Origin of the sequence: Solibacillus silvestris (assembly GCF_051967575.1) — a bacterium.
Lineage (GTDB): Bacteria > Bacillota > Bacilli > Bacillales_A > Planococcaceae > Solibacillus > Solibacillus silvestris_B.
In genome coordinates this window covers 1-57,671 of the sequence record NZ_JBQCJW010000016.1, presented here as the reverse complement: position 1 = coordinate 57,671, position 57,671 = coordinate 1, and the positions used below count along the sequence as shown (strand labels likewise).

Below are 57,671 nucleotides of genomic sequence, written 5' to 3'. Positions count from 1 at the left end.
TGCCGCATCCCACCCGAAAGCTGATGTGGATAATCTTTCAGCAATTGTTCAGCTCTCGGTAAACCTACCAGCTTCATCATTTCAACTGCACGTGCGGCCGATTCCTTCTTTGACCATTTCGGATGATGGATTCGTATCGCTTCGATTAATTGATTCCCTATCGTAAATAATGGATTAAGAGATGTCATTGGCTCTTGGAAAATCATTGCAATTTCATTTCCGCGGATTTTGCGCATTTGCTTATCTGAGAGCTTTGATATGTCTTGCCCTTTCAGCAATATCTCTCCATTTGTTATTTTTCCCGGGGGACTCGGTACTAAGCCCATTATCGATAGTGATGTTACACTTTTACCACACCCAGACTCCCCTACGATGGCGAGAACTTCTCCTTCTTGAATTGAAAAGCTAATCCGATCGACAGCTGCAACTTTCCCACTGTCTGAAAAAAATGTAGTTTCTAACTCTCTCACTTCAAGTACAGCTTTTCGACTCATTCAACCACCTCAATTTTCTGAAGATTAAAAGTATTTGAAAATATAATATTATAACATCTAGCAATTTACAACATTATCGTAAAAAAATGTATTTTTTAATTAAAGAAAAGCGTACAAAAAAAGGCTATGCTGAGTTACTTTTTTTCAGCATAGCCACTAACATCTAATCTAATTTTTGTACTTGGAATAAATTATAATATGCTCCCTCTTGCTCCATTAGTATTTGATGTGTGCCTGATTCCACAACTTCCCCATGTTCAATAACGAAAATTTTATGTGCATGTGTAATTGTAGACAGTCGATGTGCAATAATGATCGTCGTACGGTCATGCGCCAATCGGTCAAGTGAATCTTGAATGAGTGCTTCACTTTCAAGATCAAGCGCAGAAGTGGCTTCATCCAAAACTAAAATCGGCGGGTTTTTCAAAAATACGCGCGCGATTGCAACACGCTGTTTTTGTCCCCCGGAAAGCTTGACGCCACGCTCTCCTACTTTTGTATTGTAGCCGTCCGGCAAGTTCATAATGAAGTCGTGGGCATTGGCAGCTTTGGCAGCGGCAATTATTTCTTCATCTGTTGCGTTCGGATTTCCCATCAAAATATTTTGCTTTACAGAATCACTAAATAGAATATTATCTTGCAATACTATCCCTATTTGAGAACGCAAAGATTCAATCATGATATCCTTAACATTTCGGTCATCAATTTTTACCGCACCCTCTGTAACGTCATAAAATCGCGGAATTAAACTGACGATTGTAGATTTCCCTCCGCCACTCATACCAACAAAGGCAACAGTTTGTCCAGGCTCAATTGTGAAATTGATCTGATTTAAAATCGTTTTTCCTTCTTGCTCATATTGGAATGTAACGTTTTCAAATTGGAGCTTTCCTTTTGCTGGCGGCAGCATTTCCGCATTTTTCTTATTTTGCACATCATATTTTTCATCCATCAGCTCAAACATGCGATCCATTGAGGCGATTGATTGTGTCAATGTTGTCGACGAGCTTACTAATCGACGCAATGGTCCATATAAGCGCTCAATATAGGCATAAAACGCGACCATTACACCGATGGAAAGCGCGTCTTGCAAATATTGGTAACCCGCATAGCCGATGACGATTAATGGCGCCATATCCGTTATCGTATTGACTACGGCAAAAGATTTGGCGTTCCAGCGTGAATGCGCAAGCGCTTTATTTAAAAACTCGCCATTCGTTTCGTCAAATATTTTTTGCTCATGCTTTTCCAATGTGAAGCTTTTAATAATGCTCATCCCTGCCACACGCTCATGCAAATAGCTTTGGACACCGGCTAATGCCTGTGACCGCTCCTTCGTCAAGCTTCGCAGTTTCCCAAAGAAATACTTCACGCTAAATGCATAAAACGGAAGCGCAATCAGCGAGACGAGCGTCAGTTTTACATCCATTGCGAACATGACCGCAATGACGATTAAAATTGTCGCCAAATCCAGCCATAAGTTCATTAATCCCGTCATTACAAAGTTTTTCGTTTGCTCGACATCGTTAATGACACGCGAAATAACCTCTCCAGCGCGGGTATTTGCATAATACTTTAAACTTAGTTTCTGTAAATGCGCGTACAATTCTTTCCGGATATCGAATAAAATATTGTTGCTTAAATTTTGCGCAAAGTATTGGCGGTAATATTCGATAGGTGGCCGGATGATGAAAAACAGCACGAGCGAAATACCGATCCAAGTGAATAATTGCTTCATCTTTTCATCCGTAGACAAACCTTCATTCAGTAATATATCATCTATAATAATTTGCAACAGCCACGGTAAAAAAAGCGGTATCGCAAATTTAAGTATTCCGATGACGATTGTTAAAAAAAGCAGCATTTTATACGGCTTTACGAACCGCATATAGCGTTTAATACTATCCAATGCAAAAAACACTTCCCTTCAGAAATTTTGCAACAGCAACTATCATATCATAATTCCCCATTTTACATTTATATAGGAACTTTACCCGAAAGAAAAACACAAGCAACCTATTATTAGTTACTTGTGCTTCATTCATTCTTTATTTGCTTGAATTTCACTTAATAACTCATAGCGACTTGTCCATGACTGTATAAAATCCTGGGCAAATGGACCGCGGCGCTGTTCAATCCAGCTCACCAATGTTTTTACATTGCGCTTTAAAATTTTATCGATGACTTCCGGGTAATTCATTTCCGATTTGTGCTGCTCATATTCATCCTCGTCCAATAATGCATGACTCATATCAGGGAACACTTTTACATCTAAGTCATAATCAATATACTTCAGGCAGTTGTTATCAAACACAAATGGCGAACTGATGTTGCAGTAGTAATACACGCCATCTTCGCGCAGCATACAGATAATATTGAACCAGTGCTCCGCGTGGAAGTAGCAAATTGATGGCTCACGCGTCAGCCATGTACGCCCATCGGATTCCGTAACAAGCGTCTTTTCATTCGCACCGATAATAATATTTTTCGTCGCCTTCAACACCATCGTTTCTTGCCAGACACGGTGGATATTACCATTGTGCTTATAACTATGTATTTGGATTGTTTCTCCTTCAATCGGTAATGCCATTTTAAAGCCCACCTTTTCGTCTTAGCTAAAAATTCTAGCAGTCTTTATTGTATTATAACAATGCTTTGCCAAAACTTGTAGTTCGAATGCGATTATTTTCAATTTTGTGTGAAAATGGCCCGAATTTTTAATATGTATGAAAATCCTCAGGCAAATCCCCCCTCACTGTAATTGCGGTCAAATTTGCAATGTCGCCAAGAGGCTTTAACTTTTTTTAGCAGCGGCTTGAAAAACTACGTCGGTAAAAGAAGCCGATAACAAAAAAGATGCTCTGAAAGTTTACACTTTCAGAACATCCTCCTGCACTCCGTTAGAAGTTATTGTTATTTCGTTTTGCGAACTGCGCGTTGCGCTGCTCTTGTTCGCGTTTTTGTTTTTGGTTTTGTTGTTGCACCTCGTTGAAGTTTTGTTCTTGTCCAAACTCTTCACGATTGTTTTGTTGATTATTTCTTTGGTTTTGTTTTTGATTTTGGTTTTGGTTTTGTTGCTTAAACTCGTTAAAGTTTTGCTCCTGACCAAATTCCTCACGATTGTTTTGTTGCTTGTTTTTTTGGAATTGGTTTTGTTGCTTATTGCGGTTTTGTTCGTTGCGATTCATCTTTTGTCACCTCCATGACCATTATTGTGGTCGGTGAGCAGGTGAATTATGCACGAAATTTTCTTCTAACTTTCGCCAAATTTTTAACATCGGTACCGGCATCGGCAAGCCGTCAATTTGTTCCCTCGTAAAAAAGGCTGTGTTTTGCTGAAGCATATGTCCTTCTTCCACTACATCTACTAAATAGCTGTCGATATGCCATTTCAAATGTGAAAACACATGTTTAAAGCTTAAAATCGGCTCAGCGGATTGCTTGTTAATTTTAACATGATATTGCTTCCCAAGCTTGAATATACTATCTTCATTCAATGAACGCTCTATCATTACGAACTGCCACATATTTGCGAGCAGCCCTTCTTCCGGTCGTTTTTCCATTAAAAAGCGGCCCTCTTGATCGCGGACTGCATAAACATCATATTCCATATTTTTCACTTTTATTTTTTTGGATTTTACGGGTAAACTAGCTGGGTCACCCTCATGGAAAGCGGTGCAATATTCCCGAACAGGACATAGCAGGCATTTTGGCGAAGTTGGTGTACAAATTAGGGCTCCTAGCTCCATTAAGCCTTGGTTGAATGCAGATGCGTTTTGGTGGTCAATAAGCTTTGTCACCGCATCTTCAAAAATTTTCTTTGTTTTCGGCAAAGCAATATCTGCATCAATATTCAGTACGCGGCTTAGCACACGCATAACATTCCCATCTACAGCATGCTCCGGTTTTCCATATGCGATACTTAAAATCGCCCCCGCTGTATATGGGCCAACACCTTTCAGCTTCGAAATGTCGATGCGGTTATCCGGTACTTTGCCACCGTACACTTCGACAACCTCTTTAACACCTGCCTGTAAATTTCGCGCACGGGAATAATAGCCAAGACCTTCCCACATCTTAAGCAGCTCTTCTTCAGGCGCATACGCCAAACTTTCCGATGTCGGATATTTCTCCATAAACCGATTGTAGTACGGTATGACTGTATCTACTCTTGTTTGTTGAAGCATCACCTCGGATACCCAAATTTTATACGGTTCTTTCGTATGACGCCAAGGCAAATCTCTATGCTCTTCCAAAAACCATTGCACTAAAGCTTGGCGAAACTGTTTTGTATATTGATAGTTCACAATGTCCTCCAAAAATTCGATTTTATTTCCTTAAAAAAGGGTATATTATAAAAATAAATACTATTAATAAACGATGCCTCCGTATAATTGCATCACAATTCGATTTTGGTCAATTTGAAATTTCATCGACAAAAGAGCTCTGGCCCGAATTTGTGATAGCTACTAGAGGCTTTAACTTCTACCAGTGAATGTTTATGGGCACGCCTTAGATAGAAGTTGAATATTTCCGTTCTCGAACGGTTTCATAATCGAGGGGATGATAATTTTGGATTCAGGCACACATTTCGTTATGGGAATTGCCATTGGGGGCCTAGCGCTTGTTGATCCCGCTGTCGCAACTCATCCAATGACATTTACCGCTGTCATGGCTGGAACAATCATTGGGCAGCAAGCACCAGATATTGATACGGTTTTGAAACTCCGCAACAATGCAATTTATATACGCCATCACCGCGGGATTACACATTCGATACCTGCTGTTTTATTATGGCCTCTATTAATAACAGGCGGACTTGCGATTATTTTACCTGATGCCCATATATTTACCGTTTGGCTATGGACCCAAATTGCCGTGTTTTTACATGTTTTTGTCGATATTTTCAATGCTTACGGAACACAGGCTTTGCGGCCTTTTTCGAAAAAGTGGGTAGCCCTTGGCGTCATAAATACGTTTGACCCATTTATTTTCGGCATTCATTGTGTCGGCATTTTACTTTGGTTATTTGGTGCAGACCCCGTCATGACATTTAGCATCATGTATATGATTATTTTCGTTTATTATATTTTGCGTTTTGCCCTTCAGAAAGCGATCAAGTCCGCCGTTCATCGTGAATTGCAAGATGAAGAGTTTGTTATTGTCGCACCTACTATGCGCTTCTTCCATTGGAAAGTCGCCGCAAAGTCAAAAACGCATTTTTACGTAGGCCGCGCTTATCGAAGAACAGTCAATATTTACGATAAGTTCAAAATCGAGCCTATTCCAAAAACAGAGCTCGTTGACAAGGCGATACAAGATCCTAATCTTGATGCGTTTTTATCTTTTTCCCCCCTTTATCGTTGGGAAATTTCCGAGCTTGATAATGGGTTGACGGAGCTTCGTCTGATCGATTTGCGCTATCGCAGCAATGACCGTTATCCATTCGTTGCAGTGGCTCATTTAGATGACGGGCTTAATGTCGTCAATTCCTATACCGGATGGATTTTCACGGAGGAAAAATTGCAAAAACGGCTGCAAATTGGCGCCGGAAATGAATAGACGGGAAAACCACCAGCTTAAACTGGTGGTTTTAGTTTGCCGTATCCTCACCATCATTTAATAAATGAGCATACTTCGGGTTTTTCGCTGCAAATAAGTGCAGCTTATCACCATAGCTTTCAATTAATTGACTTACTAAATTACCCGTATATTCCGGCCCCCGGTAATCTGCTCCCGCTTTTGCCGATGTCGACTCAAAATCGCTGCATAATAACTCTACCCATGTCCGAGCACGGCCTGTCGATAAATTGGGGTTTTTCGCCAATAATTGCTCCATCAATTTTTCATATAATGCTTCCATATTATTTGCCTTCTTTCATCGGGCGTAAAATCGATACAGGCAACGCTTCCTCAAAGCGGTCTGAGCCTAATCTGTGCCCCCACGCAAAACGTCCCTTTAAGTAATCAACCTGGAAAAATTCGCCGGGTGATCCGTTTATACGATACATTTCTCCTGGGTTAATTGTCGATAGATCGACTAAATACGCTTCCGCCATCAATGCTTTGCGCTCAAAAACGGCATATTCATTTACAATGCCTAACTGCTCCGCTTTTCTTGCGCGTTCACGCAAATTCGCAATCTCTTGGCGTAATTCCTGTTCGGACATCGCACTATAAGTAAACTCATTCATTTTGCTTTTGCTCCTTTTGTTCAATATATTCATTAATTTTCTCTATCGGAAAGCCCTTCTGATAAAGTGCTTGTTTTACTTTTTGATGAAGCTCAAAACCGGTTAGCTTCGATGCATACTTGCGCCAAATTTTATCGCCTTGGCTTTCAATTAACACAGCCCATTCATCCTCATGGCGTTCAAGCGTAATTTGCTCGAGTATTTCAGACACGATGGAATAGGAATAGCCTTTACGAAGCAGTATATCCTGAATTTTTTGCTTCACTTGTGTCGGTGTTTTGTTCCCGTTTGATCGGACCGCCTTTTCCGCCAGCTCCATTGCAAGCTTTAGCTGCTCATCATGATTGAATGTCGCCAGCACTTGCTGCTGCAGATTTTTATCGATGCCTTTTTTCATTAAATCTTGGCGAATCGCTGCCGGCCCTTTTTTTGCTGTGCGCTTTCTTGTTTCGAGCAATGCCTTTGAATAGCTTTCATCATTCAGAAAGCCTAAACGTGTCAGTTTATGAATCGCCTCTTGCACAACAGCTTCCCCATGCCCCGCTTGCAGGAGCTTTGTTTTCACTTCATGCTCGCTTCGCATCTGAAAGCTTAAAAAATTCAATGCCTTATTAAACACCTTTGCAATTTCATCTTCATATTGTATTTCATCTATTTCCATCTGCTCAAGTACTTTGCCTTTTTGCAGACCGAAATTAATAAGTGTACCTTCATCGACCGCAAATGCATATTGCTCATTCAAATATATATTGTAGCGCTGCTGATTATTTTTTTGCCGGCCGATTTTTGTAATTATTTGCATAGTGTACACCTCACATTAACAATGTATATTCTAGTATACATGTTTTTACTTTCTCTTTCATGAAACGGTATACTGAATTTAATAGATTTTAGCGGAGGAAGGTGTTAGTTATGAAAATTGCAATCGCTGGCGGAACAGGCATGGTTGGTCGAAAATTGAGCAAGCTGCTGCTTGAACTTGGACATGAAGTAATAATTTTAACACGCGGTGAACAGTATATGAAGGACGGCATTCATTATATACAATGGCTAAAGGATGGAACAACACCCGAATTGTATGTTGAAAATATAGATGCATTCGTCAATTTAGCAGGTGTGTCACTGAATGATAGGCGCTGGACGAAAGAGCAAAAACAAAAGATATATGATAGTCGCATGGAATCAACCGATGAAGTAATACGTATTCTGCAAAAATTGCAGCATAAACCGAAAGTTCTCGTCAATGCGAGTGCTGTAGGGATTTACCCGATTTCGCAAACAGCGATTTACACAGAACAGTCAGATGAAAAAGCGACGGATTTTTTAGGAACGGTTGTAACGCATTGGGAAGAAAAAGCGCAAAAGGCAGAAAAACTCGGCATTCGCACTTGCCTATCAAGATTTGGCGTTATTTTAGCAAAAGATGAAGGTGCGCTCCCAATGATGGTGCTCCCATACAAGCTCGGTGTTGGTGGAACAATCGGATCTGGCAGGCAATGGCTTAGCTGGATTCACGTAGAGGATGTTGCACGCGCACTGCTTTTTGTAATCGAAAATGAAAATTTGTCAGGACCGATTAATTTTACAACACCTAACGTTAAACGAATGAAAGAATTCGGAAAAGCGATTAGTAAAGCGTTGAATCGCCCGCATTGGCTTTCTGTGCCTAGCATTGCTTTAAAGCTGGCTCTCGGCGAAAAAAGCGTTCTCGTACTTGAAGGCCAACATGTATTGCCTGAAAAATTGCTGAACGCGGAATTTGAATATCGGTTCGTATCTGTTGAAGAAGCAATTCGTGATTTATATTCATTACATTAAGGTTTAATTGCTCCTGCATTTTTTCATCCGCTCAATCATTGCCGTACGGATGTTGTTCTCTTACAGTGAATTTCTATGATTCAGCATGGAACACGGACTTCCACTGAAGGAAGATGGATGAATAAATCACCGCATTTCACGCAACCTACTTTGTAAAAGGAGGTTGCTTTTTCATTGAAAAAACATATTTTAGGGATTAGCTTCGTGTTAGTCGCCACATTTATTTCCTTTATATCTGTTGCAAAAGCCGAAGAATTCCATTGGGGCTTCAAACCAAGCCGCAATGGCGAGACTGTGGAAATTGGGGAACCGCTTGAGTCTATGTTAAGTAAATATGGCGCGCTTTATAAAGGCAATGAGGAGAAAAAAATTGTCTATTTAACATTTGATAACGGCTACGAAAACGGCTATACCGAAAGCATTTTAAATACGTTACGGAAAGAAAACGCCCCAGCTACCTTTTTCTTGACTGGACATTATTTGACGAGCGCGACCGATTTAGTGAAAACGATGATTAAAGATGGCCATATTATCGGGAATCACTCTTACGGTCACCCGAATATGGCGCGTCTATCTGCAAATGAAATGGTAAAGGAATGGCAGCAGTTCGATAATAAACTAAACGAATTGACAGGTGTGAAACGGACATATTATGCACGCCCGCCTGAAGGCATTTTTAATGAACAAGTATTAAAGGTCGGCAATGAGGCGGGATATCGCCATATGTTCTGGTCGATCGCCTTCAAAGATTGGCTCAAAGATGAAAGGCGCGGCGCTCAATATGCTTATGATGCACTAATGGGTCAGCTTCATCCAGGGGCGATTATTTTAATGCATACGGTTGCACAAGATAATGCGGAAGCACTACCAAAATTTATAAAAGATGCAAAGGCGCAAGGTTACACATTTGGTTCATTGGACGATTTAGTGCTGGAAAATGAAAAAATATCCCCTTATTAGTGAAGTTGCGTTCCTTTCTTTTCATCGCATTTTCCGTTATACTGAAATGATGAAGAAAAGAAAGTGACTCGCACTTGATGTTGGTGCGAGTCACTCTATTTAAAGGACGTGTAAACTTGAGTGAAATAAAAATGGAAGTCGGACAAAAATTCCCATTGACGATTAAACGCCTCGGTATTAACGGTGAAGGTGTTGGATTTTATAAACGGAATGTCGTATTTGTCAAAGGTGCGATTCCTGGAGAAGAAGTAACAGTAAAATTAACAAAAGTATCACCGAAATTTGCGGAAGCTGAAATTATGGCAATTCGTAAAGCAAGTGAATTTCGCCAAGAGGCTCCTTGCCCTGTATATTCTGAATGCGGTGGTTGTCAATTACAGCATATGACTTATGACGCGCAGTTAATGAATAAGCGCGATATCGTCGTACAAGCATTTGAGAAATATGCGAAGGAAATTGCTGAAACTACTGAAATCCGCCCAACTATCGGCATGGACAATCCTTGGAATTACCGTAATAAATCCCAATTCCAAGTACGCAAAGAAGGCAAGCGTGTTTACGCAGGTCTTTTTGCAGAAGGGACAAACGAGCTTTTAAATATTAATGACTGTCTTGTACAGCATCCTGTAACATCAAAAATTACTGTGGCAACACGCAAAATTCTGCAAAAGCTAAACATAACAATTTATGATGGAAAAACATTAAACGACCTAGTCCGTACTATTGTCGTGCGTACGGGGGTGCGCTCTGGCGAAACACAAGTATGTCTTGTTACGACTCGCCATGAGCTGCCACATAAAAAAGAACTGATCGAGCGCATTAAAAAGATTGACCCTTCAATCGTTTCTATTACACAAAACGTCAACCGCGAGAAAACATCGTTAATATTTGGTCCAGACACTTATATTTTAGATGGAAAAGAAGCGATCCATGAAAAATTGGGCGAATTCGCATTTGATTTATCAACTCGCGCATTTTTCCAGCTTAACCCTGAACAAACAGTGCATTTATACAATGAAATCAAAAAAGCTGCAGCACTGACAGGGAAGGAAAATGTTGTCGATGCATATTGTGGAGTCGGAACAATCGGTATGTGGCTTGCAGAAGGTGCCCGTGAAGTGCGCGGTATGGATAATGTCGATGAAGCAATTGCTGATGCGAAATACAATGCGCGCACAAATGAAAATCTGCAGCATGTACGTTTCTTCCCGGGCTCTGCGGATAAATGGCTATTCCGCTGGTCAAAGGAAGATTACCGCCCAGATGTCATTTGTGTGGATCCTCCCCGTACAGGATTGGAGCCAGGCTTCATCAGAACAGTATTGAAAATAAAACCAAAGCGCTTTGTCTACACATCTTGCAATCCTTCCACACTGGCACGTGATTTAAAGGAATTATCTAAGGCCTACAATGTTGAATATATTCAACCGGTCGACATGTTCCCGCAAACAGCACAGGTCGAATGTGTCGTGAAACTGACATTAAAAAAATAATAATTACTACACCTTCACAGATTGAATCATTTCATTTTGTGAAGGTGTTTTTGTTGCTATCATTTTGTTAAACTTGCCAATATGTCAAAAATATCGCAATATTAAATCAAATACATTTTCGGGGGTATACAGATGGGGAGAATTATTCATTTTGAAATTCATGTTGATAATATGGAACGCGCAAAAGATTTTTACCACACCGTTTTTGATTGGAATTTCGAGGACTATAGTGAGTATGCTGGCATGCCGTATTTTGGCGCCATTACAGGAGATGATCAATATCCAGGAATCAATGGCGCATTAATGCAACGGAATGGCGATGCACCAGCAGAGGGACAGAGTGTCAATTCTGCAGTTTGCACACTTGGCGTTGAAAATTACAATGAAACCGAGGCGAAAATTTTAGCGAACGGCGGCAAAGTTGCTGTACCGAAATATGCGTTGCCTGGTATGGCGTGGCAAGGCTATTATCTGGATACTGAAAATAATATTTTCGGAATTCATCAACCAGACCAGGAAGCGAAGTAAAACAAAAGCGACGATTTTTTATAGGCTTCGTCATCCATTTGGAAAAAATCCATTTAGCAACCTCCCCATTTCTCTATTTTTTCGTGTAAAATAGAAATGCGGGGAGGTATAAACATGAAAAATTCTCTTTTTGTAGCTATTACATTTGTCGTTTCCTATTTGGCGATTTCGTCGCTTGGCAAAGTTATTTTCCCGAGCAATGATGAAAACTCCGCAACTTCGGCAAGTTCACTTCAAGCAGCTGTTACATTTGGCGGTGTAAACTATTTAAATGTATTCATCTACATAATTTTAGCAATGATTTTAACAGCAATTGTATTCTTTTCAGTAAAAAGCAGACGTTCCAATTAAGAACGCCTGCTTTTTTATACGGCTATTTTTTCGATTTACCGAATATTAGGATTAATACGGCGACAGTTAATAGCATCATCGAAATGACAAATAGAAAACCGTTGTCCGGGAAAATCTCCAAATATACCCCGCCTAAAAATGGTCCTGTCAAACTCCCCAAGCTAAAGAAAATGCCGCATAGCAGATTTCCGGTCGGCAACAGCTCTTTCGGTGTCAAATCGGTCATATATGTGATGCCAAGCGAGAACATCGAGCCTACACACATTCCCGCACATAAAAAGACGGCCGCTACGAATAGCTCGGAATGCTCAAAAAAGCTGCCTGTTAAGAAAAATGCGCTTCCGACGAGCAGCCCTGAAATAATCACTTTCCGACGCCCAATTTTATCCCCTAATGCGCCAAGCGGAAATTGCATCAAAATCGCGCCAATTGAAAAGCAAGCTAAAATAATCGATACAAAAGCTAAATCGAACTCTTTCCGCAACGCATATACAGGGAACAATGCATTTAGCGACGATTCCAAAAACCCATATACAAACGGCGGCAAAAAGGCAATCCAGCCATACTTTATTGCTAGCTTATAGCGTGTAAAGCCAGTTTGGTTTGCGTCCCCGACTAAAGCTTCCGGTTTCTCATTTTTCAAGATAAACACTAAAGACCAAGCTGCTAAACATAAAGCCGAAGACACGATAAACGGAAAGCTTTCCGAAATTTTAATTAGCGGGACAAATAATGGGCCAACAGCAAAGCCTACACCAAAAGATATGCCGTAAATCGACATGCTTTTCCCTAATTTATGTGAAGCGGTTGTTGATGTAATCCATGTTTGTGTTGAAAAATGCAGTGCATGATCCCCAATGCCGATTAACAATCGGAGGATAAACCAAAACATGACACTTTTCCAAAATGGAAATAAAAATAACGACATGAAAACGAGTGCGCCGCCGCATACGATAATCGGTTTATAGCCATATTTACGCAATGGCTGCTCGATAAATGGCGAGATTAATAATGTTCCTATGTATAGACCTGTCGCATTTAAGCCATTGAGTGTTGAGGATACCCCATCCCCTTCAAAAATGACCGAAATAAGCGGCAGAAGCATTCCTTGTGAAAAGCCCGAAATTGATACGATAATAACTAAAATGATAAATCTGCGTTGATCATAGCTCATTTTATTGTTCTCCTTAATTCATACGATTCATCGTATCATAGCTTTAAAAAAAGGGGGAGCGATTTTTTGCAAAATTCAAAAGCCCTAGCCAACTTTATCTCTAAAAGTTAACTAGGGCTTTAAATATCACTTAATTCCATTCTGCGTTGCATAAACAGTCGTATCGACAAATTAATATGTCGAAAATGTTTAAACGTCCTCCTTTTTTATGAGTTTGCCTATACATATTTTTTCCGACCATCTCCCTTTTATTAAGTATGCATTTACTTTACCATAACACTTCATTAATGTAAATATTCAAAATACATAGAATTTTAAAATAATTAACAAGTACTATACAATTTCCTGTTTTTTAAAACAACTTTAATAGTTAAGTTGCATATATATTATAGGTTGTCGTTTAACTTTTATAAATGGTCGTAGTATAATGGATGTAAACACAAAAGGAGAATCATACACAATGAAGCCAATCACAAATAAAGAGCAGCAAGTAACGTATTTAAAAGAACGTTTAGAAATCTTCCTTGAGGTGTTAGATGCTATTGATCCTGAAACGACTGAGCTTGAAGATATTGATCGCTTAATTCAAATGATGGACGACTTAGAAGATAAAATGGAGCAATTCCAAAAACGCGAGGAATAATAAATAGCTCTAGCAATGTCTCTTTTACTGGCATTGCTTTTTTTCATTCTTTTGACTGCTTTTGCTATTATTCGCCCAATTTTCATTCATTTCGATTACCTTTCATGTAAGCGCTCTTTTTTTTCTAATTTAAAAGAGTTATAATATAAGATGGATTATTAAGAAAGACTTGACTATCACAAATCGTGATAGTTGCTGTTCTAACTTATGTCGATCATTCAATAATCGACAAAAATAAACATATTTTTCTGGGGGGAAAAATAAGATGGCATACTTAGAAGCTTTAGAAAAAAGCCTTTATTCTTTAGTAACTGAAACATCTACAAACTTACCAAAAGACGTTCGTCGCGCTATTAAAGCTGCAAAAGAAGCAGAAAATGCTGGTACTCGTGCAGCAATGTCTCTGGACACGATTACTACAAATATCGTAATGGCGGAAGATAACGTATCTCCAATTTGTCAAGATACTGGTCTACCAACATTTAAAGTATATACTCCGGTTGGCGTAAACCAAATCGAAATTAAAAAAGCTATTCAAACTGCAATCGCTGCAGCTACTGGGGATGCAAAATTACGTCCAAATTCAGTTGATTCATTAACTGGGAAAAACTCTGGAACAAACATTGGTGCTGGTCTTCCGGTAGTAAAGTTTGAGCAATGGGAAAATGACTATATTACAGTGAAGCTTATTTTAAAAGGCGGCGGCTGTGAAAACAAAAATATTCAATATTCTTTACCTGCAGAATTAGAAGGTTTAGGCCGCGCTGGTCGTGACTTGGACGGTATCCGTAAATGTATTTTACACTCAGTATGGCAAGCACAAGGACAAGGCTGTTCAGCTGGTTTCATCGGCGTCGGTATCGGTGGTGACCGCTCTTCAGGTTATGATCTGGCAAAAGAGCAGTTATTCCGTCATGTTGATGATGTGAATCCAATCGAAGACTTAGCAAAATTAGAACAATATATTGTAGAAAAATCAAATACATTCGGTGTTGGTACAATGGGCTTCGGCGGTGAAGCAACATTACTAGGTTGTAAAATCGGCGTAATGGACCGTTTACCAGCTTCATTCTTCGTATCTGTAGCTTACAACTGTTGGGCTTACCGTCGTATGGCAATCGATATCGATCCAGCGACTGGCGAAATCACGAACTGGCATTACCAAGAAGGTGAAAAAATCACTTTCCGCGACGAAGAAAAACAAGACAATTCGGACAACAAAGTAGTTGAACTTGTTGCACCGATTACAGAAGAGAAAATTCGTTCACTTAAAGTTGGGGACGTAGTAAAAATTTCCGGACGTATGTACACAGGCCGTGACGCAATCCACCACCACTTAATCGGTGAAGGTGTAGAAGCGCCAGTAGACTTGAATGGTCAAATTATTTATCACTGTGGTCCGGTAATGGCAAAAGACGAGGCGGGCAACTGGGTCGTAAAAGCTGCTGGTCCTACTACTTCAATTCGTGAGGAGCCATACCAAGGCGACATCATGAAAAAATTCGGTATTCGTGCTGTTATGGGTAAAGGCGGCATGGGTCCAAAAACGCTTAAAGCATTAGAAGAACACGGCGGCGTATACTTAAACGCTATCGGTGGTGCTGCACAGTACTACGCAGACTGCATCAAGTCGGTCGATGGTGTAGATTTGATGGAATTCGGTATTCCTGAAGCGATGTGGCATTTGACAGTCCAAGACTTCACTGCAGTTGTAACGATGGATTCCCACGGGAACTCATTGCATGCTGATGTAGAAAAATCTTCTTTAGATAAACTGGCCATGCATGCTGAACGCGTGTTTTAATATTAATAATAGCGACTTGTCCCTATAACGGGGGCAAGTCGCTTTTTATAAACATTCGGCAATTGCAATATTATGATTATCTCCATCTTCATAATAATCCCCTATGTTATATTAATTAGGAATATATATACAGGTGATGAGGCATGTTTTATATAAAAATACTTATCAATGCAATCTTTATATTTACCCAAATTAATGTCAGTACGAAATACCAATATAAACGCAGTCTCGCTATTGCTATTGTATACACAATCTATATCATTTCAATTTCCCCTTATGTTACACTTCAATACATTTATTTGTATATTTGCTTATTGCTATGGATATTTTTTGCGGCAAGCTTTTTAATGCGGAATCGAATATTTAGTTCAACAAAAAAGTAGCACAGATGTAAGGGATTACTACCTTTCTGTGCTACTTTTCAATTTATTGAACTAATGGTGCTTTGTCTGCTGGTTCGTTATAAATTTTTGTATCGAGGTCTTTTGTTACACGGCTTGATACAACCCCCGAAACCATTGATCCGCTTACATTAAGTGCTGTACGGCCCATATCGATCAAAGGCTCAACAGAAATTAGAATACCCGCCAATGCGATCGGTAAATCCATTGCCGATAATACTATAATGGCCGCGAATGTCGCTCCCCCGCCGACACCAGCCACTCCGAATGAACTAATTGCCACGATTAAAATTAATGTGGCGATAAAGCCCGGTGATAATGGATTGATTCCTACTGTCGGGGCAATCATTACAGCCAACATCGCTGGATATACACCCGCACAACCATTTTGTCCGATTGATAAACCGAATGAACCCGCAAAGTTGGCAATTCCATCTGGCACACCGAGACGTTTCGTTTGTGTTTGGATATTTAAAGGCAATGCCCCTGCACTTGAACGCGAAGTGAAAGCAAATAGCAATACTTCTGCTGTTTTTTTCAAATATGTTAAAGGGCTTAAACCAGTTAAAGCGACGATAACTAAATGCAATAAGAACATAGCGATTAATGCGGCGTACGAAGCAAGGACGAATTTTCCTAAGTCCATGATCGCTCCCAAATCGCTTGTCGCTACTGTACGCGCCATAATTGCCGCTACGCCATATGGAGTTAAGCGTAAAATAATGCGCACAACCCCCATTATTAAACCGTACAGTGCTTCAATACCCTTTTTCACATTTTCCGCTGTCTCTTCTTCTTTGCGGCGAAGCGTTAAATAGCTAAATCCTAAAAATGCTGCGAAAATTACGACTCCAATTGTTGAAGTGGCGCGTGATCCTGTTAAATCTGCAAATGGATTCGCCGGGAACATCGATAAAATTTGTTCAGGCAAAGTTGTCACTTCTGCTGAACGCTCTACTAACGATTCACCTCGTGCAATTTCCGCATCCCCATGAATAATTTGCGATGCATCTAAATCAAATATAACTGTTGAGGCGATTCCTAAACTAGCCGCTACCGCCGTTGTTCCGATTAATACAGATAAAATAACAGCTGCAGCCTTCCCTAAGTTTTTCCCAAATGTCACTTTTGTGAATGCCGTTAATATTGATATGAAGACTAAAGGCATTGCAATCATCTGCAGTAATCTTACATAACCATTGCCAATGATGTTATACCATGGCATCGACTCTGTAATCGTATCGGATTCTACTCCGTATGCAAGTTGCAAGCCTACTCCAAGCAATATCCCTAATCCTAAAGCAATAAAAACACGATTAGAAAATTTAACATGCTTTGTATGCAGGAAATATAAAAATGCAGCAACAAGCAGCAACAAGGCAATATTAAGTAAAACGAATAAATTCAACTTAAACTCCTCCAATTTATAAATTGTACTTCATAATATTACTCTATAATTCTTATAAGTCAAGTGGGAATTGATTATTCCTGTTGATTGTATGTTATTTACAAATCACGTCCTCTATATTATAATAATTCTAAATAAAAAATGATTATAAACTAAATGAAATCCATTATCATTTGTTTTAACAATGATTTTCATTATCAAGGAGGTACTTATGAAAAACTCTAATCGAGAAAACTTATCATTAAATGAGAAAATTGCCGAACATAAAGAATTGATTGCTGCTTTAGTTTCCGGTTTTATCATATTACTCGCATGGCGAATGGATTCTACCGAGCAAACAACAGCTGCTGTAATAGCTTATTTAACAGCCTTTTTAATCGGCGGCTACGCGAAAGCAAAGGAAGGTATTGAAGATACAGTTGAAAGCAAATCTTTAAATGTAGAAATTTTAATGATTTTAGCTGCCATCGGTTCCGCTATAATCGGATACTGGATGGAAGGTGCGGTATTAATCTTTATATTTGCCTTAAGTGGGGCTCTTGAAACATATGCGATGAATAAAAGCCATCGTGAAATTTCTTCCTTAATGGGTCTGCAGCCGGAAGAAGCATGGCTTGTACGCGGAGGATTTGAGCCGATTAAAGTTTCTGTAAAAGATCTAAAAATAAACGATCATATTTTAGTAAAGCCAGGCGAACGCATTCCTGCTGATGGGAAAGTTTTCAAAGGGATTTCGACTGTTGATGAAGCTGCAATTACAGGTGAATCGATGCCAATTACGAAAAACATTGACGATGATGTGTTTGCGGGGACAGTAAACTTAAATGGCGTATTGACAGTCAATGTGACGAAGCCAAGCACCGAAACTTTATTCCAAAAGATCATTACGCTTGTACAATCCGCGCAAAGCGAAAAGTCCCCATCCCAACAATTTATTGAACGCTTTGAAGGGGTGTATGTAAAAGGGGTTTTAATTACTGTCGCTTTAATGATGTTTTTACCCCACTATTTATTAGGATGGGATTGGACGACAACTTTCTACCGTGCAATGGTTTTATTAGTCGTTGCTTCCCCATGTGCATTGGTCGCAGCTATAATGCCTGCCACACTTTCCGCCATCTCAAATGGGGCTAGAAATGGGATATTAGTAAAAGGCGGGGTGCACTTGGAGCATTTAAGTGCGCTACGTGTACTGGCCGTTGATAAAACCGGAACACTCACACAAGGAACACCTGTCGTAACAGATTTTATCGTCCGTGAAGATTTGAATGAGAAGGATACATTGGCTTTAATAGCGGGAATTGAAGCACAATCAAACCACCCGCTCGCACAGGCCATTACATCCTATGCCAAAAAGCGCAACATTCTCATTCCACAAAATATTATGATTGAAGATATCCCAGGCTACGGAATGAAAGCCGAGTCCGGGCAAAACCGCTATACAATCGGGAAACCAGATTTTGTTGGAAATGATTTAGCTCACGATTTTGCAGACGGGGCATTAAACGACTTAGGCAATGAAGGAAAGACCGTTGTATTTTTAAAAGATCATAAAGGAATTGCTGCCCTTATTGCAATGAAGGATATAGTACGGGATGAGGCGAAAAATGCTGTTGTTGCACTTAAAGAGCTTGGCATTGATGTCATGATGCTTACAGGGGACAATGATACAACGGCAAAAGCAATCGCAAAAGAAGCGGCTGTAACGAACTATATTGCAGAATGCCTGCCCGAAACAAAGGTCGAGCATATTCGAAACTATAAACAATCGTCTGGACATGTCGGTATGGTAGGTGACGGTATCAATGATGCCCCTGCCTTGGCTACTGCTTCAGTGGGGATTGCCATGGGCGGCGGCACAGACGTAGCACTTGAGACAGCCGATATAGTGCTCATGAAAAATGACTTATCGAAAATCGCCTATGCGGTAAAACTTTCACGAAAAATGCAGCGAATTGTGAAACAAAATATCATCTTTTCGCTGACGGTCATAGCACTGCTCATCATCTCGAATTTCTTTCAAGCTATCAGCCTTCCAATCGGTGTCATCGGGCATGAAGGAAGCACCATTTTAGTTATTTTAAACGGCTTGCGCATGTTGAGTAAAAATGTATAAAAGATTGTTCGTAAAGGCGCTCTGTATCCGCAATGCGCCTTACCTTTTCTTTATATCCGGGAGTTTAATTTCGTAAGTCTGATGAAGTAATAGGATGCGAAAAATAGCAGATGAGTCTGGCATTGTCCAAAAAGCGAAAACATCGGAACAAAAGCAAAAACACGGCGCTGAAATTTATAGCGCCGTGCTTTATTTATAATGCTAATATTATTTAGAAAACCGGTGATTTTGCGTCTTGTTTGCTTTTCTTTGCGATTTGCCTTTCTTGGAATGTTGCGTTTAGTAAACCGCCTAATATTAAAATCATCCCGGTAAAATATAGCCATAACATTAATATAATGACACCGCCAATACTGCCGTATGTGGAGCTATAGTTCCCGAAATTATTAATATAAAATGAAAAACCGTATGTCAAAACTAGCCAGCCGAATGTAGCAAAAACAGAACCCGGCACTACGCTAAGTACCGTTAAGCGCGGGTCTGTATTTGGCACAATCCAATACATAACCGTTAATAAAAGGAAAATAAGCGTAGGCGGTGCAATCCAGCGAACCGAATTCCAAATACTTTCAAATGATTCAGCTACACCAAAATAGCCAAACACGATATTGCCGATTTGCTGACCGAAAATCGGTAAGACAAGCGCCACTAAAATGATTGCCACTAATGAAACTGTAAAAATAAGGGACCAAATACGATTTAAAAACCCCGCCTTGCCTTCAACATCATAGGCGCGGTTTAAAGTTTTCATAAGCGCATCCACCCCTCGCGAAGCTGACCAAACCGTACCGATAATACCGATTGAAAGTAAGCCGCCATTCTGATTTGTCAACACTTCCGACAGCGTGCCTTCTATAAGTCCGTAAACTTCTTCAGGCATAATATCACTTAAAAAATCGAAAATTTGCCCTTGCTCCAAACTCAAGTAAGGTAAAAGTGTCACCATAAAAATAAGCATCGGGAAAAATGATAGCAAAAAGAAATAAGCAAGCTGCGCTCCCATTCCCGACATATCAACTTTTTGCATGCGGTATATTAAATCCTGGAAAAAGCCCTTTGTCGTTAATACATTGACCTGACTTCGTTCAGGTAAAATATATGATTTAATAAGCGCAATCTTTTCACGTATTTTTTGCTTTTCTGCCATGTAGCCACCACCTTTTAAGGTTATTTTGATTCAGCAGATGTTTTGGACATCCGCAGGGACAAAATAATGCTTTAGCGGATATCATAATATTTAAATGAAGTTTTTTGAGCATTCGAAATAAAACCTGAAACAATTATGCCAAGACGTAATTGATTAGCCGATTTGCTCATCCTTTTTGGAAAATGCCTGAATCGTTTCTGAAACCATGCTTTGAATTGTCGTAGGCAGTTCTTTAATGTCGTTGCCGTTTTGCATAATGGATTCGATATTACTATTTACTGTCCCGTACACTGATTGGGCTTGTTCAACTTTTGATTCGACTAGCTCCAACAATTCATCTCGATTTTCAGCATAATACGCAATTGTTTCTTTTGCTTTTTTTGCAGTTTCTATAGTATGTTCACGTGTTTGTCTATCCAGCATACTAATCGCCGCTCCTGTTACTGCGCCAATAGCTATAAACGGTAATAATTTGCTTTTCATTATTTTCTCTCCTCCTGTATATGCTTTCATATTCCCATAAAAATTTTCTACAAAACTTATATAGGTATATTTTATCGAATGTTCGGTATTTTTAAAAGCATTCAAATAACTTTATCTGGTTGACAAGAAGCGCCGTGCATGAAATGATATTTTTGTATACATTGAAAGGTAGGGCACAAAATATGGACTTATCCAATCCATCACAACAAAATGTCATCTATATGATTGAACAAATCAAAGAAAAGCTTCGTATGGTAAACGTGGACGCGATGCAATCAGATGCTTTTGATGAAGAGAAATACGAAGATCTGCAATATTTATATAAAATGGTTATGAAACGAGATTCATTCAGCCCAAGTGAAATGAATGCGATCGTTGCCGAATTGGGCTCACTGCGAAAGTAATGAACAATAAAAGCGCCAACAAGCTTATCCAATTCCGGTTGTCATTGAAGAAACCGATAAAGTAAATAGTCGGTGTTTTAGCCTACACGAAAAGAAGCTCATCGATTTATTTCGACGAGCTTCTTTTTATTGCCTGGCTATTCCCCAGGAAATAATAATTATTTGTTTAATTCGACAGCGATTTTTGCGCCTACGCGTGCGTTGTTTTTCACTAATGCAATGTTTGCATCAAGCGATTTGCCTTCTGTTAATTCCTTTACTTTACCGAGCAAGAATGGTGTTACATCCTTACCTGCGATGCCTTGCTCTTTCGCTTCTTTCAATGCATTTTCGATAATGCCGTTAATAACGCTTGCTTCCATTGCATCTTCTTCTGGAATTGGGTTTGCGATTAATGCGCCTCCACGTAATCCTAAGTCCCATTTCGCACGTAAAATAGCCGCAATTTCTTCTGCTGAATCAACACGGTTGTTCACATCAAATTCGCTTTCACGTGCATAGAACGCTGGTAGTTTGTCAGTGCCGTAACCAATTACCGGTACACCTTTTGTTTCAAGATATTCCAATGTTAAGCCGATATCCAAAATCGATTTTGCGCCTGCACATACAACCGCTACATTCGTCATTGCCAATTCTTCCAAATCTGCAGAAATATCCATTGTCGTTTCAGCTCCTCGGTGAACACCGCCAATACCGCCTGTTACGAATAGCTCAATGCCTGCTAGTTCTGCACAGATCATCGTTGCAGCCACTGTTGTTGCCCCGGTTTTCTTCGTTGCAAGTAAATAGCCAATGTCACGACGGCTTGCTTTAGCAGCTCCCTGGGCGTTGCCGAACATTTCCAGTTCTTCGTCTGATAAACCGATTTTAATTTTCCCGTCGATTAATGCAATTGTTGCTGGCACCGCACCACCATCGCGAATAATCTGCTCAACTTCGCGTGCTGTTTGTACGTTTTGCGGATATGGCATACCGTGCGAAATAATTGTCGATTCTAAAGCGATAATTGGTAAACCTTTCTCCTTTGCTTCCAATACCTCTTGTGAATATGATAAATATTGTTCCATTATAAATTCCTCCATTCAAGTAAGTTTTCCTTTGTTAAATCTTCTCGTACTGTTTTATCAGACTGCAATGTTTTAGATGCATTTACCAATCCGAGCTGGATTGCTTCTTCAAGCTCTTCATCGTTCAATGCGCCATGTAAAAATGCGCTTACAAAAGCATCGCCGGCACCTGTAACATCGACAATGTTTTTTGTTGAAATTGCCTTGTAATGTGTTAATTGGCCTGCATGACCTGCCATTACTCCATGTTCTCCTAATGTGAGGACAACGTATTTTGCGCCTTTTTGCAACATAGTATGGACAGCTTCTTCATAATGTTCATATGTTTCCAACTTCATATTTAAATAAGTCTCCGCTTCATCGCGATTGCAAATGAAGTAATGGACACCGTGCAGATCCTGTGGCATATTTTTCATTTTAGGCGAAGAAACAGGGATAATCGCCAATGGAATATTACGCTCTGTTGCGAACATCCTGACATATTCCACAGTCTCCAACGGACTGTTCAAATCAATTACTATACAGCTGGCATTTTGCAATATCGATTCATGCTTTTTTAAAACTGCCGGCAATAATTGATCGTAAATCGCCATATTGGCCATCGAGATGACTAGTTCGCCTTCACGATTGAGTACTGCTGTATATGACCCTGTATTATAGCCCTTTAACTTCTCCACTAAATCCAAATTCACTAAATTCCTGCAATTATGTTCGATAAATGCACTATCATGATCTTCACCCATTACGGTAATCAGTGAAACATGGTTGCCTAAACATCCTAGGTTTTCCGCGATGTTGCGCGCCACTCCCCCTACTGCTTCTGTAACAGTGGCAGGATTGGAGGTTCCTAGCTGTGCATCTTGCTCAATCGTGAACTTACGATCAACGTTTGCACCGCCAATTGCGATTATTTGATTTTTTTCTGGCAGGACATACGCTCGGCCTAAAATTTCTCCACGTTTAATAAGTGATGAGATGATGTTTGCAAGCGCTGGCCTCGACATCCCCAATTGCTCCGCCATTTCCTGCTGTGATAAATAGGGATTTTTTTTGATCAATTGAAAAATTAATTTTTCTTTCTCATTCAACTCTCTCACCTCAAACCAAACATTTGTTTATAATTATAAACTTTTGTTTGTAAAATGTCAAAAAAATTTCTGTACATCAATTTTCAACCATCTTTTAGTATGTTAAAAAAAACAGTTAATATAAGTGAAGAAAAACAATCGCCCACTCCTAATAATTTAAAACAATTATCCACACTTGTTTTATTTATATTGAATAGCCTATCGATATGCTTTTTAACTATCACAAAAGGCTGTTCGGAAATTTTTGCTTTCCAAACAGCCTTTACGCTACTCTACTATAATATCTCCATTTTCTGCTACACGAGGTTGAACAAGAACTTCAACACGGCGATTTTTCGCTCGCCCTTCTTCTGTATCATTTGTCGCAATCGGGCTAAATTCTCCGAAACCTTTCACACTAAAATATTTCGAATCGAGTTCTTCATTCCCTGCAACAACTTCTTTCATAAAGTTCACAGCACGCATAACAGATAAATCCCAGTTTGAATCAAATTCAGAAGTATTGATTGGGACATTATCTGTATGACCTGTAATTACAATATTACGCGGCGGATCAAATAATAGTAATTGAGATAGCTCATCGGCAATCGTCGCATATTCCGCTTTTACTTCCGCACGTCCCATATCGAATAAAATGCTATCACGAATCGTAATTAATAATCCTTCATCTGTCATCTTTGTTTCGAATTGATTTTCCAGCTCATTAATCGCAATAAATTCGTCCACACGATTTTGCGTTTCTTGAAGGCGCTCCTGATCTTCCATATATTTCGAAACACCTGACTGAATATTTGATGTAGAGCCATTTGGTGTTTGAACAACGGCTGGATTGTCCATTACGCCCGTGCCGCTTGTGAATATTTCATTGAACACAGCGGACATTTGCTGTAATTTCTTTTCATCCACAGAGCTTGATGCAAAAAGAACAATGAATAATGCTAATAATAAAGTTAAAATATCCGCATAAGGAACCAACCACGATTCGTCGACATGTTCCTCATGCTTCTTATGTTTCTTATGCTTCTTTGCCAAGGCCACCCGCCCCGCTTTCCGTAATTTGCTTACGTTCTTCCATCGTTAAATATGAAGCTAGCTTTTGCTCGATTACACGAGGGGCTTCACCTTCAAGTACTGATAAAATACCTTCAATCATCATTTGCTTTTGCTTTACTTCTACGGAAGATTTACGTTTTAACTTATTGGCAAATGGATGCCACAGCACATAGCCTGTAAAGATACCTAGCAATGTCGCAACGAATGCCGCTGAGATGGCAACACCTAATTTGTCGATATCTGTCATATCTTTTAATGCGGCAATAAGACCTACTACTGCGCCTAATACCCCGAGTGTTGGTGCATATGTACCGGCCTGAGTGAAAATTCCGGCTCCACTTGCATGACGGTCTTCCATCGCTTCTACTTCCTCTGTCAATACATCGCGAATATAGTCCGCATTTTGACCATCAATTGCAAGTGTCAGACCATTTTTTAAGAAAGGATCTTCAACTTCTGCTGCTTTGCTTTCTAATGCCAGCAATCCTTCGCGGCGCGCCAAATCAGCCCATTGTGAAAACATTTTAATTAGGTCAATATCACTTGCCAGTTTTGTTTCTGTAAATAAAATTTTGAAAAGTTTCGGAATTCTTTTTAATTCCTTCATTGGGAATGCGATTGTAACCGCTGCTATCGTACCAAAAATAATAATTAAAATAGCTGCAGGGTTCAATAATGCGTCGGGTGTTACGCCTTTCATAAACATCCCTAATAAAAGGGCGAAAAAGGCGATAATTATCCCAACAACCGATGAAATATCCATATGTAGTACCTCCAATATTACTATGTCTTTTTTTATTTCGGTATATTTATCTTTTTATTAACTTCCTATACACTAATATAAAGGCATTTTTTTTATTTTTCGATGCATTATTCGATTTTTCTATTCTTTTCTATGTTTTTGATTATAATGTATCAAAAATAACCAACTTTTATAGACTATTATCGGAGGAATGATTCAAATGAATTCTATGTTCGAAGGAAAATTAACAAAATACGCAGAATTAGCAGTAAAAATCGGTGTCAATATCCGGCCGAATCAGTATTTATACATCGCAGCTTCCATCGATTCGGCACCATTTGTTCAAATTGTAACAAAAATCGCCTATGAAGCTGGCGCAAAGCAAGTTTTCGTAGATTATACGGATGACCAAATTACACGCACCCGCTACGAGTTGGCGCAAGAGGATTCTTTCGATTTCTTCCCTCCTTGGAAAGTGCAGGAGCGTGAATGGCTTGCTGAACAAGGCGCCGCATTTATGAGCATCGTTTCACAAAGCCCGGACCTACTTTCAGGCATTGATTCAAAACGGATTGCTTCATTCCAAAAAGCAGCGGGCACTGCACTTAACAAATATCGACAATATGTACAGTCAGATAAAATCAGCTGGACAGTTATTGCAGCACCTTCAAAGCAATGGGCAAAAAAGGTATTTCCCGATTTACCGGAAGCAGAGCAAGTTGACGCATTGTGGGATGCTATTTTTAAAGCAACACGTGCCGATTTGGACAACCCTGTCGAAGCTTGGGCACAGCATAATGACAGCTTGCATGAAAAGGTTGATTACTTGAATAGCAAAAGCTACACTAAACTGCACTATACAGCTCCAGGAACGGACTTGACAATCGAGCTTCCAAAAGGGCATTTATGGTGCGGGGCTGGCAGTGTCAACGAAAAAGGCGACGAGTTTATGGCCAATATGCCGACTGAGGAAGTTTTCACAGTACCGCATAAAGATGGTGTAAACGGGTATGTATCTAGTACAAAGCCACTAAGCTATGGCGGCAATATTATCGACAACTTCAAAATCACATTTGAAAATGGACGTATTACGGATGTAGAGGCAGAACGAGGAGAAGAAGTATTGAAAAACCTTATCGCAACAGATGAAGGCTCCCATTACTTAGGCGAAGTAGCTCTTGTACCATTCCAATCACCTATTTCACAATCGAATATTCTATTTTTCAATACATTATTCGACGAAAACGCTTCGAACCACTTAGCGATCGGCAGTGCTTATGCGTTTTGCGTAGAAGGCGGGAAAACGATGTCACGGGAAGAGCTAAGCAAGCATGGTTTAAATGAAAGCATTACACATGTCGATTTTATGATTGGTTCTGCAGAGATGAATATTGATGGAATTACAGCAGATGGCCAAGCCGAGCCAGTATTCCGAAATGGCAACTGGGCATTTTAAGGGATAGTTTTTCCCGTTGTTTCAGCTGCAGTCATTGTCACTATTTTTGAAATACTGCTCGCTTTTACGATTGTTGATTTCCGAAATGATTATTAGTGACATGAAGAGCCGCTTTATGAAGGAACACCCTATTATAGTGAAATATAATTTTCAAGATGTCGCCATATTTACAATTTATTCTATAATAAATGCATAAATTACCCTACAATGTTCCAATTTATTAGGTTATAATTGGTTAATGATTCTTATTATTAAATAGAGGGGAGTTTTTATGATGTTTGATCACCGTCATCCATTTTTATCCGACTACTATGCAGTAGTATTAGGATACTCGGTTGTTATCCTTGTATGTTTAGTATTGTTCATCGTATACTTGCGTATCGGATTGCAATCTCATGATTCTGTTGTAATAGATTCAAAAGCCAGCGCATTTGCGCCAAACGAAAAATCATTGGATGGTCACCACCATCATTAAAATTTTTCACAACCGCTCAATTCGGCGGTTGTTTTTTGTTGCGCTTCTCTCTATTTAATTAATATTTAACTTAAATCGGACGGATTTGTTTAAATTATCTAAATAATATTTTAAAATATATAAAGAAACGAAAGGGGTATGAACAGCACATGTCTGCATTACAAACAATTTTAGAATATAATGAAAAATTCGTAGCTGAAAAGCAATATGAAGAATATGCTACAACGAAATATCCTGATAAAAAAATTGTTGTTTTATCTTGTATGGACACACGTTTAGTAGAATTATTACCAAAAGCAATGAACTTGCGCAATGGTGACGTCAAAGTTGTAAAAAGTGCTGGCGCAATCGTGAATCACCCATTCGGTGGAATTATGCGTAGTTTGCTTGTAGCTGTTTATGAATTAAAAGCGGATGAAGTTTATATTATCGGTCATTATGATTGCGGAATGAGTGCAGTTGATCCAAATGTAATGATTGGTCATATGCTTGAACGCGGGGTTACCCAGGAAACACTCGACATTATTAACTATGCGCGTGTAGATTTGAAGGAATGGCTGCGTGGATTTGGGGATATTAAAACAAGCGTCTTGAAAAGTGTCGACTTAGTAAGAAGCCACCCGTTAATGCCAAATGGAGTTCCTGTGCATGGGCTTGTCATTGATCCTCAAACAGGAAAGCTGGATTTACTGACAGACGGAAATATCGACAGTAAAGAATAATAAGCTATGGTGCTCACTCAAATGACTGTGGAATGAGCACTATAGCTTTTTTTAATTTGATTATATTCCCATATTAACTTTGGAAATCCACCCAAGCTTTAATATCTTTCGCGTAAGTTTCCGTACACTTTACACATAAAGAAATTAAACATTTTTGAAATCCCGCTGCAAAATGGCGTACATATAATGGTCAACCCATTTCCCGTTTATAAATAACAGCTCCCGCAGCAAGCCCTCTCTCGTAAAGCCTGACTTTTCCAATACGCGGATTGATGCTTTATTTTGAGGGGCTACATATGCTTCGATACGGTGAATATTTATAGTTAGAAACGCAAACTCCATCACTAGATGAACCGCCTCTGTTACAATCCCCCGGCCGATGAAACCTTGATCCATTGAATAGCCGATAAATCCGCTCGAATACGGCAAACGCTTTATCGAATAAAGGGAAATATGTCCGATTAACTGGCCTGTATCATTGTGAAAAACCCCAAAGGAAAACTCCCGATTTGACTGGAGTAGATGCAAGCTCTCCAATATTTTTTTATACTGTGCCTCTTCTGTATAAAATTCTTCTCGGTGTAATGGTTCATATGTTGACCAATAGAGCTTATTGTCCCCAAGTAATTTTGCCAATGCCTTTGCATCCGACGGGGTAAAAGTACGCAACGAACATTTTTGCCCAATAAGTTGAACCATTGGACCCTCCTTTTTTTGAAATAGCTTGAGTAAGCTTCTCATATGTCTCACCTACATTTCATTACAAAGCTCGCTTGTCATTTATTTTGACTTTTTCTTTTTTGATTTTTTTGGCTTTGGCTGTATTTCTATGAATTCTGTCAGCTCTACATCTGCCGCTACTTCCTTCTGTTCTTCGAAAACATTTGTCAGCTGTAATCCGCGTCTTGCTGCCTCTTTCTCAATATGGGAAATAACTTCCTTTAAAACTTGAACGCGCGCATACAATTTATCGTTGCCCGGGATTAAACACCAAGGCGCGTTTTCTGTATCGGTTTTAGCGAACATCTCATCTGCTGCTTCACTGTATAAACTGAATTTTTCCCGGTTTCTCCAATCTTCGTCAGTCAATTTCCATGATTTATATGGGTCTGCTGCACGGTCATTAAAGCGTTTTAGCTGTTCATCTGCATCGATATGTATCCAAAATTTGATCATAATATAGTCTTCATCTGTTAATTGCTTTTCAAAGTCATTAATTTCGTTGTAGGCACGCTTCCATTCATGTTCTTCCGCAAAGCCCTCAATGCGTTCTACTAATACGCGACCATACCAAGAACGGTCAAATATAGCAATCTGTCCGTGCTGCGGCAGCTTTCTCCAAAAACGGTGCATGTAATGATAGCGCATTTCATGGGGCTGTGGTGCGGAAATTGGCGTTACGATCAATCCGCGTGGATCAATGCGCTCAGTTAAACGCTTAATGGCTCCCCCTTTGCCCGCTGCGTCCATTCCCTCAAATGCAATAATAAGGCCAATTTTATTATTGAATAAAAATTGCTGTGCATTAAGCATTTCATATTGCAGAACTTTCAATTTCTTTTTATACATTTTCTTATCCATTTCCAGTGTTAAATCCAAGTTTTTAAGCTTCTTCATTTTAGCTGCCTCCTCTATTCCGTATCATTACATATATTTTACTTGAAAGTGTATGTAAATGGTAATTGTTGCTTTAATTTATTTGAATCATTTGATTATTTTATGTTGAATCATAGTTTTTATAGAACTATAAAACCGGATAAGAAAAAGCTGTGCAAAAAGCCAAATTGAGCTTTTACACAGCATTTTTATAATCAGTCTTCTAAAGTTGTTAAAATAATCGGTTTGTCTTTCGTTACGATAATGGAATGTTCAATTTGGGCAACCAACGATTTATCTGGTGTTACGAATGTCCAGCCATCACCCGATTCCACGATATGTTCAGCCTTAGCTGAAATGAATGGCTCTACTGCCAACACCATGCCTTCTTTCATGATTGTCGTGTCCCAAGCGTCGTAATAGTTTAATACGTGGTTTGGCTCTTCATGCAATGATTTGCCTAATCCGTGTCCTGTTAAATTCATAATTACCGTCAACCCGTGATCACGTGCTTCACGCTCCACCGCTTTCCCGATTTGGTTGAGCTTCGAACCTGCTTTAACTTTTGTCATCGCACGGTCAAATGCTGATTTTGCTACTGTACAAAGTTTTTCCTTCTCTTCATAGCCTTCTCCAACGACAAAAGAAATTCCCGTATCTGCAAAATACCCATCCAACGAGCCTGAAACATCTATGTTTACGATATCGCCTTCTTGAATGGCTTTATTACCTGGGATACCGTGTGCAACTTCATGATTCACTGAAATGCATGTATAGCCTGGAAAATCATACTCGCCTTTCGGACCTGAAATAGCGCCTGCCTCAGCAAACATGCGCCCTGCAATTTCATCTAATTCTTTCGTTGTCACGCCAGGTGCTGTCGCAGCTTTCATTGCCTCACGAATTTCAGCACAAATACGTCCGATTTTTTTAAACGCTTGAATTTCTTCTTGATTTGTAACAATCATGTGTAACTTCCTTCCTCTTAAACAATGTCTACCCTTAACTATAGCATACTTAAAATCGGTTGTAAGTGTTCAACGTTTTTTTAAATAATAACATTCCGTACAGAAATGACCGATAATTTTGAAGGATAAATTATTGCTTATTGAATCGGTATTAAAAGTAAATTTGCTGTCAAAAATAAACAGGGATTCTTTTTTATGGCTCTTCATCAAAAGTTGGGGATGACAAAACTTCATGCCAAGGCGAGTTGATTGGAATGGAGGGGAGGCGAGTGTTCGTGCTGACGGTTTCACCTTTCGCACTGTAAAAACACCAGCTGACGGCTAGCGCCTTTCGCTACAAGATTTTCTCTGTGACGAAAGCATTAGCGACAGTCACAAGCAAGCTTCCAGCGGGAACAGCAAAATTTATTTTGCGACGAAAGCGTCCGACCCGCAATGGAAATCAACCCCATGTTATGGTGATGAACCTTTTTTATGTATATTTTCTTGAAAAATTAGAGTTCCCCAACAAAAAAGAAATAGGTTTGCAGCGATATGACTCCACTACAAACCTTTTGATTTTATTTAAACTTGCTGCACCTTTTGCAATAAGCGCGGTGCTGATGTGAATAATAAGACAGCAATAATAGCCGTAATTACAGTTGCAGGAAGCATGTAGGAACTATTATAAATAATCGAATATGTCCATACATTTTCATCGCCCGCATATTCTTTAAAGAAAATAACACCTGCCAGCAAATGTGAGACAAAGCGTAATGAGCCGCCTATCAACGCTCCTATTATAATATATAGCGTCATTTTTCCTTTATTAAGCGATAGGGATGCTTGCAATAAAGGTTTTCTTACAAGAGCAGCCAAGCCTACAACCGTAAATGCCAGGCCATAATCGAGAATTGCTTGAAGCCAATGCACAATATATGCACCGAACATCATTTGCATAACTCCGATAAGTAATCCTGTGGCAAGGCCTGCTGTCAATCCCCAACGAATCGCCATTAAAATAATCGGAATCATTACAAAGCTGATCGATCCACCTTGTGCCCACATTTTAAAAGATATTTGGTCCAACACGAGTCCGATGGCAGCGAAAATCGCTATTTCCACCATCATCAATAATTTTTTTCTTGTCCATAACAATGCCCCTTTCTTTTTTCCGATGTAACAGAAGTGAAGAAGGAATAGAAAACATAAAAAAAACGATAATCAGGACAAAAGCCTGACTATCGTTTGAACAGTCGGTTTCTATCCACATCCCTACGCAAGTTTTAACTTACAGGTTCAAAGAGTCAGTGCAATCACGTGCACAATCTCAGCCGACTTACTCGGCCCCCCTTGTGGTACATCTAAGTATTTATTGTTTGAACAAGCTCATTGTATCGAATATTTCCATAATTATCAACCGCTATTATTTTGAAACTAAATTTGCGGATGTCACGTATATGTAAATGTATATGTATAGAGGAGGGAAAAATGATGGACCAATCAAAAGGTTTAAGTGCAATAAGCTATTTGAGTTTTTATTTTGCGCCATTTATTTTGCCGTTAATTATATTTTTTGTTTCAAAAGATGAATTTGTTAAAAGCAACTCCCAAAAGGCATGTATTACACAATTCATCCCGATTGCACTTGGCATTATATATATGATTTACTTTTTCGCCTCAGCGCTTTCTTGGAATGATACTTTTACAGCGCACGACTTTTTTGTAAGCACATACTTTATAGGCTTTGTATTATTAGTCATTATTTTCTTTGCAGCGGCAATTTGGAATTTAGTCCAGGCAATTAAAGTTTTACGGTAATGTTTATCTATGCCTAATATTTGGGTATATTTTTTGTACGAAATGTCATTCGTTAAGGAGTGTTATTTGTGAAACTAAATAAATTCATTAAAACAGCAATCAAATATGGACCAATCGTGTATCCCATCATAAAAAAAATGATCGATAAAAAATCGGTCCCGCAACCTACGAGCACACGACGAACTCCGAAACGTTAATAATAGCGGTTCGACAACCCTCCTTGGCCGTCGAACCGCTATTTTCATTTTATAATGATCTCTGTTTTACTATGTCCTTCTTTAAGCTTTTGCACTTGCAAAATTGCCGGTATCGCTGCTTTTAGTTCGGCCACATGCGATATTACACCGATGAGACGGCCTGATTGCTGGAGATCAATCAATATATCGATTGCCCGGCGCAGTGCTTCCTCATCCAATGTACCGAACCCTTCATCGATGAACATCGTATCAATATGCACGCTTCCTTGCACACTTTGAATGACGTCAGCCATCCCTAAAGCAAGCGAGAGCGATGCATTGAATTTTTCGCCGCCGGATAATGTTTTTACATCGCGTGTTTGCCCTGTATGGCTATCATATACATCAATGCTTAGCCCACTTTGTGCATTTCCTTCTTTCCGTCCTGTTGATTTCAGGAAATACTGACCATTCGACAGGAGACGAAGCCTTTCATTTGCAGCATGCGTCACCTTTTCCAAGTAGCCTATTTGCGCGAATCGCTCAAAGGAAATCTTCGCCTCGTTTTGTCCTCGAATCAAGTCATAAATATGTTCGACTTGCATAAGTTTTATTTTATAGTCTTCTATTTGCTGTGCTGTTTTTTCAAGATTATCCAATGTTGTTTTACATTGTTCCGCGTACGATTGTTTTAATTTCACTTCAGAATAATGTGCTTCCACTTGTTCGTTCAATGTTGAAATTTGATGCTCCCAAGCCGTCAAATCCGCAAGTTCTTTTCCTTCCAGCAGTTGCTGTTCCTCGGCAATTTGTACGGTTAATGTGTGCACATTTTGCTTATAGGCATCCATTGCATCCTGAATTTGTTGTTGAATATTTAAAGGCAGCAACGCATTTTTATATGTTTCCAATTGAAAGCCCTGTTGTTGCATTGCTGTTTCGAATGCGGCTTGAGCTAATACATATTCCTGCTGTTTTTCCGATAAATGATTTGTCGCATGGAGGCGGTTAACTTCGCAGGATTTTTCGACCAACTGTTTTTTTTGCAAGTCTTCCACAGCCTTTTGGATCGCGTCTTTTAATTGGCGATGCTTTAATTGCTGACCCGCTAGCGCTTCTGTTACTTGTTGCACTGTTGAAAATTGAGGCAGCAAAGATTTTTCGCTTTGCTCGAGCTTCCCTTTTTCCTGGGCAAATTGGTTATCGATATCCATCATATATTTTTGCCCTTTTTCAATGCGTTCTTGAAGCACATCTTTATTTTGCAAAAGCTGCTCCATCTTTTGCTTTTCGGATAAGAGCATAGTTTGCTGCTGTTTTTGCAATGATAATTGGTTTGCCAATGTAAATAGTTGCTGCTCATATTCATGCAGCAGTGAAAATTCGACATTTAGCTGTTGGAGCGCATATTGTTTTTCTTTCAATGCGTTTTGCTCCATATCCAGCTTTGAATTTACTTGATAATAGCTTTGCAGGGCGCTGTCACTTTCATGGCGCAATGCTGTCAGCACATTTCCATCGACTTCCAATGCCTTACTATTATGAATGGCTGGATGTTCAGTACTGCCGCATACAGGGCATGCCTCTCCATGCTGTAAGGAAGCTGCGAGAAATGCTGCCTGATTGCTGCGGACTTGCTGCTCCATTTGCTGAAATTTGTACTGCGCTTCGTCTGCAATTTGTTTCTTTTCTGCAAGCTTTTTTGTTAACGCTCCAATATTCGCCTGTAAAGCGGATGCTTCTTTTGCTATTTCAATTTTCCGCTCAAGCGCTGTATGTGCCTCAAAAGTTTCGTGATACGTATACACCGACTCTTCCAGCTCATTGATCATCATTTGTTGCTGCTGTTGCTTTTCTTTTAAATCGACTGCTTCTTTTTGCAGTTTTTCGAATAATTGTTTTGCGCTACTATGTTTTTCTTTCAGCCTCGAAACTTTTTCCCGCTGTTCACTAATTGTTTCGTATACCGGTAAAAGCTGTTTCAACCGAGAAATCAATTCCGTATACTCATCCAATAATGGTTCAAGATTTTTTTGCTCGCTATAATGTACAGTTGCCTGCCGAAGTTGATTCTGCGCTGTTTCATAATCGGCTTTTGCTTTTTTTAATGATGCTTCCGCTTGTTCAAACTGTAGCTTCACCTTTTCATGCTCGCGTTCTAAAGGCTCAATCTGATTTGCCTTTTTTGCGAGTTCAAGACGCTGCTGTTGTGCTTGCATCGTTTGTTGCTGCTGCATAAGTTCCGCAAGCTTTGTCTTTCTTATTGAATATTTTTCTATACGTTCGTTTAATAGCTTCTGCTCGCTAAATGCCTCATTCAACTTTTGCAAATGCAATTTGGACGCTTCATATTGTCTTTTTAATATTGCATACTGTTCCTCATAATATTGCTGTTCGCCCATTAATGCTTGCTTTACTTGGTACATATTCGTTACTTCATGATTTATTGCCAGAAATAGCTCTGACTCCCTGTAAGGCAGACGGGACTGGATTTCGTGAATCGTGTGGTCCTGCTGCATTTTTGCCTGGTCATACAGCTTTTCTGCCGCCTTCTTTTTTTCCCGCAACAGTTCGACCATTTTCGTAAAGCGCTCTGTTTTAAAAATTTTGCGGAAAATTTCCTCTTTATGCTTTGACTCTGATGTTAAAAGCTTTTGAAATTCACCTTGTGGCAACATGACGATCTGATTAAATTGCGATTGTGTCAGTCCGATAAGCTCCTCGACTTTCGACTGAACAAGCTTTACCTGGAATTTTTCGACTGCAGGTACGGCAACACCGCCTGTAATCTCGTAAAATTCGCGTTTTGCGCTTGCGCCATCATGTCCAAATTTGCGCCAAATACGATACAGGCGACCACGCACCTCAAATTCAAGCTCCACTTCCGTATCAACGGCCGGGTCTGCAAAGTCACTGCGCAAAAATAACGACTTTTCGCGGTCTTCACCACTTCCCGAATCATAAAGTGCATACGTAATCGCATCAAAAATTGTCGTTTTTCCCGCACCTGTTGCACCGGAAACAACAAAAATCCCATGTTCATGCAGCTTTGTAAAATCGATTACTTCTTTTTGAAGATATGGCCCAAATGCTATCATCGATAATTTGATTGGCTTCATCGTTACAGCACCTCCTGCATTTCACGTTCAGTGTCGATTAATTGCTGGAGCACCTCAGCATAAATCGCTTTCGTTTCTTCACTTAACGTTTTGCCCGTCATTTCAGCATGAAACAGCTCAAACAACTCTAAATCATTCATTTGCACACGTTTCATCGTTGTCGCTTCGTGCTCCATTTGTGCATAAACAACTGTTCGTTCTATGTGTAAAGCATTCGGATACACGGTACGCACGAGCTCTGCCGCACCTTTTACAAAATGCTCGTCTTGCAGCTTTACGAATACATAATCGTCACTTTTTGCGTGCTGCAAAATTTCATCGAGCATTCCTGCCACAATGCGCATATCCCGTATCGGTGTGAACAATTTTTTTTCCACAGTTGCAGTTCCGTCCCCTTGTAAATTTACAAGCAAATATCCTTTCTTATGTGTCACTTCAGACTCCGAATATTTCAGCGGTGAGCCGGCATATTGGATTTTTTCGTTTGCCACAAAATGCGCTTGGTGTAAATGTCCTAGCGCAGTATAGCAAAACGGCTCAAACAATGCCGAATTTATACATTCCGTACCCCCAATTGTTAATTTACGTTCTGAATCGCTCGTATTTAGCTCCGGCATCCCATCCTTCGTTATAAAGGCATGTGCGACGATGACATTGCGCTTCTTCGGATCGAGCTTCCGTTTTATTTCATCAATGATTTTCTCCATGGCGCCTTCATGTGTCGTAATCGAGTCATCTTCAAAAACTGCCCGTACAATGGAAGGCTCCGCAAATGGTACTAAATAAAAATAGACTTCTCCATGCTCGTCCCTCATAATAACAGGCTCTATATTTTTTTCTAAGTGACCGATAATGTGTAATCCGCTTGCCTTCATCAAGTCACTGCCAAAATTTAAACGTGTCGCGCTATCATGATTTCCAGCTATCGCTAAAATTGGCGTTTTTCCATCGATTAAAATTTGTTTAAGCGTTTTGTTCAAAAGCTGAATTGCATCTGTCGGTGGCACGGAACGATCATACAGATCCCCAGCAATAATAACAACATCCGGCTTTTCTTTTTTTATTTCTTCGATGAACTGTTCAAGTACGTATTGCTGATCTGCCGTCATTGACACACCTTGTACAAGCTTTCCTAAATGCCAATCTGCTGTATGAAAAATTTTCATGAATACCGCCTCCTGTCTCATTACTTATAAGTGTACATGATAAAATCAATTACGTCTCGACGTAATTGCGTTCGGTTACGGCTTTGCGCTGCTTACCGAATCCGTAACATCCGCCGGGGGCTTTATCTTCACTCAACCAGATAGAGGGGCGGTTATTCTGCGACTACCTCTACACTTTCTTCATATATAACTTTTACTGAATGAATAATATAAAAACCACAGTGTACGAATATTCGTACACTGTGGCTATTTGTCGGCTATTGCTTTGCTGGCATTGTTCCTGCTGAAATTTCTTCCATATAGTGGCAAGCAGCTTCATGTGTATCTTTCATTAAATTGGATGTACGCAAAGCCGGCTCTTCTGTGCGGCATTTATCTGTCGCAAATGGACAGCGCGTATGGAAGCGGCAACCTGCCGGCGGATCAATCGGCGAAGGTACATCACCTTTTAATACGATACGATTTTTCACCGCATCCGGATCGGGAACCGGGATTGCCGATAATAATGCTTTTGTATATGGATGTTGAGGATTTTCAAATAAGCTTATCTTATCCGCAATTTCCACAATTTTCCCTAAGTACATTACAATAATTCGGTCTGATATATGTCGTACTACACCTAAATCATGTGAAATGAATAAATATGTCAATCCATATTCGTTTTGCAATTCTTCCAATAAGTTCAGCACTTGCGCTTGAATCGATACATCGAGCGCGGATACCGCCTCATCGCAAATTATCAATTTCGGATCTACCGACAAAGCACGCGCAATACCGATGCGTTGACGCTGGCCACCTGAGAACTCGTGCGGATAGCGGTCTGCTTGATATTGTCGTAATCCCACTGTTTCAAGCAATTGCTCGATGCGGGCACGGCGCTGTTCTGGCGGCAGTACATTTTGAATATGCATCGCTTCGTTCAATACACTTGCTACTGTTTGACGCGGATTGATCGATGCATATGGATCTTGGAAAATGATTTGTAAGTCTTTACGGAATTTACGCATTTCACCTTTGGAAATCTTTGTAATATCAGTACCCTGGAAAACAACAGAACCTTCCGTAGGCTCCTCCAATCGTAAAATTGCCCGACCTGTCGTAGATTTCCCGCAGCCAGACTCTCCTACAATACTTACTGTTTCACCTTCATAAATTGTAAATGAAATATCATCTACTGCCTTTACGTGGTTGACGGTACGGCCTAAAAAACCACCTTTAATCGGGAAATACTGTTTTAGTCCCTCAACCTTTAACAGTTCTTTTTTCGCCATATAGCGTCACCTCCGATTCTCCATCCCATTCATCCGAGTACATCCAGCAACGAATTTGCTCTGAACGATCGCCGCCTGTATTAAGCAATTCCGGCTGTTTTTGATGACAAAGCTCTGTCGCAACCGGGCAACGCGGAGCAAAGCGGCAGCCTACAGGCATTTCATGCGGGCTTGGCACCATTCCTTTAATAGGAATTAAGCGGTCTTGATCCACATCATGACGCGGCAATGAATTTAACAGCCCTAACGTATATGGATGCTTAGGCTGCTTGAATAATGAACGCACATCCGAGTATTCCACAACTTGACCTGCATACATTACAGCAACATAATCGCATGTTTCGGCTACAACGCCAAGATCATGTGTAATCATAATAACAGACATGCCTAAACGATTTTGCAAATCTTTAATAAGCTCCAAAATTTGCGCTTGTATTGTAACATCCAGCGCTGTTGTCGGCTCATCGGCGATTAAAATTTCAGGGTCGCAAGCTAATGCCATGGCGATCATAACACGCTGGCGCATCCCTCCGGAAAGTTCGTGCGGATATTGCTTTACGCGCTTTTCAGGTGAAGGAATTCCTACAAGCTTCAGCATTTCCACCGATTGCTCCATTGCTTCTTTTTTTCCTAATTTCTTATGGATTTTTATCGTTTCGCTAATTTGTTGTCCAACCGTATAAACCGGATTCAGAGATGTCATTGGCTCTTGGAAAATCATCGAAATTTGATTTCCTCGAATATCGCGCATCGCCTTGTCGGACAGCTTCAACAAATCTTTCCCTTTAAAAAGGATTTCACCGCCTTTTGTTTTACCATTTGATGCTAATAAACGTAAAATAGAAAGCGATGTAATGCTTTTCCCTGACCCTGACTCCCCTACGATTCCAATTGTTTTTCCTTTTGGAACGGTAAAGCTAACACCATCCACTGCACGCACTTCTCCAGCATCCGTACCGAATGATGTTTGTAAATCGTTTACGACTAAAATATTTTCCATTTCATTCATTTGCCACACCTCTTTTCGTTTTTAGTTCAAGTCAATTCGTTTATTCAAGAACTTGTAAGAAATATCAACAAGTAGGTTTACAATTACGAATAATAGTGAAATAACTAGTACAGTCCCTTGTACAATAGGGAAGTCCCGTTGCCTGATCGCGTCAATTGTCAGTCGACCCATACCATTAATGGCGAAAATTGTTTCCGTTAATACTGCACCGCCTAAGAAACCGCCAAATTCCAAACCGATAACCGTCACTACTGGAATAAGCGCGTTTTTTAGTGCGTGTCGATAAATAACGATGCGCTCTGATACGCCTTTTGCCCGGGCAGTACGGATGTAATCCTGACCGATGACTTCAAGCATTGATGAACGTGTCATACGTGCAATGATCGCGGCTCCCCCAGTACCTAGTGTAAGGACGGGCAAAATAATTTGGCGCCACGAGTCACCCCAACCGGATGGGCGCATTTTTAAAAATTCCGGCAATTCCCAGCCGAATGGCAGATTGCCCAATGCAAACCATTGAATTAACAGTAAGCCTAGCCAGAAGTTTGGCATCGACAGTCCGAACAGCGCGACAATCATAATCGATACATCTGTAAGCGTATAATGACGTACTGCAGAAATAATCCCAGCAATTAAACCAATAAATACCGCTAATATCGTTGCATAAACAGCTACTTCCACGGTAATCCAAAAACGAGCCTGAATTTCATCCATTACAGGACGACCACTACGAATTGAGTTTCCTAAATCACCTTGCAGGGCATTGCTTAAAAATCGACCATACTGCACATATGCCGGGTCATTCAAACCTAATTTTTCACGCAAGTTTTCTACTGTTTGCTCAGATGCACCTTCCCCTGCCATTACTTGTGCAGGGTCACCAGGAATTAGGAACATCAATGAAAATACTAAAATTGAAACCCCAAACAATACGGGAATCGTTTGTAATAAACGACGAATAATATATTTAGTCATTTACTGTTCCACCTCCTATTGTTTCATCTTCGGATCAAGTGCATCACGTAATCCATCACCGAAAATATTAAATGCCAATACAACAACAACTATCATCATCCCAGGAATCAATACCATATGACCGGCATTATGCATATACGTACGACCATCACTTAACATTGCTCCCCATTCCGCTGCTGGCGGCTGAGCGCCTAAACCTAGGAATGCAAGGCCTGATGCTGTTAAAATCGCTGTTGCGACACGCATCGTTGCCTGAACGATTATTGGTGACAAAATATTCGGTAAAATATGTTTAAAAATAATCCGTGTATCCGATGCCCCGAGTGCCCTCACTGCATCAATATACTCAAGCTTTTTCACTTGCAAGGTCGAACCGCGCACAATACGGGCAAATGCAGGAATCGAGAATATACCAACCGCAATGATTACGTTTATTAAGCTGCCGCCTAATACCGAAACAATAGCAAGAGCTAATAAAATACCGGGGAATGCTAGTAGAATATCCATCAGGCGCATTGTGATCGTATCAATAGCGCCGCCATAGTAACCTGCTACAATCCCTAAAATTACCCCGATGACACCCCCGATGAATACTGATAAAAATCCTACCGTTAACGTCAGCTTTGTTCCATTGACAATACGTGAAAAAATATCACGCCCGAAGTTATCTGTGCCAAACCAATGCTCTTTTGAAGGTGGCTGAAGCTTGTTTAAAATGTTCTGAGCGTTTGGATCCGTTTTCACTAAAAACGGTCCAACTATACCTACTAAAATGATAAAAAGTATAACTAGTCCACCAACTACAGCCGCTTTGTTTTTCAGTAAACGCTTCATAAACGTTTTGAAAGCTTCTGCACGTGGATTACTTTTTTTCATAGTAGAAGGATTTTTCTCTGTTTGTGCCGTATTCAATATAAATCACCCTTTCAATTTTTAATTCCTTCTAGTACTCTATAAAATTTGTATAGACAATAGTATATAGAGGAAAAAGGACACATTTCAACATAATAATGTTTTGTTAAAATTCGGAATATTTTGTTATTTTTATATTTTTTAACAATTTGATTATATTAACATAGTATACTATTTTGTAGTAAATTATGCTTAACACTTACAGGGATAAGTAATTCTTTAATTTTCTGAATTTAGCAACACTATTATAATATACTATCTAACGCATACTTTTTCTACTTAAAATACTTTTTATCTTTTTATATATTGATGACCAGTAATTAGTTGTGCTATTCTATTTAGAGAATTTACATTTATGTAATATTCTACAATAATAATAAATGGGGGGACTTCCATCATGTCATTTTCTAAAAAATCGCTATGGATGCTGCTTCTTACATTTACACTTGCCCTTGTGTTAGCTGCATGTGCTGGTGGGGATGATTCAGATGAAGCTACAAATAGCGGAGACACTGGAACTGAAACAAATACAGATTCTGGTACGGCTGAAGAAAATACTGCAGGCGGCGGTGACTTAATTATCGCTGAATTATCAGATGCTAGTTCATTGGATCCACATGGTTCAAATGACGTTCCATCTTCAAATGTACAATCTAACCTTTATGAAACTTTAGTAAACCGTGATGCTAACGGCGACTTAGTGCCTGGTTTAGCAGAATCTTGGACACAAGTTGACGAATTAACTTGGGAATTCAAGTTAAAACAAGGCGTGACTTTCCATGACGGCGAAGCATTCAATGCTGAAGCTGTAAAAACTTCATTCGATCGTTTATTGGATCCTGAGGTTGCATCTCCGCGTGCCTTCTTATTCGAGATGGTAACAGATATAAAAGTAATCGATGATTCAACAATTCAATTCGTGACTGAATATCCATTCTCGCCATTGCTTGCTCACTTAACACATAATGGCGGCGGTATTATTTCACCTAAATCTATCGCAGATGACTACGCTGCAATGGAAGCCGATTCATCAGTTAAAGCTGGTTCTGTAATCGGAACAAACCCAGTAGGTACTGGTCCATTCAAATTCGTTTCTTGGACACCGGGTACTGAAATCAAATTGGAAAAATTCGCTGAATATGCAGGTACTCCTGCAAATATCGATACAGTAACATTCAAAGTGGTACCGGAAAGCGCTACTCGTGTAGCAGAATTACAATCAGGTTTTGCCCACATTATCGGCGCAGTTGAGCCTGGTCAAGTTGAAAACGTTAATGCGTTTGATGGCGCTTCTGTATTGGAAACAGCTTCTTCATCTTTAACTTATCTTGGCTTCAATACTCAAAAAGAGCCATTCAACAACCCTAAAGTACGTCAAGCGATTTCAAAGGCAATCGATCGCCCGACTTTAATCGAGGGCATTTACGAAGGTTACGGTATTCCTGCGATTTCACCATTAGCTCCTGGTATTTTCGGATACACGGAAGATGTGACATCAATGGCTTACAATATGGACGAAGCAAAAGCTTTACTTGCGGAAGCAGGTTATGCTGACGGTTTCAAAACTACAATTTGGACGAACGACAACCCTGCTCGTCAAAACGTAGCAATCGTTTTACAAGAAGCTTTAAAACAATTAAACGTAACAGCTGAAATCGAAGTAATGGAGTTCGGTTCATACTTGGAAAAAACAGCTGCTGGTGAGCATGACATGTTCATTTTAGGCTGGTCTAACCCTACTGGTGATGCGGACTATGGTCTATACGCATTATTCCATTCTTCTCAACATGGCGACCCAGGTAACCGTTCATTCTACTCTAGCGATAAAGTGGATGAGTTATTGGAACAAGGCCGTCGTGAAGCGGATTCAGCTAAACGTGAAGCAATCTACAAAGAAGCGTTGCAACTTATTTCAGACGAGTCGCCAATGGCTTTCGTATTACACCCGTACACATTAACAGGTGTATCTGATAAAGTTTCTGGCTTCAACGTAGGTTCTGACAGCATCTATCAATTACGCGAAGTTAAAATTAGCGAGTAATTAAGGATCAGAAAAAGCATTCCCCAAGTTTTTCTCTTGCGGGAATGCTTTTTTTATACATATATCGGTTTTGGTTTATTTGTAATATGAAATGCGGTGACATTGTACTCATTTTTCGCCGCTTCATTTTGTCCTGCTAGCTCTAGCATTTCTTCAAATGTTTTCGGCCTTGGCGCTGGCATTGCTTCTCTTGCCAATGCGAGTGAATCATTTCCGCTATAGTGCTTTAACATTTCATTTGCCATAATGCGATAGCCGACCTGGTTTGGATGGACATCTTGTACATTCGTTAAATAATCCGCCCGCTTATCATCAAACGCTTCATAAACATCGACAAAAACATGCCCTGCTTGCTCTGTCTCTTGCTTTAATATGGCATTAAGCATCTGTAAAACATTCGCCGCACCTAGTTGTTGCTCTCTATGGACACTCACATATGGAAAATAATAGCCCATTACGTATATTTTCGCTTTCGGTGCCTTATAATCGATCAATGAAAGAAGCTCCTGAATATTCGTGCGTACTTCATTCAATGCAAAATTCGCATTAAGCTGTGTGAAAGCAAGTGTTCCTTTATGCGGATTATGCGCAATAAGCGGCAGTAAGTTATTAGCCCCGGCAGAAACCGTGATAAGTGTCGCCTCTTTTAATAACTGTGTCGCTTTTTCAGACTTGGCCGATTCAATGACATTTTCTACACGGTAGCCCGGAAAAGTAAGCTCCTTTGAAAAATGGGCAAGTTTTCCGTGGCGCATAAGCTGCAGGGCAATGAAGTCGGTATAGCCCGCATCAATTTGACTATATGGAGTTTGTCCCGCTGCCAAGGAATCACCAAGCGCTATATACACTTCATGCTCATCCGCAAATGCAGTAGTCGGAAACAAAGCAATACAAAAAATAATGCCATACAAAAATTTTCGCATCTACTCACCCTTATCGAAAATTAAAATGCCCAATTCCCTTTACGGAAAATCGGTTCCTTTGAGCCATCTGCCAATATACCGTCGATATCCATATCTGCACTGCCGATCATGAAGTCCTCATGTGTTATCGATGTATTGATGCCAAGTGCTTCCAACTGGCCTTTTTCTAACTCTTTGCCGCCTTCATAGCAAGTTGGGTAAGCTTCGCCGATTGCTAAGTGATTCGATGCATTTTCGTCGAATAATGTGTTGTAGTATAAAATATTGGATGAAGAAATTGGCGATTCATGAGGTACTAATGCGACTTCCCCTAAATACGCTGCTCCCTCATCAGAAGCGATTAACTGCTGCAGCAAGTCTTGTCCAACCTTTGCCTCGGCTTTTACGATTTTCCCTTTTTCAAACGTAAGCTTAAACTCGTCGATAATATTGCCTTTGTATACGAGGGGCTTCGTATTCGATACATAGCCATTTACACCATATTTCGCCGGAAGCGTAAAAACTTCTTCTGTCGGCATATTGGCGATGAATGTTGTACCGTCCGGTGATTGACTACTTCCGCTTTTCCATAGATGCTTTTCCGGTAATTCAATTGTTAAGTCTGTATCCGGTGCCATATAGTGCAATTTCGCATATTTTTTCGCATTTAACTGAGCTGCGCGTGCATGCAAGCTTTCAATATGGGCTTGCCAGTTTTCTACTGCATCCCCCTCACCAATACGAACCGTTTTGAAAATAGCGTCCCATAATGCGGGAACTTGCTCTTCTTCTGCCAAGTCCGGGAATACTTTTGCAGCCCATTCGGGAGATGGGACCGCAATAATAGACCATGCGATATCATCGTTCATCACTGCTTTTCGGTAGTTTACGAGTGCTGTACCCGCCGCTTTTTGCTGTGCACCGATTTTTTCTGCTGCAATGCCCTCCAGCAAATCAGGATTTTCTGCATCAATCCAAAGAAGTGCACCTTTGCGCTCGATTAATTCTTCACGTTGTGCGACAGTCCATTTCGGGAAATTCGCTGTTTCCTCCACTGTGACATTTTCGTAATAGGCACGTTCGAAGCTTGCGTCTGTTAAGTTCACATGTACACGACTTGCACCTGCTTCATATGCCTTTTTCACAACAATACGCGTGAATTCCAGCGTATCTGTTGATGTATTGATCAATAAGTATTGTCCTTTTTGAACATTTACCCCGATACGAACGGCCAACTCTGCAAATTGCTCTAACTTCTCTTCGAATGTCATCGATTATTTCTCCTTTTTCTTACTGAATGTCATGCCTTTTTTATTGGACTTTGGTTGATAAGGCTTTTTCTCAGCTGCTTTTTTAGTAGTCGGTGCTGCTTTTGTCATCACTGTTTTTGCATTTCCTTCAATCAGTTGACCTTGCCCCCAAACCTTTTGAATGCCTTTCAATGAAAGATCGCGCAGCCATTTTTTGAACGTCTTTTCATCTTTATATGATAATAATGTCAATACTTCCCCATCTGCACCTGCACGGCCCGTACGACCAGAACGATGTGTATATTGCTCGATCGTTCTTGGCACATCAACATGAATAACATGTGTTAAACCTGAAATATCTAAACCTCTTGCTGCAATATCCGTCGCGATTAAAATGCGGGCTTCCCCTTTACGGAATGCATCAAGCGCTTTTTTGCGCTCTTCTTTTTTCATGTCCGAGTGAAGTGCCACAATCGGCGCATCCCGGTATTCCAGCTTGTTCTGTTTCATTAATACTTGGTCGATGTTATTGACAAATGCCAATCCGCGCAAACCTTCGATATTAGCCAAACGACGTAGCATATCTGTTTTGTCGCGTTCCTCTACCTTTACAAAGGAATGAACGACTTTCCCGAACTTCACCATGTCTTCCGGTTTAATTTCAATGCTGATCGGCTCGAACATTAAACGTTCCGCGACAAGTTTAATTTCCTCTGTAATCGTAGCCGACACGACAACGACTTGGCGGCCAAATGCGGCACCTTCGATAAAAGATTTCACGACAACTCGGTATTCGCGGCTCAGCAGCTGATCACATTCGTCCAAAACGATTGTTTCGATTTCTTTAAGCTTCAATTTCCCTTGGCGTGCCAATTCGTTTAAACGGCCTGGTGTGCCGACAACAATTGTTGGCTTTTTCTTCAGTTTTTCGATTTGACGTGCGGAGTTGGCACCACCGATTAGTTGCTGTACTGTAATATCCGTTCCTACTGTCCAATCGCGGATTACTTCGACAATCTGCATCGCAAGCTCTTGTGAAGGGGCTACTATTAATGCCTGTGTTTGTTTCTTTTTGCCGTCTACTTTGTTTAAAATCGGTAAAGTGTAGGCCAATGTTTTCCCTGAGCCTGTCGGAGATTCCGCCACGATATCTTTTCCTTCGATCATCGCGGGGATCATCTCGTCCTGGATTTTCATTGTCGTTTCAAACGACCATTTATTTTGCAGTGTTTCGTTTAATAAACTGATTGCTGACATATTGTTTACCACCTTTTATTCGTTGGCTTTAGTGTACCATATTCCATAATTGTTGCGTAAAATTTGGCGGGATACCGGTTAGTGTTTTACAGCGAAAAAAGGAGGCTATGTGTCAATTGAAAAATGAAGCGTGAAAGCTAGGGGATTTTCTAATAAATTCGGAAATCATCTAATATATTTTAATTTGTTCTAATAAAAGTGCGATTTTCTAATATATCCTGCCATTGTTTTAATATAGGTTCGCTTTGGGCTAATATCATCTTGCCATTTTCTAATATCCACCCGGCATTTACTAATATCCCGCAGCATTGTTCTAATAAAAATCAAACCCAATGCTTTTTATCCGTATTTTTGGCTAAAAAGAGCTTACCCAAACTTCATATCCGACCATTTTCTAATAAACTTCCTATTTCATCTAATATCGTAGCCACTTGTTCTAATAACACACTCCCTTGTTCTAATAAAACTCCGCCCATACAAATTTTTCACAACAAAAAAGCATGCTGGAAATCTACCTTCCAGCACGCCTAGTATCTACACTCTTTCAATAATTAAAGCAATTCCTTGTCCGCCGCCGATGCATAGGCTGGCGACAGCATATTTGCCGTTGCGTCTCTGCAATTCATAGGCAGCAGATAAGATTATTCTTGTACCACTTGCACCAACCGGGTGACCAAGTGCGATTGCACCACCATTTACATTCGTTTTCTCACGGTCCAGGCCAAGTTCTTTTTCCACCGCGATATATTGGGCAGCAAATGCTTCATTAATTTCAACTAAATCCATATCTTCAATTGTTAAATTCGCACGCTCCAATGCCTGACGAATTGCCGGAGCCGGGCCTATGCCCATAATCGTCGGGTCAACACCTGCTATTCCCCATGATACGATACGAGCTAATGGCTTTAATCCGTTGTCATCTACAAAATCCTCACTCGCGACAACGACAGATGCTGCTCCGTCATTAATTCCGGAAGCATTCGCAGCAGTAACGGAGCCGTCCTTTTTAAAAGCCGGGCGTAATTTTGCCAAGCTTTCCAGTGTTCCGCCTTCTTTAATATGTTCATCCTGATCTATTAAAATCTCGCCTTTTCTCGCAGCTACAGCAACAGGCACGATTTCTTTTGCAAAAATGCCGTCCTTCCGCGCTTTTGCGGCACGTTCGTTTGAAAGAAGTGCGAATGCATCCTGCTCTTCACGTGAAATCGTATATTGCTCAGCAAGCTTTTCTGCCGTCAAGCCCATCCCGGAGCCAGTATATTGGTCAATCAATGTTGCTTGAAGCATATCTGTAAACTCCAGATTGCCAAGCTTTGCACCGCTGAAGCGCTGTTCGAAATTCGAATATGGCGACTGGGACATATTTTCCGCTCCCCCGGCGAGTACAACTTCCCCTTCACCAAGCTGAATCATTTGAGCTGCCGATACGACCGATTGCATACCAGATCCGCAAAGCCGATTTAACGTTAATGCCGGTACTTCCTTTGGTACGCCTGCATAAAGACCAATATGACGAGCTAAATAAGCAGAGTTCGCACCTGTTGTAATCACACCGCCATAAATAACATGGTCGACTTGTTCAGGTTGCACATTTGCGCGCTTTAATGCTTCAACTGCTGTTTTTGTGCCAAGCTGTACTGCATCTGTTGTTGCAAAAGAACCCCCAAAAGCTGTAAATGCTGTCCTTGCCCCATCTACGATATATACATTTTTCATTATTCGATCCCCTTTGTCAGTACTATTTTAAAATTTGCTTTGCGATAATCCCCTTCATAATTTCTGTTGTACCAGCGTAAATCGCTGCTACCGGTATATCTCGGTAACGTCTTGCGATTTCATATTCCTCCATATAACCGTACCCCCCATGAAGCTGCAGGCAATCCGCTACAACGCGCTTGGCCATTTCACTGATCCACCATTTAGCCATCGATACTTCCTTCACAATATCTTTCCCTGCATTATGTTTGGCAATTAGACTATCGACATATGTACGGCCAAGTTCAATTTCTGTCGCCATCTCCGCTAACTTAAATTGAGTGTTTTGGAAATCAGCAATACGGCTGCCGAATGCTTTTCGTTCTTTTACATAGTCCACTGTCAGCTTTAAACAGCATTCTGCTTCGATTTGCGTTTCCAGTGCGACAATGAGGCGTTCCTGCTGCAGTTTTTCCATTAAATAATAGAAGCCGCGGTTTTCTTCCCCTAATAGGTTTTCTGCTGGTACACGTACATCATCAAAAATAAGCTCACCTGTATCTGCGCTATGCATCCCGATTTTGTCCAGTTTTTTTCCACGCTTAAAACCAGGAGTGCCGCTTTCCACAATTAGCAAACTAACCCCTTTGTACGCCGGGCTGGCCTGTGGATCTGTTTTACAGACGACAACAACATAATCAGCATGAATGCCATTCGTAATAAAGGTTTTTTCTCCGTTTAAAATGTAGACATCCCCATCTTTTTTCGCTGTCGTTTGAATGCCTGCAAGATCAGAGCCTGCACCCGGTTCCGTCATGGCAATAGCCGAAATGTACTCACCTGTAACGCTTTTAGGAAGCCATTTTTCCTTTTGTGCAATTGTTCCATATGCTTCTATATAAGGTGTCACAATATCGGAATGAAGCGAAATCCCGCTCGCTAACCCTGCCCCAACACGCTCCAGCTCCTCCGTTAATATAGCAGAATAGCCAAAATCCAGCGCAAGTCCCCCATACTGTTCACTGACCATTGGACATAAAAAGCCATTCTCCCCGAGCTTCAGCCAAAACTCGCGTGGAATATCCCTGTCTTTTTCCCACTGCTCAAAATAAGGATATGCCTCTTTATCCAGCATTTTGCGTAATGCTTTTCTAAACATCTCATGCTCTTCTGTATAAATGCTCATTTCCCCGCCCCTTCATCTTTTTCAGAATATTAATACACCTCAATTTTAACAGTCACAAAAAATGGAAACAATGGTTTTATGAGAAATATTATCGCACTATACAGAAATTCTAGTTAAATCATAGTAAATAATGAAAAAGAGTTGTCAGAATGATTCATGACAACTCTCGTTATTAACTATTGTTTAAAAGTAAAATAGCTTTTCTCGTATGACCGTTTACTTGTTCAAGCACCAGTTTTACACGTTCATAATTTTGATTCGTTTTTAGCATGACGATTGATGGCTTGACAGCAAATTTTGTTTTTTCAAGCACCTCTTCCGCTTCCTCATATGTGCAGTCAGTAGCAGCAACGACAATTCTCTTAGCCCGCTCGATTAACTTTTTGTTGCTTGCATGCACATCAATCATTAAGTTTTCATATGTTTTGCCTAATTGCACCATCGATGTCGTACTAATCATATTTAGGATCATCTTATGTGAAGTAGCTGCTTTTAATCGAGTTGAACCTGTTAATATTTCAGGACCCACGACTACTTCTATCGCTTCATCCGCATAACGACTTACTTCAGAATTTATATTGCTCGTCAAACTTACCGTAAAAGCCCCGACGGATTGTGCGTATTGTAATGCACCCATTACAAATGGTGTCGTACCACTCGCCGTAATGCCGATAATGGAATCGAACCGGGTAATGTTTTTTTCCTTTAATTTGTTTCTCCCATCTTCTATACGATCTTCAGCATTTTCCACTGCCTGAAAAAAAGCGTCCTGTCCGCCCGCCATTACCGTTTGCACAAGTTCCGGATCGGTCATGAAAGTAGGGGGGCATTCAGAAGCATCCAGCATACCTAAACGACCACTAGTCCCTGCCCCGATATAAAAGAGGCGACCCCCATTACTAATATTTTCAACTACCCTTTTAATTACTTTCTCAATAGTAGGTAAAACTTGTTCGACACTTTTCACAACCTGCAAATCTTCTTTATTCATTATGTGAAGTATTTGCGAGATGGGCATTACATCCAAATTCATTGTTTGGTTATTCCGTTTTTCAGTCGTTAATTGATCGTAATTCATGTTATCTCACCTTCCAATAGACGCCATGTTTGTTGAATCGTTTGTTTAACTGGATCACTCACTTCAATTTTATTTTCATATAATGCTAATAAGTAAGCTCCAACTGTTCCCGAAATTGGAGGCTTCGATGCAATTAAATCAGGGAATCGCGATGAAAAACGCACTTTAAACTCTTCAAAAAATATATCATTCGAAAATAATCCGCCATGTAATACTACTGGATTTGTCCGATCAATTCGTGAATAGACACTGTCAATTAGTTCTAGTAATGCTTCATGAACAGCTTTAACGATGGATTTCGCTAATATATCTTCATCGCATGCCGTTAATACAATCCTGCTCACAGAAGAAATAGCGGCCACAGGATTTGTGCTGCTGTATACTTTTGTGATGAGCTGGTCCGGTGAAAGAATATTAAAATGGGTCAATATCTTTTCCTGAAAAGGTTTCAAAGGCACTTTGTCATCATTCGCCTTTAATATAGAACGAATGGCAAGCTTCCCTAAATGATAGCCGCTTCCTTCGTCACCCAATAAATAGCCCCAGCCACCAGCACGAAATATTTTTTGCTGCTCATAACCGAATACAATTGCTCCAGTTCCAGCAATAAGTAAAGTACCTTCTCTGCCCCATGTCCCTGCTGCTAATGCAGCGTGGATATCACTCTGAACTTTAAGTTTTGCAAGAATTGGTGATTGCCAGAACGCATCATATATTTTTTGTTGCTCAGCCTGTCGATCCGCCCCTGCCATTGCAGCAAATACCGTTTCTACATCTGATAATGCTGCATCTGTCTTCATTAATAATTGGTCGATCAGATTATTTATAAGTGTATACAACTGCTCTGTTGAAATCGCGGTTAAATTGCCGGAACTCCCCTTGGCTACCGCAAGTAAATGTCCGCCTTTATCACCGATTACAGCGATTGTTTTAGTGCCGCCACCATCTATTCCAATCCATAATTTTCCTGACATACCGCTCACCTTATCTATTCATTCTCAAGTGCAACTAAGTTATGCACAATTCGTCGAAACCGTTGAATTTCACAGCTACGTCCAAAATGAACGCGATTTGTTAACAATATAATTGCTAATTGCTTCTCATCCGAAATCCAGATTGACGTGCCTGTAAAACCGGTATGTCCAAAACCATCCTGTAAATATTGGCCGGAAAATGAAGGCGGTGAATACAATTGCCACCCTAATCCGCGTTGTTCTTCATGCTGCTCTGTAAAACTCATCTTTGCTAATTGCTTTGTATGCTCGTGAAAAATAGAGTCGTTATTTTTCATAAAAGATTGGGCAAACTTCGCCAAATCTTCAGCAGTCGAAAACAGCCCTGCATGCCCGCTTACTCCGCCAAAATGTAGTGCATTTTCATCATGGACTTCTCCCCATTGATGTTTCTTTAAATAAGAACGGTATTCAGTCGCCGCAATTTTTTCTTGTAGCTGAACAGGTGGATTAAATAGGGTATTATGCATACCAATAGGTTGAAAAATGTTTTTATGAGCGTATTCTGCTAATGAAACACCCGAAACTTTTTCTATCAATTTTCCTAGTAAAATATAGTTTATATCACTATAAACGACCTGCTGCTCTACATTTTTCCGTTCAGTCTTCTGTGCAATATGTTCAATGACATCTGTGTAAGCTATATGCTCATTATAAAATTTGATTTCTGCCTGAAAGCCACTTGTATGTGTTAATAAATGACGAATTCTAACTTCTTCATGCATCGTCTTAAGTTCCGGAAAGTAATAGCTGATAGAATCATCTAAATCAATTAATCCCCGCTCAAGCAATAATAAAGCCGAACTTGCTGTTGCTACTACTTTCGTTAATGAAGCACAATCAAAAATCGTATGTTCCGACATCGGGATTTTCTGTTCAATATGTGCCATGCCGAACGCTTTACAATAAAGTACATTCTTTGCATTTGCCACAGCTAATACTGCACCGGGCAGTTCATTGTTTTGAATCGCTGTTTCAATAAATTGTTCTATTTTAGAAAAAGACATGATCCCCCTCCTATTTGATTGCACCTTCTGTCATACCTTTTACGATATGGCGCTGGAAAATCGAATAGAAAATGATTACCGGTATGACAGCAATGCATAATCCGGCAAATAATACACCCCATGCACTATCGTATTGCGCATCGGTTTTCAGCAAATTCATCGCGACACCTAACGTATTTTTGCTTTCTGTTTGCAGTAAAATCAGTGCCATGAAAAATTCGTTCCAATAAGAAATCGCATTTAATATTGTCACTGTCATAATTCCCGATTTGATGAGCGGTGTCACGATTTTAAATAATATTCCATATGGGCTCATGCCATCAACGACCGCCGCTTCTTCCAGCTCCTTTGGAATATTGCCGATAAATCCTATTAAAATGAAAATCGTAAACGGTACATGCGAAATTGCATAAACAAGTGATAATGCCCATAAATTGTCGAGTAAATTAAATTTCATTAACAAGAAAAATAGTGGAATCCATCCTAATACAGACGGAATCATCATTGAAGCTAAATAAACATTGATCAGCACTTCACCAAATTTTGACCGGACACGCTCCAATGCATATGCTGTAGGAATCGATAACAATAGCGTAAAAAATGAACCAAGAACAGTTACAAAAAGGCTATTTAAAAATGCACGCCCGATATTATAGTCATTCCATGCGCGCTCGAAATTCGAAAAACTAAAGGTTGTCGGCAATGACCAAGGCGAAGTGAAAATTTCTGCATTCGATTTAAACGCACCCATAAACATCCATATTAATGGGAAAATTACGATAAATGCCCATAAAATTAACGGGATGCGCACTAAAATCTTTGAAAATGTTTTCATTTAATCTCCCCCGTTAATATTCGACTTTTTCTTTTTTCAAAAGGAATTGCGATACCAAAACGGTAATTAGCGAGACAACTAAAATAAGCACGCCAATCGCTGCTCCATAACCAAATTGAAAATCTTCGAAGGCACGCTGGTATAAATACGAGCCCATAACTTCTGAAGAACTTCCGGGTCCGCCGCCTGTCATGACTTGCACGAGCACGAACGAACCGTTAAGCGATGTAATAATAATATAAAGAATGGATGTTTTTATTTGCGGCCAGACTAATGGAACCGTAATATTCCAAAATTGCTGCCACTCTGATGCACCGTCAATTTCGGCAGCTTCGTATAAACTTTTCGGTACATTCGAAATACCGCCCATTATAAGCAGCATAAACAAGCCAATCCCCGCCCAAATCGCAGGAATCGCAATACTTGGCAGCACCCACGTTTTATCTCCCAGCCAAGGACGCGCCCATTCCGTTAATCCGATTTGGTTTAATAAGCTATTTACGATCCCCATATTCGGGTCGTAAATAAACTGCCATAGAATACCAATTACTACAACCGACATAATGTTCGGAAAGAAAAATACAATTCTATAAAATGGCGCTTCCTTTATACGAAGCTGTGTTAATGCTACCGCAAAAAATAATGCGAGCGTCATAATACCGATGACTTTGACAAATACGAAGAAAAAGTCATTTATTATTGCCTTTTTAATAATGGAATCATTCCATAAACGAATATAGTTATCCAAGCCGATAAATGTTTTGTTCGCACTCGTACCAGACCAATCATAAAACGAGTAATACAAGCCTCCCAACATAGGATAGACCGTAAAAATCAAAAATAAAAGAAAGGTCGGCAATAAGCAAAATACTAAAAACAAATATTTACTTTTGGAGGAAAAGGTCATAGTTCATTTCTCCTTTCTCGCTTTATTAGAAAAGCGCTAAATCGTCCTTCTAGCCCCGACAGGCATTGGAGAGCCCGACGCAAAAGTAAACACTCCACCCCTTTTGCAGCAATGGCTGAAATGACCGAGAGGCTGGCGCTTTAGTCTAGACACTGCTAAAAAGCCAAAACTTATACTTCCTCATCTTTTAAACAAAGGTTGCTAAAAAGCTTTTAGCAACCTTATTTCTTTATAGCCAACCCAGGTTAGTTGTGAACAACTCGCTATTTTCTTAATTCCTCCGCTTTTTTCGCCATTTTATCGACGAATTCTTCGGCAGTAATATCACCTAGTAAAATATCAATAATCAATAGTTTGATTTCGTTTGTAATTTCGACTGCAATTTTTTGCACTTCTGCATCTGGTGTATATCGTTTGTAAGTATGCACAGAACCAGGGTTGTTGATCATGTCATTTATACCTTTCAAGAAGTCAGGTACATTAGTATTCGCGGATAAATCAATATTTTTCATATTCATAATCGCACCAGTTGACTCAGCAAATGCCTGCGCATATTCTTCTGTGAAGATGAACTCCAAAAATGCCTTCGCAGCTTCCGGATTTTTCGCTTTTTCTGCAATTGCAATTGTACGGATATCCGGTACAAGTGCTAATGGCTCACCAGGATCATTCATAGGTGTTGGTGTAAAGCCAAATTCAAAACTATCAGGTGTATCATTTTTCATCTCATTCGGTAACCAGAATCCTACTGGAATGTAAGCATTTTTATGCATTAAGAAGTTCATTTGTGATTGCGTATGATTATATGCCGCAAAACCAGTATCCAATATTTTTGCTTGTGCGATTTTTTCCACCTTTTTCAATACTTCAAGTGTTTCAGGCTTCTTCCAAGCTTCCACTACGCCATCGTTTAAGTCATTTAATAACTGTTCACCACCGGCTGCAGCAAATGCTGGATTCAATACACCACGTTGGAAGTACTGTGTATGTTGTCCTGTTGTTACAAAAGGAGCAATATTCGCATCGCCCTTGATTTTTTCCATTGAGCTTATCCAGCTGTCAAAGTCAGTTGGTATATCCCAACCATTTTCTTCAAACCATTTACTGTCATACCATGTTCCCCAAGTATCGAACACTAATGGTAAACTATAAATTTTTCCGCCATCCACTTCTTCTGCCGGCGAGATGAAGCTATCTAATAGTGCTGTGCCATTTTCAAGTTTAAGCCCTTTTGCAAATTCGCTAATATCCATCAATTGGCCTTCTGCGATCATTTGAGTTTCGCTTGCCCCTGCACCATCGATATATACTACATCAGGCGGTGTATTTGAAATCCAGCGTGTATTCATCTCTGTATTTATATTCGGGCCTGCATGTTCGACAATTTTTAAATCCGGATGCTGTTTTTGGAAGTCCCCTATAACTTTCTTCCACCATCCATCACCGTATCCCCCAACGAAATATTGAATTTCCAGTGTGCCTGACAAGCCATCTGCCGTATTTTCCTTTGCAGTAGTATCCGATGGAGTTGTTGATTGTTCTGTACTGCTATTTCCCTCAGTGTTGTTGCTTGATTCCTCGTCATTGGAACATGCAACGAGCAATAACATTAAACTTATTAATGCTACTAAAAACCAGCCTTGCTTTCTCCCTTTGCTAACAAACATACAAAACACCCCTTTATTTTAATTATGTCAACTATATGAATATAGTCAGCACCAATATTAACGTGAAAAACTTTTAATTGCGTCGAGTGTACGATTTAACGCAATGATTGAATTTTCATAGTTCAATGTTGCAATGCCTGTATATAAAATATCAATCAACGTAAGCTGAGCGATGCGCGATGCGGTTGCCGAGCTGCGAATATCCGCTTCATAAGAAACGATATAAAGTGCATAATCAGCAAAACTTTGCAGTGTATTCCTTTTATTTTGCGTCATCGTAATAATTGTAGCTCCATTCCCTTTTGCCACTGTAAGTGCATTAATAATTTCCTTCGTTTCACCTGAATAGGAAATAGCGAATATAACATCTTCGTTCGTTGCGTGTGTTGCGGCAATAAGCTGACCATGACTATCGAAAATAGTTTCGCAATTTTTATTAATTCGCTTTAGTTTATGTTCAAAATCCTGGGCTACGATTGCCGAAGCTCCGATTCCAATAAATATGATCTTCCTGGCATTATTAATTTGATGAATAATTTTCTCTAATTCTCTTTCGTCATTGATCATTAATGTTCGCTGTATCGCATCGATGTTATGCTTTTCAATTGTCTGAATCATTTGCAGTATAGTCGAATCTTTCTCTAATTCAAAATTATGATTTTGTTGAACTTTAATAGTGGATGCTTTTGCAATACTCAGTTTTAAATCTTTGAATCCGGAAAAATTCAAAGCTCTGCACATCCGTATAATCGTTGCTTCGCTTGTTTTAGCTCTTTCTGCAAGTACAGCAATTGACATATGAATTACATCATCTAGATGATTTAAAATATATAAGGCTACATTTCTTTCAGCAGGTTTCAGCAATTCAATCCCCGATCGTAATCTCTCAATACTATTTTCCAATTTTATTACCTACTTTCAAACAAAATGTCGCAAAACTTCTCATATAATATAAAATATATGAAATTTAACTTCATAATAAAACTTCCACATAACAGTCGTCAACATTTTATTTTAATTTTCCGATAATTTTGTAAATAAGAATGACTTATTTATCGATAATTTGACTATTGCTATAATATTGTTGGAAATCCTATTACACGGTGGTGACATTTTATGAAGTACGCAATTTTAAGTGATTTGCATTCACATTATAAAAATACGAAAAAGGTGCTAAACCATATACAGAAAGTAGCACCTAATGCGGAGATTATCGGCTTGGGGGATTTATTTGAATGTACAATCGGCAAGAAAAAAGCGAAAACGATTCGTAATGCCAAGCTTAAGGATGCTGCGGTTATTAATGATAAATTTATGAGTTTATTAACCTTCCCTTCAATTATCGGCAACCAAGAAGAACGTATTGCGCTTGTAACGGGGGATAAGCGCTTTCTGCAATATGAAAAAGCCCTTGTAATTGAACATGCTACATTGATTCATGGCCATCAAATAGAGTGGGATAAAACATATAACCCTACCTTCCCCAGCATTAAAACGCCGCTGCTGTTTTTTGGGCATAGTCATGAGGCAGCAATTTATAACAATGGGCAACGACAACCCGTCCCTTATGACATTCCGCTGGCAGTTGGACAAAAGCCTTATCAAATTAATGTTGGTCCGGTAGTCGATAATAAAGAATGGTGCTTATATGACAGTCAAGCGATGACCGTTACGTTTATGCAAGCCCAGTAGTGCAATGGCAGCCTGTTCACGCCATCGCCGAATTCGTATTTGTTCGGAAACAATAAAAACCACCAGTTGAACTGGTGGTTTTCTCTGCGCGTGAAACGCTGGATTACTGGCCCACGTCTAAAGACGCT

At 39.9% G+C, this 57,671-nt stretch carries 55 protein-coding genes and 1 riboswitch (1 of these 56 running past the window's edge); of the genes, 17 read left to right on the top strand and 38 right to left on the bottom strand.

The annotated features are described in order from the left end of the window. The 5 genes from ACTHOQ_RS11490 to mutY all read right to left on the bottom strand — a co-directional run. Nucleotides 1-494, bottom strand: partial view of an ABC transporter ATP-binding protein gene (locus tag ACTHOQ_RS11490; protein WP_440496285.1) — the 5' portion only. It extends 526 nt beyond the left edge of the window; the window shows 494 of its 1,020 coding nt (coding positions 1-494); the start codon lies at nt 492-494; its stop codon lies beyond the left edge, outside the window. A 163-nt stretch (nt 495-657) separates the two neighbouring features. Continuing rightward, the gene (locus tag ACTHOQ_RS11485; protein WP_440496300.1) at nt 658-2,382 is read right to left on the bottom strand and encodes an ABC transporter ATP-binding protein; all 1,725 of its coding nucleotides are present in this window, start codon (nt 2,380-2,382) and stop codon (nt 658-660) included. Between the two features lie 153 nt (nt 2,383-2,535). Continuing rightward, nucleotides 2,536-3,084: a nucleoside tri-diphosphate phosphatase gene (gene ntdP / locus ACTHOQ_RS11480; protein ID WP_440496284.1), complete on the bottom strand. Its 549-nt coding sequence runs from the start codon at nt 3,082-3,084 to the stop codon at nt 2,536-2,538. A gap of 310 nt (nt 3,085-3,394) precedes the next feature. Then, entirely contained in the window at nt 3,395-3,682 is a 288-nt protein-coding gene (locus ACTHOQ_RS11475; RefSeq protein WP_440496283.1) for a hypothetical protein, read from the bottom strand. A gap of 21 nt (nt 3,683-3,703) precedes the next feature. Further along, a complete protein-coding gene (mutY, locus tag ACTHOQ_RS11470) occupies nt 3,704-4,801 on the bottom strand; it encodes an A/G-specific adenine glycosylase (RefSeq protein ID WP_440496282.1) in 1,098 nt (365 codons plus the stop codon). A gap of 265 nt (nt 4,802-5,066) precedes the next feature. Here mutY and ACTHOQ_RS11465 point away from each other — a divergent pair, with 265 nt between their 5' ends. Next, the gene (locus ACTHOQ_RS11465; protein ID WP_440496281.1) at nt 5,067-6,056 is read left to right on the top strand and encodes a metal-dependent hydrolase; all 990 of its coding nucleotides are present in this window, start codon (nt 5,067-5,069) and stop codon (nt 6,054-6,056) included. Nucleotides 6,057-6,087: 31 nt separating this feature from the next. Here the strand turns inward: ACTHOQ_RS11465 and ACTHOQ_RS11460 are convergent, their stop codons facing one another. From ACTHOQ_RS11460 to recX, 3 genes are read right to left on the bottom strand one after another with little or no spacing between them, the layout of a single operon-like run. After that, complete coding sequence (locus ACTHOQ_RS11460) at nt 6,088-6,357, bottom strand: YfhJ family protein (RefSeq protein ID WP_440496280.1); 270 nt, start codon at nt 6,355-6,357, stop codon at nt 6,088-6,090. Nucleotide 6,358: 1 nt separating this feature from the next. Next, complete coding sequence (locus ACTHOQ_RS11455) at nt 6,359-6,688, bottom strand: YfhH family protein (RefSeq protein ID WP_440496279.1); 330 nt, start codon at nt 6,686-6,688, stop codon at nt 6,359-6,361. Next, a complete protein-coding gene (gene recX / locus ACTHOQ_RS11450) occupies nt 6,681-7,490 on the bottom strand; it encodes a recombination regulator RecX (RefSeq protein ID WP_440496278.1) in 810 nt (269 codons plus the stop codon). Before recX ends, ACTHOQ_RS11455 begins: the two co-directional genes overlap by 8 nt. A gap of 110 nt (nt 7,491-7,600) precedes the next feature. Here recX and ACTHOQ_RS11445 point away from each other — a divergent pair, with 110 nt between their 5' ends. From ACTHOQ_RS11445 to ACTHOQ_RS11425, 5 genes are all read left to right on the top strand, one after another. Further along, nucleotides 7,601-8,506: a TIGR01777 family oxidoreductase gene (locus ACTHOQ_RS11445; RefSeq protein ID WP_440496277.1), complete on the top strand. Its 906-nt coding sequence runs from the start codon at nt 7,601-7,603 to the stop codon at nt 8,504-8,506. 174 nt (nt 8,507-8,680) lie between these two features. Next, nucleotides 8,681-9,466 (top strand): polysaccharide deacetylase family protein, encoded by a 786-nt coding sequence (locus tag ACTHOQ_RS11440; RefSeq protein WP_440496276.1) that lies wholly within the window; start codon nt 8,681-8,683, stop codon nt 9,464-9,466. A 131-nt stretch (nt 9,467-9,597) separates the two neighbouring features. Beyond that, entirely contained in the window at nt 9,598-10,959 is a 1,362-nt protein-coding gene (gene rlmD, locus ACTHOQ_RS11435) for a 23S rRNA (uracil(1939)-C(5))-methyltransferase RlmD (protein ID WP_440496299.1), read from the top strand. 132 nt (nt 10,960-11,091) lie between these two features. Next, complete coding sequence (locus tag ACTHOQ_RS11430) at nt 11,092-11,487, top strand: VOC family protein (RefSeq protein ID WP_440496275.1); 396 nt, start codon at nt 11,092-11,094, stop codon at nt 11,485-11,487. A gap of 114 nt (nt 11,488-11,601) precedes the next feature. Further along, a complete protein-coding gene (locus ACTHOQ_RS11425) occupies nt 11,602-11,838 on the top strand; it encodes a carboxypeptidase (protein ID WP_440496274.1) in 237 nt (78 codons plus the stop codon). A 22-nt stretch (nt 11,839-11,860) separates the two neighbouring features. Here ACTHOQ_RS11425 and ACTHOQ_RS11420 read toward each other — a convergent pair whose 3' ends face one another. Beyond that, entirely contained in the window at nt 11,861-13,012 is a 1,152-nt protein-coding gene (locus tag ACTHOQ_RS11420; protein WP_440496273.1) for an MFS transporter, read from the bottom strand. A 460-nt stretch (nt 13,013-13,472) separates the two neighbouring features. Between ACTHOQ_RS11420 and ACTHOQ_RS11415 the strand changes: the two genes are divergently transcribed. Together ACTHOQ_RS11415 and ACTHOQ_RS11410 are read left to right on the top strand one after the other, a co-directional pair. Further along, complete coding sequence (locus ACTHOQ_RS11415; protein ID WP_440496272.1) at nt 13,473-13,655, top strand: SE1561 family protein; 183 nt, start codon at nt 13,473-13,475, stop codon at nt 13,653-13,655. Nucleotides 13,656-13,920: 265 nt separating this feature from the next. After that, entirely contained in the window at nt 13,921-15,459 is a 1,539-nt protein-coding gene (locus ACTHOQ_RS11410; protein WP_440496271.1) for a fumarate hydratase, read from the top strand. Between the two features lie 426 nt (nt 15,460-15,885). Here the strand turns inward: ACTHOQ_RS11410 and ACTHOQ_RS11405 are convergent, their stop codons facing one another. Further along, on the bottom strand, nt 15,886-17,268 hold the full coding sequence (locus ACTHOQ_RS11405) for an L-cystine transporter (protein ID WP_440496270.1): 1,383 nt from the start codon (nt 17,266-17,268) through the stop codon (nt 15,886-15,888). A gap of 211 nt (nt 17,269-17,479) precedes the next feature. Here ACTHOQ_RS11405 and ACTHOQ_RS11400 point away from each other — a divergent pair, with 211 nt between their 5' ends. Beyond that, nucleotides 17,480-19,384, top strand: a complete 1,905-nt coding sequence (locus ACTHOQ_RS11400) for a heavy metal translocating P-type ATPase (RefSeq protein WP_440496269.1) — start codon at nt 17,480-17,482, stop codon at nt 19,382-19,384. Between the two features lie 211 nt (nt 19,385-19,595). Here ACTHOQ_RS11400 and ACTHOQ_RS11395 read toward each other — a convergent pair whose 3' ends face one another. Together ACTHOQ_RS11395 and ACTHOQ_RS11390 are read right to left on the bottom strand one after the other, a co-directional pair. Further along, complete coding sequence (locus ACTHOQ_RS11395; RefSeq protein WP_440496268.1) at nt 19,596-20,531, bottom strand: YihY/virulence factor BrkB family protein; 936 nt, start codon at nt 20,529-20,531, stop codon at nt 19,596-19,598. Between the two features lie 153 nt (nt 20,532-20,684). After that, nucleotides 20,685-21,014 carry a YtxH domain-containing protein gene (locus ACTHOQ_RS11390; protein ID WP_440496267.1) on the bottom strand — a complete coding sequence of 110 codons (330 nt, stop codon included), beginning with the start codon at nt 21,012-21,014 and terminating at the stop codon, nt 20,685-20,687. Nucleotides 21,015-21,196: 182 nt separating this feature from the next. On the opposite strand from ACTHOQ_RS11390, the gene ACTHOQ_RS11385 reads away from it, so the two are divergent. Next, on the top strand, nt 21,197-21,418 hold the full coding sequence (locus ACTHOQ_RS11385) for a DUF1128 domain-containing protein (protein WP_440496266.1): 222 nt from the start codon (nt 21,197-21,199) through the stop codon (nt 21,416-21,418). 158 nt (nt 21,419-21,576) lie between these two features. Here ACTHOQ_RS11385 and ACTHOQ_RS11380 read toward each other — a convergent pair whose 3' ends face one another. The 4 genes from ACTHOQ_RS11380 to motA form a co-directional block, all read right to left on the bottom strand. Then, on the bottom strand, nt 21,577-22,485 hold the full coding sequence (locus ACTHOQ_RS11380) for a pseudouridine-5'-phosphate glycosidase (protein ID WP_440496265.1): 909 nt from the start codon (nt 22,483-22,485) through the stop codon (nt 21,577-21,579). After that, nucleotides 22,485-23,573, bottom strand: a complete 1,089-nt coding sequence (locus tag ACTHOQ_RS11375; RefSeq protein WP_440496264.1) for a carbohydrate kinase — start codon at nt 23,571-23,573, stop codon at nt 22,485-22,487. The genes ACTHOQ_RS11380 and ACTHOQ_RS11375 overlap by 1 nt, the downstream gene beginning before the upstream one ends. A 267-nt stretch (nt 23,574-23,840) precedes the next feature. Further along, complete coding sequence (gene motB, locus ACTHOQ_RS11370) at nt 23,841-24,605, bottom strand: flagellar motor protein MotB (RefSeq protein WP_440496263.1); 765 nt, start codon at nt 24,603-24,605, stop codon at nt 23,841-23,843. Further along, nucleotides 24,589-25,389 carry a flagellar motor stator protein MotA gene (gene motA, locus ACTHOQ_RS11365; protein WP_440496262.1) on the bottom strand — a complete coding sequence of 267 codons (801 nt, stop codon included), beginning with the start codon at nt 25,387-25,389 and terminating at the stop codon, nt 24,589-24,591. Before motA ends, motB begins: the two co-directional genes overlap by 17 nt. 199 nt (nt 25,390-25,588) lie before the next feature. Between motA and ACTHOQ_RS11360 the strand changes: the two genes are divergently transcribed. The 3 genes from ACTHOQ_RS11360 to ACTHOQ_RS11350 all read left to right on the top strand — a co-directional run bounded on the left by ACTHOQ_RS11360 (nt 25,589) and on the right by ACTHOQ_RS11350 (nt 28,021). After that, entirely contained in the window at nt 25,589-26,824 is a 1,236-nt protein-coding gene (locus tag ACTHOQ_RS11360; RefSeq protein ID WP_440496261.1) for an aminopeptidase, read from the top strand. A 271-nt stretch (nt 26,825-27,095) separates the two neighbouring features. After that, nucleotides 27,096-27,299 carry a hypothetical protein gene (locus ACTHOQ_RS11355; protein WP_440496260.1) on the top strand — a complete coding sequence of 68 codons (204 nt, stop codon included), beginning with the start codon at nt 27,096-27,098 and terminating at the stop codon, nt 27,297-27,299. 149 nt (nt 27,300-27,448) lie between these two features. Continuing rightward, complete coding sequence (locus tag ACTHOQ_RS11350) at nt 27,449-28,021, top strand: beta-class carbonic anhydrase (protein ID WP_440496259.1); 573 nt, start codon at nt 27,449-27,451, stop codon at nt 28,019-28,021. A 144-nt stretch (nt 28,022-28,165) separates the two neighbouring features. Here the strand turns inward: ACTHOQ_RS11350 and ACTHOQ_RS11345 are convergent, their stop codons facing one another. The 4 genes from ACTHOQ_RS11345 to thiT all read right to left on the bottom strand — a co-directional run bounded on the left by ACTHOQ_RS11345 (nt 28,166) and on the right by thiT (nt 31,695). Beyond that, the gene (locus ACTHOQ_RS11345) at nt 28,166-28,720 is read right to left on the bottom strand and encodes a GNAT family N-acetyltransferase (protein ID WP_440496258.1); all 555 of its coding nucleotides are present in this window, start codon (nt 28,718-28,720) and stop codon (nt 28,166-28,168) included. Nucleotides 28,721-28,801: 81 nt separating this feature from the next. Beyond that, a complete protein-coding gene (locus ACTHOQ_RS11340; protein ID WP_440496257.1) occupies nt 28,802-29,638 on the bottom strand; it encodes a polyphosphate kinase 2 family protein in 837 nt (278 codons plus the stop codon). A 194-nt stretch (nt 29,639-29,832) separates the two neighbouring features. Continuing rightward, entirely contained in the window at nt 29,833-30,585 is a 753-nt protein-coding gene (map, locus tag ACTHOQ_RS11335) for a type I methionyl aminopeptidase (RefSeq protein WP_440496256.1), read from the bottom strand. 564 nt (nt 30,586-31,149) lie between these two features. Further along, nucleotides 31,150-31,695 carry an energy-coupled thiamine transporter ThiT gene (gene thiT, locus ACTHOQ_RS11330; RefSeq protein ID WP_440496298.1) on the bottom strand — a complete coding sequence of 182 codons (546 nt, stop codon included), beginning with the start codon at nt 31,693-31,695 and terminating at the stop codon, nt 31,150-31,152. A 124-nt stretch (nt 31,696-31,819) separates the two neighbouring features. Beyond that, a riboswitch (TPP riboswitch) is annotated at nt 31,820-31,928 on the bottom strand. Between the two features lie 130 nt (nt 31,929-32,058). Between thiT and ACTHOQ_RS11325 the strand changes: the two genes are divergently transcribed. Together ACTHOQ_RS11325 and yxzF are read left to right on the top strand one after the other, a co-directional pair. Next, entirely contained in the window at nt 32,059-32,385 is a 327-nt protein-coding gene (locus ACTHOQ_RS11325) for a magnetosome magnetite crystal formation protein family (RefSeq protein WP_440496255.1), read from the top strand. Between the two features lie 59 nt (nt 32,386-32,444). After that, nucleotides 32,445-32,582: a small protein YxzF gene (gene yxzF, locus ACTHOQ_RS18925; RefSeq protein WP_502229919.1), complete on the top strand. Its 138-nt coding sequence runs from the start codon at nt 32,445-32,447 to the stop codon at nt 32,580-32,582. A 44-nt stretch (nt 32,583-32,626) separates the two neighbouring features. On the opposite strand, the gene ACTHOQ_RS11320 is transcribed toward yxzF, so the two are convergent. The 6 genes from ACTHOQ_RS11320 to nikC form a co-directional block, all read right to left on the bottom strand. Beyond that, entirely contained in the window at nt 32,627-35,680 is a 3,054-nt protein-coding gene (locus tag ACTHOQ_RS11320) for an AAA family ATPase (RefSeq protein ID WP_440496254.1), read from the bottom strand. Between the two features lie 2 nt (nt 35,681-35,682). Beyond that, entirely contained in the window at nt 35,683-36,846 is a 1,164-nt protein-coding gene (locus ACTHOQ_RS11315) for an exonuclease SbcCD subunit D (protein WP_440496253.1), read from the bottom strand. 257 nt (nt 36,847-37,103) lie between these two features. Beyond that, nucleotides 37,104-38,117 carry an ABC transporter ATP-binding protein gene (locus ACTHOQ_RS11310; RefSeq protein ID WP_440496252.1) on the bottom strand — a complete coding sequence of 338 codons (1,014 nt, stop codon included), beginning with the start codon at nt 38,115-38,117 and terminating at the stop codon, nt 37,104-37,106. Then, nucleotides 38,089-39,126, bottom strand: a complete 1,038-nt coding sequence (locus ACTHOQ_RS11305) for an ABC transporter ATP-binding protein (protein ID WP_440496251.1) — start codon at nt 39,124-39,126, stop codon at nt 38,089-38,091. Before ACTHOQ_RS11305 ends, ACTHOQ_RS11310 begins: the two co-directional genes overlap by 29 nt. 21 nt (nt 39,127-39,147) lie before the next feature. Then, nucleotides 39,148-40,101 (bottom strand): ABC transporter permease, encoded by a 954-nt coding sequence (locus tag ACTHOQ_RS11300; protein WP_440496250.1) that lies wholly within the window; start codon nt 40,099-40,101, stop codon nt 39,148-39,150. A gap of 15 nt (nt 40,102-40,116) precedes the next feature. Then, nucleotides 40,117-40,977: a nickel transporter permease gene (gene nikC / locus ACTHOQ_RS11295; protein WP_440496297.1), complete on the bottom strand. Its 861-nt coding sequence runs from the start codon at nt 40,975-40,977 to the stop codon at nt 40,117-40,119. A 433-nt stretch (nt 40,978-41,410) separates the two neighbouring features. Between nikC and ACTHOQ_RS11290 the strand changes: the two genes are divergently transcribed. Then, the gene (locus ACTHOQ_RS11290; protein ID WP_440496249.1) at nt 41,411-43,054 is read left to right on the top strand and encodes a glutathione ABC transporter substrate-binding protein; all 1,644 of its coding nucleotides are present in this window, start codon (nt 41,411-41,413) and stop codon (nt 43,052-43,054) included. A gap of 53 nt (nt 43,055-43,107) precedes the next feature. On the opposite strand, the gene ACTHOQ_RS11285 is transcribed toward ACTHOQ_RS11290, so the two are convergent. The 12 genes from ACTHOQ_RS11285 to ACTHOQ_RS11230 all read right to left on the bottom strand — a co-directional run bounded on the left by ACTHOQ_RS11285 (nt 43,108) and on the right by ACTHOQ_RS11230 (nt 56,754). Next, entirely contained in the window at nt 43,108-43,977 is an 870-nt protein-coding gene (locus tag ACTHOQ_RS11285) for an SGNH/GDSL hydrolase family protein (RefSeq protein WP_440496248.1), read from the bottom strand. 20 nt (nt 43,978-43,997) lie between these two features. Then, nucleotides 43,998-45,227, bottom strand: a complete 1,230-nt coding sequence (locus ACTHOQ_RS11280) for an aminopeptidase (RefSeq protein WP_440496247.1) — start codon at nt 45,225-45,227, stop codon at nt 43,998-44,000. Nucleotides 45,228-45,230: 3 nt separating this feature from the next. Then, nucleotides 45,231-46,463 (bottom strand): DEAD/DEAH box helicase, encoded by a 1,233-nt coding sequence (locus ACTHOQ_RS11275; RefSeq protein WP_440496246.1) that lies wholly within the window; start codon nt 46,461-46,463, stop codon nt 45,231-45,233. Nucleotides 46,464-46,997: 534 nt separating this feature from the next. Beyond that, nucleotides 46,998-48,179 carry an acetyl-CoA C-acetyltransferase gene (locus ACTHOQ_RS11270; RefSeq protein WP_440496245.1) on the bottom strand — a complete coding sequence of 394 codons (1,182 nt, stop codon included), beginning with the start codon at nt 48,177-48,179 and terminating at the stop codon, nt 46,998-47,000. Nucleotides 48,180-48,201: 22 nt separating this feature from the next. Then, entirely contained in the window at nt 48,202-49,344 is a 1,143-nt protein-coding gene (locus ACTHOQ_RS11265) for an acyl-CoA dehydrogenase family protein (protein WP_440496244.1), read from the bottom strand. Nucleotides 49,345-49,516: 172 nt separating this feature from the next. Beyond that, nucleotides 49,517-50,422: an N-acetylmuramic acid 6-phosphate etherase gene (gene murQ, locus ACTHOQ_RS11260; protein WP_440496243.1), complete on the bottom strand. Its 906-nt coding sequence runs from the start codon at nt 50,420-50,422 to the stop codon at nt 49,517-49,519. Further along, nucleotides 50,419-51,396 (bottom strand): N-acetylglucosamine kinase, encoded by a 978-nt coding sequence (locus ACTHOQ_RS11255; RefSeq protein ID WP_440496242.1) that lies wholly within the window; start codon nt 51,394-51,396, stop codon nt 50,419-50,421. Before ACTHOQ_RS11255 ends, murQ begins: the two co-directional genes overlap by 4 nt. Before the next feature lie 14 nt (nt 51,397-51,410). Continuing rightward, nucleotides 51,411-52,442, bottom strand: coding sequence for a serine hydrolase domain-containing protein (locus ACTHOQ_RS11250; RefSeq protein WP_440496241.1), 1,032 nt, complete (start codon nt 52,440-52,442; stop codon nt 51,411-51,413). Between the two features lie 10 nt (nt 52,443-52,452). Next, on the bottom strand, nt 52,453-53,277 hold the full coding sequence (locus ACTHOQ_RS11245) for a carbohydrate ABC transporter permease (RefSeq protein ID WP_440496240.1): 825 nt from the start codon (nt 53,275-53,277) through the stop codon (nt 52,453-52,455). 13 nt (nt 53,278-53,290) lie between these two features. Beyond that, nucleotides 53,291-54,184 carry a carbohydrate ABC transporter permease gene (locus ACTHOQ_RS11240; protein WP_440496239.1) on the bottom strand — a complete coding sequence of 298 codons (894 nt, stop codon included), beginning with the start codon at nt 54,182-54,184 and terminating at the stop codon, nt 53,291-53,293. A 263-nt stretch (nt 54,185-54,447) separates the two neighbouring features. Beyond that, nucleotides 54,448-55,851 (bottom strand): extracellular solute-binding protein, encoded by a 1,404-nt coding sequence (locus ACTHOQ_RS11235; RefSeq protein WP_440496238.1) that lies wholly within the window; start codon nt 55,849-55,851, stop codon nt 54,448-54,450. A gap of 57 nt (nt 55,852-55,908) precedes the next feature. Then, nucleotides 55,909-56,754, bottom strand: a complete 846-nt coding sequence (locus ACTHOQ_RS11230) for a MurR/RpiR family transcriptional regulator (protein ID WP_440496237.1) — start codon at nt 56,752-56,754, stop codon at nt 55,909-55,911. Nucleotides 56,755-56,967: 213 nt separating this feature from the next. On the opposite strand from ACTHOQ_RS11230, the gene ACTHOQ_RS11225 reads away from it, so the two are divergent. Next, nucleotides 56,968-57,543, top strand: a complete 576-nt coding sequence (locus tag ACTHOQ_RS11225; RefSeq protein WP_440496236.1) for a metallophosphoesterase family protein — start codon at nt 56,968-56,970, stop codon at nt 57,541-57,543. Nucleotides 57,544-57,671 lie beyond the last annotated feature (128 nt).

Coding starts and splice junctions, on each gene's coding strand:
- ACTHOQ_RS11485 (WP_440496300.1), bottom strand. CDS start 2,382: ATGCGGTTCGTAAAGCCGTATAAAATGCTGCTTTTTTTAACAATCGTC.
- ntdP (WP_440496284.1), bottom strand. CDS start 3,084: ATGGCATTACCGATTGAAGGAGAAACAATCCAAATACATAGTTATAAG.
- ACTHOQ_RS11475 (WP_440496283.1), bottom strand. CDS start 3,682: ATGAATCGCAACGAACAAAACCGCAATAAGCAACAAAACCAATTCCAA.
- ACTHOQ_RS11460 (WP_440496280.1), bottom strand. CDS start 6,357: ATGGAAGCATTATATGAAAAATTGATGGAGCAATTATTGGCGAAAAAC.
- ACTHOQ_RS11455 (WP_440496279.1), bottom strand. CDS start 6,688: ATGAATGAGTTTACTTATAGTGCGATGTCCGAACAGGAATTACGCCAA.
- recX (WP_440496278.1), bottom strand. CDS start 7,490: ATGCAAATAATTACAAAAATCGGCCGGCAAAAAAATAATCAGCAGCGC.
- ACTHOQ_RS11445 (WP_440496277.1), top strand. CDS start 7,601: ATGAAAATTGCAATCGCTGGCGGAACAGGCATGGTTGGTCGAAAATTG.
- rlmD (WP_440496299.1), top strand. CDS start 9,598: ATGGAAGTCGGACAAAAATTCCCATTGACGATTAAACGCCTCGGTATT.
- ACTHOQ_RS11430 (WP_440496275.1), top strand. CDS start 11,092: ATGGGGAGAATTATTCATTTTGAAATTCATGTTGATAATATGGAACGC.
- ACTHOQ_RS11425 (WP_440496274.1), top strand. CDS start 11,602: ATGAAAAATTCTCTTTTTGTAGCTATTACATTTGTCGTTTCCTATTTG.
- ACTHOQ_RS11420 (WP_440496273.1), bottom strand. CDS start 13,012: ATGAGCTATGATCAACGCAGATTTATCATTTTAGTTATTATCGTATCA.
- ACTHOQ_RS11415 (WP_440496272.1), top strand. CDS start 13,473: ATGAAGCCAATCACAAATAAAGAGCAGCAAGTAACGTATTTAAAAGAA.
- ACTHOQ_RS11410 (WP_440496271.1), top strand. CDS start 13,921: ATGGCATACTTAGAAGCTTTAGAAAAAAGCCTTTATTCTTTAGTAACT.
- ACTHOQ_RS11400 (WP_440496269.1), top strand. CDS start 17,480: ATGAAAAACTCTAATCGAGAAAACTTATCATTAAATGAGAAAATTGCC.
- ACTHOQ_RS11395 (WP_440496268.1), bottom strand. CDS start 20,531: ATGGCAGAAAAGCAAAAAATACGTGAAAAGATTGCGCTTATTAAATCA.
- ACTHOQ_RS11390 (WP_440496267.1), bottom strand. CDS start 21,014: ATGAAAAGCAAATTATTACCGTTTATAGCTATTGGCGCAGTAACAGGA.
- ACTHOQ_RS11385 (WP_440496266.1), top strand. CDS start 21,197: ATGGACTTATCCAATCCATCACAACAAAATGTCATCTATATGATTGAA.
- ACTHOQ_RS11380 (WP_440496265.1), bottom strand. CDS start 22,485: ATGGAACAATATTTATCATATTCACAAGAGGTATTGGAAGCAAAGGAG.
- motA (WP_440496262.1), bottom strand. CDS start 25,389: ATGGATATTTCATCGGTTGTTGGGATAATTATCGCCTTTTTCGCCCTT.
- ACTHOQ_RS11360 (WP_440496261.1), top strand. CDS start 25,589: ATGAATTCTATGTTCGAAGGAAAATTAACAAAATACGCAGAATTAGCA.
- ACTHOQ_RS11355 (WP_440496260.1), top strand. CDS start 27,096: ATGATGTTTGATCACCGTCATCCATTTTTATCCGACTACTATGCAGTA.
- ACTHOQ_RS11350 (WP_440496259.1), top strand. CDS start 27,449: ATGTCTGCATTACAAACAATTTTAGAATATAATGAAAAATTCGTAGCT.
- ACTHOQ_RS11345 (WP_440496258.1), bottom strand. CDS start 28,720: ATGGTTCAACTTATTGGGCAAAAATGTTCGTTGCGTACTTTTACCCCG.
- ACTHOQ_RS11340 (WP_440496257.1), bottom strand. CDS start 29,638: ATGAAGAAGCTTAAAAACTTGGATTTAACACTGGAAATGGATAAGAAA.
- map (WP_440496256.1), bottom strand. CDS start 30,585: ATGATTGTTACAAATCAAGAAGAAATTCAAGCGTTTAAAAAAATCGGA.
- thiT (WP_440496298.1), bottom strand. CDS start 31,695: ATGATGGTGGAAATAGCGATTTTCGCTGCCATCGGACTCGTGTTGGAC.
- ACTHOQ_RS11325 (WP_440496255.1), top strand. CDS start 32,059: ATGGACCAATCAAAAGGTTTAAGTGCAATAAGCTATTTGAGTTTTTAT.
- ACTHOQ_RS11320 (WP_440496254.1), bottom strand. CDS start 35,680: ATGAAGCCAATCAAATTATCGATGATAGCATTTGGGCCATATCTTCAA.
- ACTHOQ_RS11315 (WP_440496253.1), bottom strand. CDS start 36,846: ATGAAAATTTTTCATACAGCAGATTGGCATTTAGGAAAGCTTGTACAA.
- ACTHOQ_RS11310 (WP_440496252.1), bottom strand. CDS start 38,117: ATGGCGAAAAAAGAACTGTTAAAGGTTGAGGGACTAAAACAGTATTTC.
- ACTHOQ_RS11305 (WP_440496251.1), bottom strand. CDS start 39,126: ATGAATGAAATGGAAAATATTTTAGTCGTAAACGATTTACAAACATCA.
- ACTHOQ_RS11300 (WP_440496250.1), bottom strand. CDS start 40,101: ATGACTAAATATATTATTCGTCGTTTATTACAAACGATTCCCGTATTG.
- nikC (WP_440496297.1), bottom strand. CDS start 40,977: ATGAAAAAAAGTAATCCACGTGCAGAAGCTTTCAAAACGTTTATGAAG.
- ACTHOQ_RS11290 (WP_440496249.1), top strand. CDS start 41,411: ATGTCATTTTCTAAAAAATCGCTATGGATGCTGCTTCTTACATTTACA.
- ACTHOQ_RS11285 (WP_440496248.1), bottom strand. CDS start 43,977: ATGCGAAAATTTTTGTATGGCATTATTTTTTGTATTGCTTTGTTTCCG.
- ACTHOQ_RS11280 (WP_440496247.1), bottom strand. CDS start 45,227: ATGACATTCGAAGAGAAGTTAGAGCAATTTGCAGAGTTGGCCGTTCGT.
- ACTHOQ_RS11275 (WP_440496246.1), bottom strand. CDS start 46,463: ATGTCAGCAATCAGTTTATTAAACGAAACACTGCAAAATAAATGGTCG.
- ACTHOQ_RS11270 (WP_440496245.1), bottom strand. CDS start 48,179: ATGAAAAATGTATATATCGTAGATGGGGCAAGGACAGCATTTACAGCT.
- ACTHOQ_RS11265 (WP_440496244.1), bottom strand. CDS start 49,344: ATGAGCATTTATACAGAAGAGCATGAGATGTTTAGAAAAGCATTACGC.
- murQ (WP_440496243.1), bottom strand. CDS start 50,422: ATGAATTACGATCAATTAACGACTGAAAAACGGAATAACCAAACAATG.
- ACTHOQ_RS11255 (WP_440496242.1), bottom strand. CDS start 51,396: ATGTCAGGAAAATTATGGATTGGAATAGATGGTGGCGGCACTAAAACA.
- ACTHOQ_RS11250 (WP_440496241.1), bottom strand. CDS start 52,442: ATGTCTTTTTCTAAAATAGAACAATTTATTGAAACAGCGATTCAAAAC.
- ACTHOQ_RS11245 (WP_440496240.1), bottom strand. CDS start 53,277: ATGAAAACATTTTCAAAGATTTTAGTGCGCATCCCGTTAATTTTATGG.
- ACTHOQ_RS11240 (WP_440496239.1), bottom strand. CDS start 54,184: ATGACCTTTTCCTCCAAAAGTAAATATTTGTTTTTAGTATTTTGCTTA.
- ACTHOQ_RS11235 (WP_440496238.1), bottom strand. CDS start 55,851: ATGTTTGTTAGCAAAGGGAGAAAGCAAGGCTGGTTTTTAGTAGCATTA.
- ACTHOQ_RS11225 (WP_440496236.1), top strand. CDS start 56,968: ATGAAGTACGCAATTTTAAGTGATTTGCATTCACATTATAAAAATACG.